The organism is Cobetia sp. 3AK (assembly GCF_029846335.1).
Taxonomy (GTDB): domain Bacteria; phylum Pseudomonadota; class Gammaproteobacteria; order Pseudomonadales; family Halomonadaceae; genus Cobetia; species Cobetia marina.
The window spans coordinates 114,457-161,969 of record NZ_JARWKR010000010.1; the positions used below are offsets into that span (position 1 = coordinate 114,457).

The 47,513-nt window shown below is 63.4% G+C and carries 41 protein-coding genes (1 of these 41 running past the window's edge); 24 read left to right on the forward strand and 17 right to left on the reverse strand.

Translation table 11 applies throughout. The features are described 5' to 3' along the window. The 3 genes in view from rsxC to rsxA are tightly spaced (at most 1 nt apart) and all read right to left on the reverse strand, a layout consistent with a single transcriptional unit that may run on beyond the window. On the reverse strand, nucleotides 1–164 hold the 5' portion of the coding sequence (rsxC, locus tag QD228_RS14220; protein WP_279875925.1) for an electron transport complex subunit RsxC. It extends 2,797 nt beyond the left edge of the window; 164 of the gene's 2,961 nt are visible here — the first part of the coding sequence; it begins with the start codon at nucleotides 162–164; its stop codon lies beyond the left edge, outside the window. After that, entirely contained in the window at nucleotides 164–811 is a 648-nt protein-coding gene (gene rsxB / locus QD228_RS14225) for an electron transport complex subunit RsxB (protein WP_176494413.1), read from the reverse strand. Before rsxB ends, rsxC begins: the two co-directional genes overlap by 1 nt. A 1-nt stretch (nucleotide 812) precedes the next feature. Next, on the reverse strand, nucleotides 813–1,394 hold the full coding sequence (rsxA, locus tag QD228_RS14230) for an electron transport complex subunit RsxA (RefSeq protein ID WP_077374196.1): 582 nt from the start codon (nucleotides 1,392–1,394) through the stop codon (nucleotides 813–815). Nucleotides 1,395–1,735: 341 nt separating this feature from the next. Here rsxA and QD228_RS14235 point away from each other — a divergent pair, with 341 nt between their 5' ends. Next, nucleotides 1,736–2,236 carry a DUF3465 domain-containing protein gene (locus QD228_RS14235; RefSeq protein ID WP_279875926.1) on the forward strand — a complete coding sequence of 167 codons (501 nt, stop codon included), beginning with the start codon at nucleotides 1,736–1,738 and terminating at the stop codon, nucleotides 2,234–2,236. 109 nt (nucleotides 2,237–2,345) lie between these two features. Here the strand turns inward: QD228_RS14235 and metG are convergent, their stop codons facing one another. After that, nucleotides 2,346–4,397: a methionine--tRNA ligase gene (gene metG / locus QD228_RS14240; RefSeq protein WP_279875927.1), complete on the reverse strand. Its 2,052-nt coding sequence runs from the start codon at nucleotides 4,395–4,397 to the stop codon at nucleotides 2,346–2,348. A 247-nt stretch (nucleotides 4,398–4,644) separates the two neighbouring features. Between metG and QD228_RS14245 the strand changes: the two genes are divergently transcribed. Next, entirely contained in the window at nucleotides 4,645–5,118 is a 474-nt protein-coding gene (locus QD228_RS14245; RefSeq protein WP_077374187.1) for a TerB family tellurite resistance protein, read from the forward strand. Nucleotides 5,119–5,240: 122 nt separating this feature from the next. Here the strand turns inward: QD228_RS14245 and QD228_RS14250 are convergent, their stop codons facing one another. Beyond that, nucleotides 5,241–5,945, reverse strand: coding sequence for a cell wall hydrolase (locus tag QD228_RS14250; protein WP_084208219.1), 705 nt, complete (start codon nucleotides 5,943–5,945; stop codon nucleotides 5,241–5,243). A gap of 404 nt (nucleotides 5,946–6,349) precedes the next feature. Between QD228_RS14250 and QD228_RS14255 the strand changes: the two genes are divergently transcribed. The 4 genes from QD228_RS14255 (at nucleotide 6,350) to QD228_RS14270 (ending at nucleotide 10,985) form a co-directional block, all read left to right on the forward strand. Continuing rightward, complete coding sequence (locus tag QD228_RS14255) at nucleotides 6,350–7,063, forward strand: RNA pseudouridine synthase (protein WP_279875928.1); 714 nt, start codon at nucleotides 6,350–6,352, stop codon at nucleotides 7,061–7,063. A 133-nt stretch (nucleotides 7,064–7,196) separates the two neighbouring features. After that, nucleotides 7,197–8,036: an iron-sulfur cluster carrier protein ApbC gene (apbC, locus tag QD228_RS14260; RefSeq protein WP_279875929.1), complete on the forward strand. Its 840-nt coding sequence runs from the start codon at nucleotides 7,197–7,199 to the stop codon at nucleotides 8,034–8,036. A gap of 127 nt (nucleotides 8,037–8,163) precedes the next feature. Next, nucleotides 8,164–8,730, forward strand: coding sequence for a dCTP deaminase (dcd, locus tag QD228_RS14265; RefSeq protein ID WP_043334107.1), 567 nt, complete (start codon nucleotides 8,164–8,166; stop codon nucleotides 8,728–8,730). 263 nt (nucleotides 8,731–8,993) lie between these two features. Next, nucleotides 8,994–10,985: an autotransporter domain-containing protein gene (locus QD228_RS14270; RefSeq protein ID WP_279875930.1), complete on the forward strand. Its 1,992-nt coding sequence runs from the start codon at nucleotides 8,994–8,996 to the stop codon at nucleotides 10,983–10,985. Nucleotides 10,986–11,117: 132 nt separating this feature from the next. Here QD228_RS14270 and purN read toward each other — a convergent pair whose 3' ends face one another. Both purN and purM read right to left on the reverse strand, forming a co-directional pair. Then, a complete protein-coding gene (purN, locus tag QD228_RS14275; protein ID WP_279875931.1) occupies nucleotides 11,118–11,894 on the reverse strand; it encodes a phosphoribosylglycinamide formyltransferase in 777 nt (258 codons plus the stop codon). After that, nucleotides 11,891–12,973: a phosphoribosylformylglycinamidine cyclo-ligase gene (gene purM / locus QD228_RS14280; RefSeq protein ID WP_279875932.1), complete on the reverse strand. Its 1,083-nt coding sequence runs from the start codon at nucleotides 12,971–12,973 to the stop codon at nucleotides 11,891–11,893. The genes purN and purM overlap by 4 nt, the downstream gene beginning before the upstream one ends. Before the next feature lie 308 nt (nucleotides 12,974–13,281). Here purM and QD228_RS14285 point away from each other — a divergent pair, with 308 nt between their 5' ends. The 3 genes from QD228_RS14285 (at nucleotide 13,282) to QD228_RS14295 (ending at nucleotide 15,704) form a co-directional block, all read left to right on the forward strand. After that, a complete protein-coding gene (locus QD228_RS14285) occupies nucleotides 13,282–14,391 on the forward strand; it encodes an AI-2E family transporter (protein ID WP_103751398.1) in 1,110 nt (369 codons plus the stop codon). Nucleotides 14,392–14,428: 37 nt separating this feature from the next. Further along, a complete protein-coding gene (gene hda, locus QD228_RS14290) occupies nucleotides 14,429–15,127 on the forward strand; it encodes a DnaA regulatory inactivator Hda (protein ID WP_084208224.1) in 699 nt (232 codons plus the stop codon). 103 nt (nucleotides 15,128–15,230) lie between these two features. Then, the gene (locus QD228_RS14295; RefSeq protein WP_279875933.1) at nucleotides 15,231–15,704 is read left to right on the forward strand and encodes a phosphate-starvation-inducible PsiE family protein; all 474 of its coding nucleotides are present in this window, start codon (nucleotides 15,231–15,233) and stop codon (nucleotides 15,702–15,704) included. An 89-nt stretch (nucleotides 15,705–15,793) separates the two neighbouring features. Here QD228_RS14295 and QD228_RS14300 read toward each other — a convergent pair whose 3' ends face one another. The 3 genes from QD228_RS14300 to QD228_RS14310 form a co-directional block, all read right to left on the reverse strand. Further along, nucleotides 15,794–17,335, reverse strand: coding sequence for an HNH endonuclease signature motif containing protein (locus QD228_RS14300; protein WP_279875934.1), 1,542 nt, complete (start codon nucleotides 17,333–17,335; stop codon nucleotides 15,794–15,796). Nucleotides 17,336–17,434: 99 nt separating this feature from the next. Continuing rightward, on the reverse strand, nucleotides 17,435–17,878 hold the full coding sequence (locus QD228_RS14305) for a secondary thiamine-phosphate synthase enzyme YjbQ (RefSeq protein ID WP_279875935.1): 444 nt from the start codon (nucleotides 17,876–17,878) through the stop codon (nucleotides 17,435–17,437). A 147-nt stretch (nucleotides 17,879–18,025) separates the two neighbouring features. Next, nucleotides 18,026–18,934, reverse strand: a complete 909-nt coding sequence (locus QD228_RS14310; protein WP_077374153.1) for a LysR family transcriptional regulator — start codon at nucleotides 18,932–18,934, stop codon at nucleotides 18,026–18,028. 849 nt (nucleotides 18,935–19,783) lie between these two features. On the opposite strand from QD228_RS14310, the gene QD228_RS14315 reads away from it, so the two are divergent. From QD228_RS14315 to QD228_RS14325, 3 genes are all read left to right on the forward strand, one after another. Continuing rightward, nucleotides 19,784–21,805, forward strand: a complete 2,022-nt coding sequence (locus QD228_RS14315) for a TonB-dependent receptor (RefSeq protein ID WP_279875936.1) — start codon at nucleotides 19,784–19,786, stop codon at nucleotides 21,803–21,805. Between the two features lie 428 nt (nucleotides 21,806–22,233). Further along, complete coding sequence (locus QD228_RS14320; protein ID WP_077374146.1) at nucleotides 22,234–22,695, forward strand: flavodoxin domain-containing protein; 462 nt, start codon at nucleotides 22,234–22,236, stop codon at nucleotides 22,693–22,695. Nucleotides 22,696–22,782: 87 nt separating this feature from the next. After that, the gene (locus tag QD228_RS14325; protein WP_077374143.1) at nucleotides 22,783–23,196 is read left to right on the forward strand and encodes a hypothetical protein; all 414 of its coding nucleotides are present in this window, start codon (nucleotides 22,783–22,785) and stop codon (nucleotides 23,194–23,196) included. A gap of 94 nt (nucleotides 23,197–23,290) precedes the next feature. On the opposite strand, the gene ppnN is transcribed toward QD228_RS14325, so the two are convergent. Next, a complete protein-coding gene (ppnN, locus tag QD228_RS14330; protein ID WP_077374140.1) occupies nucleotides 23,291–24,703 on the reverse strand; it encodes a nucleotide 5'-monophosphate nucleosidase PpnN in 1,413 nt (470 codons plus the stop codon). Between the two features lie 16 nt (nucleotides 24,704–24,719). Beyond that, nucleotides 24,720–25,019, reverse strand: a complete 300-nt coding sequence (locus tag QD228_RS14335; protein WP_077374137.1) for a hypothetical protein — start codon at nucleotides 25,017–25,019, stop codon at nucleotides 24,720–24,722. A 293-nt stretch (nucleotides 25,020–25,312) separates the two neighbouring features. Here QD228_RS14335 and QD228_RS14340 point away from each other — a divergent pair, with 293 nt between their 5' ends. Next, complete coding sequence (locus tag QD228_RS14340; RefSeq protein WP_077374134.1) at nucleotides 25,313–26,254, forward strand: LysR family transcriptional regulator; 942 nt, start codon at nucleotides 25,313–25,315, stop codon at nucleotides 26,252–26,254. A 284-nt stretch (nucleotides 26,255–26,538) separates the two neighbouring features. Continuing rightward, nucleotides 26,539–28,230 (forward strand): acetyl-CoA hydrolase/transferase family protein, encoded by a 1,692-nt coding sequence (locus QD228_RS14345; protein ID WP_279875937.1) that lies wholly within the window; start codon nucleotides 26,539–26,541, stop codon nucleotides 28,228–28,230. Nucleotides 28,231–28,389: 159 nt separating this feature from the next. On the opposite strand, the gene QD228_RS14350 is transcribed toward QD228_RS14345, so the two are convergent. From QD228_RS14350 to QD228_RS14370, 5 genes are all read right to left on the reverse strand, one after another. After that, the gene (locus tag QD228_RS14350) at nucleotides 28,390–28,719 is read right to left on the reverse strand and encodes a YkgJ family cysteine cluster protein (protein ID WP_077374131.1); all 330 of its coding nucleotides are present in this window, start codon (nucleotides 28,717–28,719) and stop codon (nucleotides 28,390–28,392) included. A 79-nt stretch (nucleotides 28,720–28,798) separates the two neighbouring features. Continuing rightward, complete coding sequence (locus QD228_RS14355) at nucleotides 28,799–31,321, reverse strand: YjbH domain-containing protein (RefSeq protein ID WP_279875938.1); 2,523 nt, start codon at nucleotides 31,319–31,321, stop codon at nucleotides 28,799–28,801. Nucleotides 31,322–31,420: 99 nt separating this feature from the next. Continuing rightward, nucleotides 31,421–32,389, reverse strand: coding sequence for a hypothetical protein (locus tag QD228_RS14360; RefSeq protein WP_279875939.1), 969 nt, complete (start codon nucleotides 32,387–32,389; stop codon nucleotides 31,421–31,423). Further along, the gene (locus tag QD228_RS14365) at nucleotides 32,389–33,162 is read right to left on the reverse strand and encodes a YjbF family lipoprotein (RefSeq protein WP_077374126.1); all 774 of its coding nucleotides are present in this window, start codon (nucleotides 33,160–33,162) and stop codon (nucleotides 32,389–32,391) included. The genes QD228_RS14360 and QD228_RS14365 overlap by 1 nt, the downstream gene beginning before the upstream one ends. Then, on the reverse strand, nucleotides 33,162–33,614 hold the full coding sequence (locus QD228_RS14370) for a hypothetical protein (RefSeq protein WP_169477203.1): 453 nt from the start codon (nucleotides 33,612–33,614) through the stop codon (nucleotides 33,162–33,164). The genes QD228_RS14365 and QD228_RS14370 overlap by 1 nt, the downstream gene beginning before the upstream one ends. Nucleotides 33,615–34,898: 1,284 nt before the next feature. Between QD228_RS14370 and QD228_RS14375 the strand changes: the two genes are divergently transcribed. The 10 genes from QD228_RS14375 to QD228_RS14420 form a co-directional block, all read left to right on the forward strand. Next, the gene (locus QD228_RS14375; protein ID WP_084208231.1) at nucleotides 34,899–36,095 is read left to right on the forward strand and encodes a polysaccharide export protein; all 1,197 of its coding nucleotides are present in this window, start codon (nucleotides 34,899–34,901) and stop codon (nucleotides 36,093–36,095) included. 70 nt (nucleotides 36,096–36,165) lie between these two features. Then, the gene (locus QD228_RS14380) at nucleotides 36,166–38,514 is read left to right on the forward strand and encodes a polysaccharide biosynthesis tyrosine autokinase (RefSeq protein ID WP_279875940.1); all 2,349 of its coding nucleotides are present in this window, start codon (nucleotides 36,166–36,168) and stop codon (nucleotides 38,512–38,514) included. A gap of 274 nt (nucleotides 38,515–38,788) precedes the next feature. Continuing rightward, a complete protein-coding gene (locus QD228_RS14385; protein ID WP_240499683.1) occupies nucleotides 38,789–40,084 on the forward strand; it encodes a sugar transferase in 1,296 nt (431 codons plus the stop codon). A 2-nt stretch (nucleotides 40,085–40,086) separates the two neighbouring features. Continuing rightward, nucleotides 40,087–41,154, forward strand: coding sequence for an EpsG family protein (locus QD228_RS14390; protein WP_077374117.1), 1,068 nt, complete (start codon nucleotides 40,087–40,089; stop codon nucleotides 41,152–41,154). Next, nucleotides 41,151–42,503 carry a hypothetical protein gene (locus QD228_RS14395; protein ID WP_191237398.1) on the forward strand — a complete coding sequence of 451 codons (1,353 nt, stop codon included), beginning with the start codon at nucleotides 41,151–41,153 and terminating at the stop codon, nucleotides 42,501–42,503. Before QD228_RS14390 ends, QD228_RS14395 begins: the two co-directional genes overlap by 4 nt. A gap of 100 nt (nucleotides 42,504–42,603) precedes the next feature. Next, the gene (locus tag QD228_RS14400) at nucleotides 42,604–44,100 is read left to right on the forward strand and encodes a polysaccharide pyruvyl transferase family protein (RefSeq protein ID WP_191237397.1); all 1,497 of its coding nucleotides are present in this window, start codon (nucleotides 42,604–42,606) and stop codon (nucleotides 44,098–44,100) included. A gap of 1 nt (nucleotide 44,101) precedes the next feature. Further along, nucleotides 44,102–45,340, forward strand: a complete 1,239-nt coding sequence (locus QD228_RS14405) for a glycosyltransferase (RefSeq protein ID WP_279875941.1) — start codon at nucleotides 44,102–44,104, stop codon at nucleotides 45,338–45,340. After that, nucleotides 45,333–46,088, forward strand: a complete 756-nt coding sequence (locus tag QD228_RS14410) for a glycosyltransferase family 2 protein (protein ID WP_077374105.1) — start codon at nucleotides 45,333–45,335, stop codon at nucleotides 46,086–46,088. The genes QD228_RS14405 and QD228_RS14410 overlap by 8 nt, the downstream gene beginning before the upstream one ends. 43 nt (nucleotides 46,089–46,131) lie before the next feature. Then, nucleotides 46,132–46,998 carry a glycosyltransferase family A protein gene (locus tag QD228_RS14415; RefSeq protein WP_167592982.1) on the forward strand — a complete coding sequence of 289 codons (867 nt, stop codon included), beginning with the start codon at nucleotides 46,132–46,134 and terminating at the stop codon, nucleotides 46,996–46,998. Nucleotides 46,999–47,264: 266 nt separating this feature from the next. Further along, the coding region (locus tag QD228_RS14420; protein WP_279875942.1) for a 2-dehydropantoate 2-reductase N-terminal domain-containing protein at nucleotides 47,265–47,513 on the forward strand (249 nt) is incomplete at its 3' end.

A 47,513-nucleotide genomic window follows, 5' to 3' on the forward strand; every position in this document is an offset into this window, starting at 1 on the left:
GCCACCAGCGGGGCGCGATTGGAGAGTGCCTTGTGTTCCGGCGGGTGGATGCCGCCGTGGAAGTCGAATACGCGGGGAACGCTGTCACTGCCTGTCGCGCGCGGGGCAGCAGTGCTCGTGGCAGAACGGGACGTCACCATGGACTTGAGCAACGACAGAACCATCAGGCGACATTCCTTGCAGAGGTGGCGGTAGCGCGCTCTTGCGGGGCAGCGTCAGTGACGATCAGGCTGCCGCTGAAGCGGGTATTGTCTCGGGCCGGGCCGGCCGGCTGTGGCCAATGCCAGCTGCGCACGTCGGTGGCGACCGGCACCATGTCGATGCAGTCCACTGGGCAGGGCTCGACGCACAGGTCGCAGCCGGTGCATTCGTCGGCGATCACGGTGTGCATGTGCTTGGCGGCGCCCAGGATGGCGTCCACCGGGCAGGCCTGGATGCACTTGGTGCAGCCGATGCATTCGTCTTCGCGAATCACCGCCACCTTGGGGGTGTTGTCGGCATCGCCATCCAGCGGCGTGGCCTCGCGACCCAACAGGTCGGCCAGCGAGGCGATGGTGCTCTCGCCACCCGGTGGGCACTTGTTGATCTCGTCCCCCTCGGCGATGGCCTGGGCATAGGGCTTGCAGCCCGGATAGCCGCACTGGCCGCACTGGGTCTGCGGCAGCAGCTGGTCGATCTGCTCGACGATGGGGTCGCCCTCGACCTTGAAGGCCACCGAGGCGAAGCCGAGCAGGCCACCGAAGACTATCGCCATGGCCACCAGCGCGATGATGGCGGAGATCAGCGTATGGTCGTTGAGGAAATCGAGCATGTCAGATCTGCACCAGTCCGGAGAAGCCGAGGAAGGCCAGCGACATCAGGCTGGCGGTGATCATCGCGATGGCCGGGCCCTGGAAGGGGCGTGGCACATCGGCGAAGGCCAGGCGCTCACGCATGGCGGCGAACAGCACCAGCACCAGCGAGAAGCCCACGGCCGCACCGAAACCGTAGAGCGTGGCTTCCATGAAGCTTGAATTGCGGTTCAGGGTCAGCAGCGCCACACCGAGCACCGCACAGTTGGTGGTGATCAGCGGCAGGAAGATGCCTAGCACCTGGTAGAGCAGCGGACTGGTCTTCTTGACCACCATCTCGGTGAACTGCACCACCACGGCAATCACCATGATGAACGCGATGGTGCGCAGGTACTCAAGCCCCAGCGGCGCGAGGATGAAGTGGTAGGTCAGGTAGGCGCACATCGAGGACAGAGTGAGCACGAAGGTGGTGGCCAGCGACATGCCCATCGCCGACTCCAGCTTGTTGGAGACCCCCATGAACGGGCACAGGCCGAGGAACTGAACCAGCACGAAATTGTTGACCAGGATGGTGCTGATCAGGATAAGAAGGTATTCACTCATCAGGGGCGTCGCTCGGTCAGGGTGTTTCGAAGGCGCTCTGGTGTACGGTCGACAGGCATGACGCTGCGCTAGCAGAAGATCATGGCGCGTCGCTGTCGTGCGCAGTCAGGATGCGGCACGTCAGGAAGGAGCGTCGAGCGCGGCAGCATTATACGCAAGATACTGCCTGCCGACAGCCTGTAGCGTGGCAATCAAGGCGCAGTGTTGCCAGTGTGAGACGGCCATTGTTTCGTGTTTTGCTTGGCTCTTGAAGTAATAAAGAAGAATTCCTTTATTACTTTTTATGATTCTGGCGTTGCCAGTGTCTTTTCATCCTCAAGGGATTGCACAAGGAGTGGGATATGCGTCGATCGGGTTCGCGCGGCAGGCGGCCGTTGTGGGTCATTGTCATCGTGGTCATCCTGGCGGGAATTTCCCAGCTGACGGGCAATGGCAACCTTTCGCTCACACAGTGGTGGAGCGACTTCCGTTCACCGCAGACCACGCAGGAACAGGGCACCGGCTCCGCGGATGAGCAGCGCCTGCGCGATGCCATCCGCGCGCAGCAGAGTGATGTGCAGGTGCGCGGCACGGGGGAGGTGATACGCCTGCTTCGGGATGATCTCAAGGGCAGTCGTCATCAGAAATTCCTGATTCGAGTGGCAGGCGGGACCACCATTCTGGTGGCGCATAACATCGATCTCGCGCCGCGTATCGACAGTCTTCAGGTCGGGGATCGCATCGGCTTCTACGGGGAATACGAGTGGACCGACAAGGGCGGCGTGATCCACTGGACGCATCATGATCCCGGTGGGCGCCATGTGGATGGCTGGCTGGAGCATGCCGGTCGCCGTTACGAGTGATCGTGATGCTGCCGAGTCCTGAGCCAGATGCCTGAACGACGACGCCCCGCCAGAGACTCTCTGGCGGGGCGTCGTGCTGAAGAGGCTTCAGCGAGGCTGAATCAGCGGATCAAGTGACGCGCTGACCCGGCTTGGCACCGGTGTGCGGCTCCAGCAGGTAGATGCCTTCGTCGTCACCGGCGGCCAGCACCATGCCTTCGGAGACACCGAAGCGCATCTTGCGCGGTGCGAGGTTGGCGACCATTACGGTCAGGCGGCCTTCCAGGGCTTCCGGCGCGTAGGCGGACTTGATGCCGGAGAATACGGTGCGCGTCTCGCCGCCGATATCCAATGTCAGCTTGAGCAGCTTGGCCGCCTTCTCGACGTGCTCCGCCTTGACGATCTTCGCCACGCGCAGGTCGGTCTTCATGAAGGTGTCGAAGTCGATCTCCTCGGCGATCGGATCGGCGTCGAGCGGGCTCGGCGCGACGGCAGCTTCCGCCTTGGCGGTGCCGTCCTTGATCTTCTGCTCCTCGACCAGCACTTCGCGCGAGGCTTCGAGCATCTTGTCGATGCGCTCCGGCTCGACACGGGTCAGCAGCGGCTTGAACTTGTTGATGGCATGATCGCTCAGCACGCTTTCGCGGCTGGCCCAGTCCAGGCTCTCGAGGTTCAGGAAGTCGCGCGCCTTGTCGGCCAGCTCCGGAATCACCGGCGCCAGATAGACCATCAGCTGGCGGAACAGGTTGATGCCCACGGAGCAGACGTCGAGCACTTCCTGCTCGCGGCCGTCTTCCTTGGCCATCGCCCACGGCGCCTTGTCGGCGATGTAGGTGTTGGCTTCATCGGCCAGCTCCATCACCTTGCGCATGGCGCGGGCGAATTCACGGGCCTCGAAGTCCGCCGCGATGCCTTCGCCAGCGGCGATGAAGCGCTCGACCAGCTCCGGCTCGGCGCAGGTGGCGGACAGCTTGCCGTCGCCCAGCTTCTTGACGAAGCCGGCACAGCGGCTGGCGATGTTGACCACCTTGCCGACCAGGTCGGAATTCACGCGGGCGGTGAAGTCCTCGAGGTTGAGGTCGAGATCATCGACGCCGGAGGTCAGCTTGGCGGCGAAGTAGTAGCGCAGGTATTCCGGGTTGAGGAACTGCGCGTAGGTGTCGGCCTTGATGAAGGTGCCGCGCGACTTGGACATCTTGGCGCCGTTCACGGTCACGAAACCGTGGCAGTTGACGCCGGTCGGGGTGCGCATGCCGGCACCTTCCAGCATCGCCGGCCAGAACAGGGCGTGGAAGTAGACGATGTCCTTGCCGATGAAGTGATAGACCTCGGCGTCGGAATCGGCCTTCCAGTAGCTGTCGAAGTCGATGCCCTGCTTCTCGCACAGGTTCTGGAAGCTGGCCAGATAGCCGATCGGCGCGTCCAGCCACACGTAGAAGTACTTGCCCGGCGCGTCCGGAATCTCGAAGCCGAAGTACGGTGCATCGCGGGAGATGTCCCACTCGGCCAGACCCGCCTCGAACCATTCCTGCAGCTTGTTGGAGATCTGGCTCTGCACGCGGCCGCTCTTGGTCCACTGCTGCAGGAACTCGGCGAAGTTCGGCAGCTTGAAGAAGTAGTGCGTGGAGGTGCGCATTTCCGGGGTAGCACCGGAGATGGCCGAGACCGGATTGATCAGCTCGGCCGGGGTGTAGGCCGCGCCGCAGGCTTCACAGTTGTCGCCGTACTGGTCTTCGGTCTTGCACTTCGGGCAGGTGCCCTTGATGAAGCGGTCGGCGAGGAACAGGCCCTTGACCGGGTCGAACATCTGCTCGATATCGCGGGTGGCGATATGGCCGGCATCACGCAGCGCCAGATAGATGCGCTCGCTGTGGGCGCGGTTCTCCGGCGAGTGGGTGGAGTGGTAGTTGTCAAAGTCGACACCGAACTTGGCGAAGTCGGCCTGGTGCTCGTCACTCACGCGCTGGATCAGCTGCTCGGCGGTGACGCCTTCCTGCTCGGCACGCAGCATGATGGCGGTACCGTGGGCGTCATCGGCGCACACGTAATGGCATTCGTGGCCACGACTTTTCTGGAAGCGTACCCAGATGTCGGTCTGGATGTACTCAAGCAGGTGACCCAGGTGGATCGACCCATTGGCATAGGGCAGGGCACTGGTGACCAGAATCTTGCGCGCTGACATGAGGCCTCGTCTTGACGGTAAAGGGCGCCTGCTGCGTGAAGGGCAGCGGCTCGCCGGAATGACACGTGATAGGGGCGAACGCATCGCCCCGTCGGGATGAGCGCTACTATATCGCGAAGGTGCGGGCGGCGCGAAGGGCGCGTCGCGTCACCAGCAACGCCGCCATGCGCAACTGTGCGGTTGCATCCCTTCCCGGCGCCCTCATGAAGGATGCTATACGCCACTTTTCCCGTTTCTGGAGGTCAGCATGGCAGCTCAACTATCCGTCGCCGGTCAGATCAATCGTCTCATCCGTCAGGTGATGATGCCCGGCAGCAACGCGCGCCCCAACGATGAACCTGGCCCCGAACTTGCGATGGCCGTGCTGATGTTCGAGGTGGTGCGCGCCGATGACCACCTCGACGTGCGCGAGCGAGAAGCGCTTGCACGCCAGCTGGCCGAGCGTTTCTCGCTGGAGAAGGATGAGCTTGCCAGCCTGTTGTCCCAGGCCGAACAGGATGCCGAACAGGCCACGGATCACTACCGCTTCGTCAAGCAGCTCAACGAGCACATGAGCCTTGAGGAGCGCACCGAGCTGATCGGCATGCTCTGGGAGCTGGCGTACGCCGATGGCGAGCTGGATGCCCATGAGGAGCATCGCATCCGCCGGCTTGCCGGACTGCTGCACGTCAGTCACAGCGAATTCATCCGTACCAAGCTAGCGGCCCAGCCGGACAAGTAAGCGCAGCCGCTCTCATGCAGACGCCCCCGCTGCCAATGGCAACGGGGGCGTCGTGTTTCCGACTTGTGGTCGCAGTGTCGGTTGGCTCTCAACAGCGGTCATCCAGCAGCAGCGGCTCGCGCTCAGTTGCGATAGAACAGGTGCTGACCGATGCGCGCGGTGCGCACGAAGCGCTTGGCCCAGTAGGGCGTGGCGTAGCGGGCGTGGAAGTAGAGCGCGCCGTCGGTGACGTCTTCCAGCTGATGGTTGAGCGCCTGCCGAGCCACGTCGCGTGCCTCGGCGTAGGCTTCCGGCTCGCGAATCCTGTCGGAACGCCCGTCACACCACCAGGAGAACTGGCAGCTGCCGCTCTCGCCGCCCTGCTTGACCACGCCACAGAGGCTGTCGGGGAAGCGCGGGTCGGCGGCGCGATTGATCACCACGTTGACGATGCCCTGCATGCCGCTTCGGCCTTCGCCCTTGGCTTCCCAGTAGGCGGCGCGCGCCAGACAGGTCAGCGGGTCGTCCACCGGTCGCTGGCCATTGGGGTCGATGGCGCGGGCGCCGGCCTTGGTCAGCAACAGCTCATCGGGGATGTCGTCCTGGCCTCGCACCAGCAGGCTCTCGAGGCGCTCGGCCTTGGCGGCGGCGCTGACGGCATTGGCAGCGGCAGGGGTGTCCGAGGCCTGTGGCGCCGAGCAGCCAGCCGCCAGCGTCAGCCCCGCGACAAGCAGCAGATGACGCAGTCCACGCAGCGTGGCGTGGCGGTCGATGCCGGCAATGCCGCGGCGCGGTGCCGGGGGTGTAGCGTGGGCACGCACGGGGTGCGCGGATGTCGATGGACGCATGCAGTTTACCTGTAGACATGTCCTGTAGGCTTGGGGTGGTGTGCCAATCTAGGCAGTGACACAGGCATCCCCCGGCGTGATGACCCTTCGGGCGCGATCGAGCAGTGATGGTCGCATGAGGGCGAGTCGCGCAGACGCGCCATCTTGCCCGATGTCATTCGTTCGATGCCCCTTGTCGGCTTCAACGCAACTCTGACGCAGCTCAGACGACGACAGTCGGGAAGAGTTCCCTGCCGCCATTGAATCACGCCGGGCGGCGGCGGGCATTCTCCCGTGTCATCGCGCCGGCATGTCGTTATCATGGCCGGTCTTCGTGATTGTCCATCGTGCATCACACTTCGTCATCCTGCGCTGGTGCGTGCCATTACCTCCGGTCGCTAGCGTCGCTGTCCTTGAGAGTTTCCATGACTGAACCCGTCCGTCTATCCAAGTTCCTGGCCCATCAGCAGGGCATTTCACGTCGTGAAGCCGAGCATCTCATCGCCCAGGGGGTGGTGCGAGTCGCGGGCGAAGTCGTCGAGGCGCCGTTCTTCAAGGTCACGGATGAGGAGGTCACGGTCGATGAGGGCGCCAGCATGGAGCCCATCGCGCCGATGACTCTGGTGTGGTATCGCCCGCCGGGCGCTCCGCTGCCGGACCCGCTCACCCTGCGTGACGGCGCGCCGCGCAGTGCGCTGGACAACAGTGGTGCCGACTGGCTCAAGGTGCATTTCCTGTCCCAGCAGCCGCTGGCGGAGCTGGCCGAGGACGAGTCCGGTCTCGCGGTGTGGTCACAGAATCGTGGTGTGATCCGCAAGCTCGGTGATGACCTGGACCAGCTGGAGCAGGAATACGTCGTCGAAGTGGAAGGCACGCTGGATGATGAAGGCCTCAAGCGTATCGGCTTCGCGCTGTGCGCCGACATCCGTGGCCGCAAGCCCAAGATCAGCATCAGCTGGCAGAGTGATACCCGTCTGCGCATCGCCATGAAGCGCGTGCCGGTGGGCGGTATCCGTGGCGCGGTTGAGGAGCAGGGCCTCAAGGTCATCGAGGTGCGCCGCCTGCGCCTGGGCGCGATCCTGCTGGGCCGCATGGCACCGGGCGAGTGGCGTTTCCTGCCGGTCGACGTGCGTTTCTGATCATGGTTCATCGGGTCATGACTCCTCGAGGCATGTCCCATCGGCTTGGCCCGTATCGCGGTGGCAGGCATACTGTGCCCATCGTGTTCCACGGCTTTTTTCGCTGACAGTTCAGACGTCTGCGCCTGCTGCGTTGACCGCACGGCGCAGGCCGTCACAGGAGTTTCAAGATATGGAAGGTATCAAGCACATCGTGGCCGTCGCCTCCGGCAAGGGTGGCGTCGGCAAGTCCACCGTGACGGCCAATCTGGCACTGGCGCTGGCTCAGGAAGGTCTCAAGGTCGGCCTGCTGGACGCCGACATCTACGGGCCGAGTCAGGCGCAGATGTTCGGCGTGCCGACCGGTCAGCGTCCGGAGATGGCCGGTGAGCAGGTCTTCAGCCCCATCGAGGCCCACGGCATCAAGACCATGTCGATGGCCTATCTGGTCGACGTGAAGGACCCGATGGTCTGGCGTGGCCCGATGGTCGCGGGTGCCTTCCAGCAGCTGCTCAACCAGACTGCCTGGGGAGAGCTGGACGTGCTGTTGATCGACATGCCGCCGGGCACCGGTGACATCCAGCTGACCCTGTCACAGAAGGTGCCGGTCTCCGGGGCTGTCATCGTCACCACGCCGCAGGATATCGCGCTGCTGGATGCCCAGAAGGGCATCGAGATGTTCCGCAAGGTCAAGGTGCCGGTGCTGGGCGTGGTCGAGAACATGAGCACGCATACCTGCAGCCAGTGTGGCCACAGTGAAGCGGTCTTCGGTGCCGGTGGCGGTGAGCGCATCGCCGAGGAATACCAGACTCGTCTGCTGGGCCAGCTGCCGCTGACCCTGAGCATCCGCGAGAATGCCGATGGTGGTCGTCCCAGCGTGATCGCGGAGCCGCAAGGCGAGGTGGCCAAGTGCTTCTTCTCCATCGCGCGTCAGGTCATCGAGACCCTGGACACTGCCGAGGCGGACGAAGGCCCGAGCATCAGCTTCAGCTGAGCCTGAGCCGACACGCCGCCGTCGCCTCGTCGCGAGGTTTCCAGCGGCGCAGCGGGCCGGTATCATGCTGGCCCGCGTTTCATGGCGCTCACGCGTCTCTCCCCCATCAGTCAGTCAGGTACGCTCGATGAGCATCAAATCCGACAAGTGGATCCGTCGCATGGCCGAAAGCCACGACATGATCGAACCCTTTGAGCCCGATCAGGTGCGCTTTCACGATGAGCGCCGTGTGATTTCCTACGGCACCTCCAGCTACGGCTACGACGTGCGCTGCTCGGATGAGTTCAAGGTCTTCACCAACATCCATTCGGCGACGGTGGACCCCAAGCACTTCGACGAGAAGAGCTTCGTGGACGTGAAAGGCGATTCCTGCGTGATTCCGCCCAACTCCTTCGCGCTGGCCCGTACCATCGAGTACTTCCGCATTCCGCGTAACGTGCTGACCATCTGCCTGGGCAAGTCCACCTATGCGCGCTGCGGCATCATCGTCAACGTGACGCCGCTGGAGCCGGAGTGGGAAGGGCACGTCACCCTCGAGTTCTCCAACACCACCAACCTGCCGGCGCGCATCTACGCCAACGAAGGCGTGGCGCAGATGCTGTTCCTCGAGTCCGACGAAGTCTGCGAGACCAGCTACAAGGATCGCGGTGGCAAGTACCAGGGCCAGCGTGGCGTGACACTGCCGCGTACCTGAGGCACCGGTAGCGGTACTGCTTCCGCTGCCAGCCGCGCCTGTGATTGCCGAAAGCGCCTCCCCCGGGAGGCGCTTTTTCTTTGCGCGAACGCAGGCGAGATCCGTCGCGGATGTGCTCGCTGCTTGCTGCTTGCGAGCCGAAGCATTAGTCGGAAGTTGAACAAAACAATCGATTCAATCACTTGTTTTATTGCCTATGCTTGTCTGCAGGCCACCCCAGAGTGGCTGCAGGACGGATACCTCCCACAAGCAAGGGGCACGCCATGCCATCGCGTTCACATCGCGCTGTATTCCCTCCGACCAGCGCCAGCGGTCTGGTCCGACGTTTCACTCTGAGCAGTCTCGCGCTCGCCATCAGCACCACGCTGCTGGCGACTCCCGCGCAGGCCTATTCCGACATCTATCTCTTCGGCGACAGCCTGAGCGATTCCGGGCAGTTCCCCGATACCACCCTGGGCGGCCTCAACAGCCTACGATTCACCAACCGCAGCGGGCCGGATTACGAGAACTCGCCCTATGGCAGCGTCTCGACCCAGTTGCTGGCCACGGAGCTTGGGCTTGCCGCTGAGCCTTCCACCTCGGTGATCTATCCGCTGGCCGGCTTCAGTGACGGCACCAACTACGCCGTGGGCGGCTATACCACGGCGCAGATTCTGGCCTCGGTGACCGACGAGGATGGCTCCGAGGTGGTCATCCCCGCGGGCAGCCCGGGTGGTGGTACGGTGCTCAGGGTCGAGGATGGCTATCTGGTCAGCACCGGCGGCAGTGCCGACCCGGACGCGCTCTATTACGTCAACGGCGGTGGCAATGACTTCCTGCAGGGCGTGATCACCTCACCGGCCACGGCGGTCGCCTCTGCCGGCAATCTGGCCGCGGCGGTGGAGGCACTGGCGGCGGCGGGGGCGACTACCATCATGGTCTCCAACCTGCCGGATGTCGGCAGCACGCCGGCAGGTCAGTCGGCGGGTGCCGCGCAGGCGGCGGGGACCTCCGCGCTGGTGGGCGTCTTCAATGACGCGCTGGGCGAGCGATTGGCGGCGCTGGATGGTCAGGTCAACATCATCCGGCTCGACACCGTCGGCATTCTCGAGGAGGTACTGGCATCGCCGGCCGAGTTCGGCTTTGCCAGCGACGTGCCGCTGACCCAGGTGTGCTTCTCGGACAGCTGCAACGTCACGCCTTATGGGCTGGGCGGAGCTGCAGAAGACCCGGACTCCCTGCTGTTCAATGACGGGGTGCACCCGACCACCGCCGGTCAGGAGATTCTCGCCGACTACGCCTATGCGATGCTCGCCGCGCCCTCGGTACTGGGGTTGGCGCCGCAGCTGGGCACGGGGGCGCTCAATGCCAGTCAGCGTAGTCTCGCCGATGAATTGCGCCCCGGGGCGCAGCATCCGCACGCGGGAGGGGAGACGGGCGTGCGTGTGTTCGCCATCGGCTCGGCCACTGGCGGCACCGGCGATGGGGAGACCTCCACCGGCCAGCAAGGCGTTGACAGCGAACAGCGCGGCGCGGGTGTCGGCGTGATGCTGCCGCTGGACAACGCGCTCGGCCGCGCCTGGGGCGGGGTGGCGGTCAGTCAGCGCCATGCGGACTTCGATGTCGACGACGGCAGTGAGCTTGAATTGGAAGGTCAGGTATTCAGTCTGTTCGCCCGTCAGCAGCTGGGCAGAGTTGGCATGCAGGCAGTGGCCAGCTACGGTGACTTCGAGTACGATCTCGACCGCCATGTCGCGCTGGGCCAGTCATCGCGCACCCTGTCCGGTGAGACGGATGGCGATGGCTTCAGCGCCGAGGCGCGTCTCGATTATCGCCTCACCGCCGCCGATTCGCTGTGGTACAACGCGCCCTTCGTGGCCTATCGCCACACCGAGTCCGACCTCGATGGCTACACCGAATCCGGCTCCGCCGCCAATGCCCTGAGCGTCTCGGATCAGACGCTGCGCGATCGGCGTGTCGAGCTGGGCTTCATGGTCGATCGCGCCGTCGCGGATGGCTTCGGCCTCTACGGGGAGCTGGCCTACGGCAAGCGTCTCGATGATGACGCCGAGAGCGCCGAGGTGCGTCTGGCGAGCCTGCCGACCAATGCCTACAGCGCCGAGGATCTCGATCGCGGCAGTGACAACTACCTGCGTGTCGATGGCGGCTGGCGCATGCAACTGGGCCGCAATGCCATGTTGCATCTGGGCGCCGGCATCGAGACATGGGATGAGGTGACGGCGCGCGGCGAGGTGGGCGTGAGTTATACCTTCTAGAAGCGCAAGCCGCCGAGAGAGAAGGGAAGCGTGAGAGACAAGAAGACCCCGTGACATTGGCATGTCGCGGGGTCTTCTGTTTTCAGTTCGCTGTCAGTTCAGTCGGCCTTGCCAGCAAGGCAGCGTCACTGATCAGTCTTCTTCACCTTCCGGCAGCTCATCGCTGAGCTCTTCTTCCACATCGGCGTGGGAGAGGCGCAGACCGCCCACCGGCAGGTCATGGCCATCCAGCTTGGCCACTTCGCCGTCGAGCTTCAGGCGGCCTTCGAGGAACCAGCGCACCGCGATCGGGTAGATCAGATGCTCACGCGTGTGCACGCGTTCCTTGAGGCTGGCTTCATCATCACCTTCCAGCACGTTGGCGACGGCCTGGATCGCCACCGGACCACCGTCGAGCTCCTCGGTGACGAAGTGCACGCTGGCGCCGTGTTCCTTCTCGCCAGCTTCCAGAACCTTGCGATGGGTATCAAGGCCCGGCCAGGCCGGCAGCAGTGACGGATGGATGTTGATCAGTCGACCGAAGAAGCGCTGCACCAAGATCGGCGACAGGATGCGCATGAAGCCGGCCAGCACGATGAGATCCGGCTCGTGGCGTTCGATCACCTTGATCAGGGCGCCATCGTAGTGCTCGCGATTCTCGTACTCGTCATGCGGCAGCACCACGGCATCCACGCCCGCTTCGCGTGCGCGCACCAAGCCGTAGGCATCGGCCTTGTTGGAAATCACCGCGACCACGTCGCCGCCCAGCTCATCGTGCTCCTGAGCCTCCAGCAGCGCCTGCAGGTTGCTGCCGCTGCCGGAGATCAGTACCACGACGCGTGGGCGTACCGGCGTGTCATCCGCCTCGAAACCGTTGCCGAAGCCGCCGAGAGTGTCACCGTTGGAGGCGTTGGTAGTCGGTTCGATCATGCGGACAGATTCTCCAGCTGGACCTGTTCTTCTTCGCCCTTGCGTGCACGGATAGCACCGAGGGTGAAGACCGTCTCGCCCTGGGCTTCCAGGTGAGCGCGCGCGGCATCGGCATCCGCCGCGGCCACGACGACGACCATGCCGACGCCACAGTTGAGCACGCGGTGCATCTCGTGCTCCTCGACATTGCCCTGCTGCTGCAGCCAGTCGAACACGGCCGGACGCTTCCAGCTGGCGACGTCGATCTCGGCGGTGCAGTCTTCCGGCAGCACGCGCGGAATGTTCTCGAGCAGACCACCACCGGTGATGTGGGACATGGCGTGCACGGCCACACCGCTTTCCTTGAGCAGCGACAGCAGCGGCTTGACGTAGATGCGCGTCGGCGCCATCAGGGCGTCAGCCAGCGGCTGGCCGTCGATCTGCTGCTCCAGCAGCGAGGCATCGGCGACTTCGAGAATCTTGCGGATCAGCGAGTAGCCGTTGGAGTGCGGGCCGGAGGAGGCCAGACCCAGAATCACGTCGCCTTCGCCGACCTTCTTGCCGTCGAGGATCTCGGACTTCTCGACCACACCGACGCAGAAGCCGGCCAGATCGTAGTCACTGCCTTCGTACATGCCCGGCATCTCGGCCGTCTCGCCGCCGACCAGTGCACAGCCGGACTGCAGGCAGCCTTCGCCGATCCCGGTGACGACGTCAGCGGCGATGTCGACGTCCAGCTTGCCGGTGGCATAGTAGTCGAGGAACTGCAGCGGCTCGGCGCCGGCGACCACCAGATCATTGACACACATGGCGACCAGATCGATGCCGATGGTGTCGTGACGGTTGAGGTCCATGGCCAGGCGCAGCTTGGTGCCCACGCCATCGGTACCGGTGACCAGCACGGGCTGGCGATAGCCTTGCGGCAGTTCGCACAGGGCGCCGAAGCCACCCAGACCACCCATCACTTCCGGGCGGTGAGTGCGCTTGGCGACACCCTTGATGCGTTCCACGAGGGCGTTGCCTGCATCGATATCGACACCTGCATCCTTGTAGCTCAAGGAAGTCTTGCTGGGCGAGGAGTCCTGGGGGCGTTGCGTCATGTGAGGTTCCTGTCGGTGCGGCCTGAGCGGTGAGACACGATCGATCGGGGGAAAGAAAGGCGGCTATTGTAGCATTGCGCTTCACGGCTGACACCGTGGCGTTTCACAAAAAATGGCCATGATGTGAAAGACACGCCCCGAGCGCTTTCCTGAGGGCGCGCCAGTCCCTTTGGCCATCTTTCGTCAGGCGGGTCGTCCCGTTCGCCGGGCGCTTGTGGGTGAGTCAGTGACAGGCAACAATGGGGGCATGCGTGGACCGTCGGCGACATGCCGCCTGTGAGCCACACAGCTTGTCTCAAGGAGTGATGATGCAGCGTAAATGGTGGTTGCTGGCCGCAGGCGTGGCCCTGCTCGGGTTGCTGGTTCTGCTGGAGCCGATTCTGATGCCGTTCTTCATCGGCATGATTCTCGCCTATCTGGGCGACCCGCTGGCTGACTGGCTGGAAGAGAAGGGCCTGTCGCGCCGACTGGCCGTCAGCCTGGTGTTCAGCGTGCTCTCGGTGGTGCTGCTGATCGCGCTGCTCATTCTGGTGCCGCTGCTCGGGCGTCAGCTGGCGCAGTTGATCAGCTTCATGCCGATGGTCTTCAACTGGATACGCGAGACGATCCTGCCGGAAGTGCAGGCCTTCACCGGCATGGATTTCAGCGCCGATTTCGATCAGGTGCGCTCGCTGCTGCTGGGCAACTGGAAGGAAACCGGTACCTTCGCCGCCGCTTTCCTGGGCACCGTCTCCAAATCCGGGCTCGCCATGGCCATCTGGCTGGGTAACCTGGCGCTGATTCCCGTCGTCACCTTCTATCTGCTGCTTGACTGGGACCGCATGAAGGAGAAGCTGCAGGGGCTCCTGCCGCGCCACATGGAGCCGACCGCCACGCGGCTGGCCCATGACTGCGACGAGGTACTGGGGGCCTTCCTGCGAGGGCAGCTGCTGGTGATGCTGAGCCTGGGCATCGTCTATGCCATCGGCCTTGCCATCATCGGCCTCAAGTTCGCGCTGCTCATCGGGCTGGTGGCGGGGCTTGCGAGTATCGTGCCGTATCTGGGCGTCATCGTCGGGGTGTTGATCGCGGCGACGGTGGCCTTCTTCCAGTTCGGTGAGTGGTGGGCGCTGCTGGCGGTGGGCGGTGTCTTCGCGCTGGGGCAGCTGCTGGAAGGCGTGGTGTTGCAACCCCTGCTGCTGGGCGACAAGATTGGCCTGCACCCCGTGGCGGTCATCTTTGCCGTCATGGCCGGCGGGCAGCTGTTCGGGTTCACGGGCATTCTGCTGGCGCTGCCGGTGGCCGCCGTGATCATGGTGCTCTTGCGTTATCTGCATGATCGCTATAAAAACAGTACTTTATATGATCAACAGCGTGATTCTCGCCCCGTGGCCGCCAGTGAGCCACCCGCGCCTTCGGCGGCAGAGGATACCCAGTGATCGAGAGAGATCACGGCAACAACAACCAGCATGACGGATGGCAATGACACAGGGACAGATGGCACTCGGCGTCGGGGTACGCGACGCCGCGACCTTCGACAACTACCACTTCACCTCCACCTCGCTGGCAGAGGCCCTCAAGGGGCAGCTTGCTGACGGCGGGGAGCCCTTCGTCTATCTATGGGGCGGTGAGCAGAGTGGGCGTAGCCATCTGTTGCAGGCGGCATGCCATCTGGCGGGAGAGCAGGGCAAGCGTGCCTTCTACCTGCCGCTCAAGGAGATTGGCCACTTCCCGCCGCACATGCTGGAAGGGCTGGACGAGATGGATCTGGTCGCCATCGATGACCTCGAGAGCGTGATCGGCCGCAAGCGCTGGGAAGAGGCGCTGTTCCACCTCTACAACCGCCTGCGTGACAGTGGCCGCCACCTGCTGGTCAGCGCCAGCTGTGCGCCGCGCCTGCTCCCCGTCACCCTGCCGGACCTGGCCTCACGCCTCTCCTGGGGCGTCACCTTCCACCTCTCCGGCCTGGATGATGCCCAGCGTCTCGAGGCGCTCAAGCTGCGCGCCAAGGACCACGGCCTCGCGCTACCCGATGAAGTCGCCCGCTACATCCTGCATCGCGGGCCGCGCAGCCTGCCGGGACTGTTCGCCGCGATGATCGAGCTCGACAACGCCTCGCTCTCCGCCCAGCGCAAGCTCACCATTCCCTTCGTCAAGCAGACCCTCGGCTGGTAGGGCAGCGCCTGCGTGGGCCCGGTGGCCCAATCTTGCCTTCATCACGACCGCGGCACCGATATTGCAGTCTCTTTCCCATCATCTCTGTCTGAGGACACGCGGCATGAACAGGTTAGACAAGCATCGGGAGCGCATGCACAAGCAAGCCAACTCGATCGGCAACTTCCTGGTCGAAGGCTTTCACTACCTCGGCCTGTTCGCCATCGGCGGCGCGATTGCCATCGCCTCGGTATCGGCCTTCTTCGAGATGTTCGCCAAGGGCTCGGCCAGCGTCGATGACATCCTGCTGCTGTTCATCTATCTCGAACTCGGCGCGATGGTCGGTATCTACTTCAAGACCAACCACCTGCCGATCCGCTTTCTGCTCTACATCGCCATCACCGCGCTGACGCGCTACCTCATCGGTGATGTCTCCCACCACAAGGCCCCCGATATCGGCCTGCTCTACCTCTGCGGCGGCATCTTCTTCCTCGCCCTCTCGGTACTCGCCGTACGCTACGCCTCCTTCAAATACCCCTCCAGCAAAGCCATTGACCCGATGGGCGGCACGGTAGGTGATAAAAAAGGAGATTGTTAATTTAGATAAAAAGTTTAAACGTATGTTGTGTAATTAATATGGCCTCATTACACCTCGAGGCCATATTAATCTAGTTTTAGAATTGTAGTTTAGTCGTCTGACCAGTCAGAAGGTAGTTCATCAGTAGCTCTTAGATATCCGACGTTTAGCCCTACGGCTGCAAATACTTTTGCGGCATCTTGGTTTCTAGTTAAAGCTGAGTCAACATCATTTAATTTTTTTGTGCCTTCTAGTTTGGATTGCCATATCGGGTGACCAACGAATTTCTCAATCATTTCTGAAACATTATTTATTATTTCAGGTGCCGGTTCTTGGTGTATAAAAGCATTTTCACGGTCAGTGACAAGCAAATGAGCTACAGCAGTTTTGATCGTCTGTGAAAAATACTGTAATGATGCTTGATACGTAAGTCGCTTGCGCCGCTCTATCTGTTGCGGGCTTAGTTCTCCACCACCATTAGGATCGTATGTCAGCCTAGCAAAGCTATTTATAATGTTGATAATATAGCTTAGTTCTCTTTGCCGTATGATTTTTCCATCTTCACCCTTCTCTTCTCTTGGCTTAAGATTGATTAGCTTTTTTACAACCTTGTTCTGGAATGATGTTTCTTTTATCAAGGGGATGTCTTTATTACTTTCGCCTGTACTTTCGATGTACTCTTTTATTGCCAAGTCCGGATTTTCAATAACGCTCTTTATAAGTGCTGCTTCAAGAGCTGATTTTGCCCTTTTTTTCTCATCCTTTTCTATCCAATCTAAGAACCCTAGCTCTGAAGAATCCTCTTCACCCACATTTGATATATAGCTTTCATATCTACTGGACCACTCTTCCTCAAATTTTGAGGCTAATTCGAAGCTCGATAAAGGTAGTTTTTTTATACGAGACTGTACCGAATTAACTAATCTGATAGCTTGGTTTTTAGAAAAATTTAAGTATATTTTTATCGCAATCCTATCACGCCCAGCTAACCAAGAAGCAACGGTCTTATGTTGCCCATCGAACATCAATATTTTATACCCGTTAGATGTTTCTTTAAGTCTGCAACCCGGTGGTTCATGTAGTGGGTTGGTTAATATGTCGCTATATATGCTAAGGATTTGCTTGGATTTAATGTTTCGAGGCTGACATTCAGAATCATTCCAAATTACCTCTCTAGGTACTTCTATGAAGATAAACTCAATATTTTCTTTGCCTACTTTTTCATTATAGATATTTATCTCTTTGATGGTGCCAGGGAGGTGGAAGCTAATGATGTTGTCTTTTTTTATTTCGTAATCAACTTCAACAGGTTTGATGTTAAAGAATTCTTGTGCCTTTTCATACTGTACGTCAAATCTGCTCGCCTCTAGGAAAGCATGAAAGCGAAGGTAAGGCCTAACTGTGATCGATGGGTTGTTTCTTTTGAATCTATTGCATTTTACATGTACAAGATTTAAGTTATCTCTATCAGTTTTACCGCCATTGCTCTCTGGTACATCATGATCAGCTTCGATTGAATCTGATGATTTATTAAGAGTATCTGCGCATAAGAAGCAAACTCCACCGGATTTTATCCATAGAAAATCTTCAATTCCGTCACGCTGAGCTTCAGGAAGCATTTTTTTCATTTTACTGGATATTTTAATTGGCATAATTAAGGATTCTCTTGGGTTGTAAGTGCTGAAATTATAGTGTTTCTAAGCTTAATGTCATAGTATGTTATTTTCATGATTTGGCCTGAATTAAGAATTCTAACATTGTGTATGAGATCCACTGAGCGTCAGACACAACCTGCGGCTGCCGCCGTGGTCGCGGTGTTCGCCGAGCCAGATGCCCTGCCAGGTGCCGAGCGCGAGGCGATTGACGCCGCGGCGGGCTTCGACAGGTAGCGTGAGTTGGGTGCCGAGCAGGCTGGCGAGCACGTGGGCGGGCATGTCGTCATCGCCTTCGAGGGTGTGGCGGAAGTAGGGCAGGTTGCCGGGCACCAGGCGGCGCAGGAAGGCGTCCATGTCGTGGCGCACGTCGGGGTCGGCGTTCTCGTTGAGCGTCAGCGAGGCGGAGGTGTGCAGCAGCTGCACATGCAGCAGGCCAACACTGACCGGCGGCATTTCGGCCAATGCCTGCTCCACCTCGTCACTGATGAGGTGAAAACCGCGCTTGCGGGCGGAGAGGGTGAGAGTGTCGCGTTGCCACATGAGAAGCCCTGCCTGTCGTTGATTCAGTACATGCTAAACATGACAAGCCAGAACGCAAAAGGCCAGCCCCTGAGGGCTGGCCTTTTGCGGCGTGCTGCGCTGGCTCATCTCAAGCGAGAGGAGGGCGACAGCATGGCGCCGCTGCCATCACCCGGCAGTGGTGGCGGCTTCGCTGACGGTGCGACGGGCGGCCTTGGCGGTGACGCGCTCCGGTTCTGTCTTGCCGATCTCGCGGGCGAGCCAGTCGGCGAGCATGCGCACGCGGGTCGGGATCGGGCCGCGCGGCAACAGCATGCCGATCTCGACCGGCGGGATCTCGTCGCATTCCAGACGCTTGAAGGACTGGCCGTTGCGCTCGCTGAGCGAGTTGACCCAGTCGATGGGCAGCACGGCGCGAATCAGGCCATCGGCGACGTAGTCGGTGAGGACTTCGAGGTCATCGGACTGGATGTGATTCGGGCGCGGGTCTTCCGGGTGACGCGAGAGCGAGGTGCCGGAGACCAGCGGTTCCAGCTCGCCCCACGGCAGCTCTTCGGGATGCTCGACATGCGAGGCCGCGTAGGCGGCTTGCTGCCACTGGGTCAGCGGGCGGAAGACGTGAGTGCTGCCGGCCAGGTGCGGGAAGCCGATGACCAGATGCGGCTGGTTCTCGAGAATCTCGCGACCGTTGTGCCACAGCTTCAGCTTGATATCGACTCCGTCGTGCTCTGACAGGAAGCTGGTGAGAGCATGGCCCAGGAAGTGACGACCCAGCGCTGGGGTGGCGTGGATCCGAATGGTGCCGGTGAGGTCCGACTGACGATCCTCGATGGCGCGGTGCGCTTCATCATCGAGGTTGGCCATCGATCGCGCATAGCGGTAGAGAGTCTCACCCGCTTCCGACAGGCGGATACCGCGATGGCCGCGTTCCACCAGACGAGTGCCAAAGCGGCCCTCGAGGGCGTCGAGGCGACGGCTGACGGTGGATTTGGGCAGGCGCAGGCGTTCGGCAGCGCGGGACAGGCTGCCGAGATCCGCGACCATCAGAAAGGTGTTATAGGCGTCGATATCGCTCATCGAATAGGTCCGGTTGTTCAGGGGGTCGGGGTGTGTCGTCAGGGAAACACCCACCTTGTACGGGCCATGTCGGGCCCGTCGCAGCGCAGGGGCTGCACAACGGATTGCCTGTCGATGACCGTGCCCCTCGTACCGCGGGGGGATGCCCCGGGCAAAGACGCGCTCATCGATCAACAACCGCTCCTGTCAGTCGTGCACCGCAGCGCACGTCGACAGGTCTTGCACTTGATTCTTGCCTTCAACTCTTGCGGCCGGCTCGTGAAGCCCGGTCTTGGGGCTCAGTCTTGAAGCCTGGTCTTGAAGCCCGGTCTTGAAACCGGTCTCGAAACCCGGCTTCGCGCACAGTGCCGCGCCAGAAACGCGAGAACGGATTTCAGGCGCTGGATGCCGGCGACTCTGAGCAGGCTAACAATATCACCATCCCGTCATTGTTGCATCCAAAGTCGCACGCATTGCGCAATTCCGATCTCCGTGAAACGTGACACCTCGGCAGAATGCGCAACGGCGGGGGACTGGCGTCATTGGCGGCATGACGGCTCAGACGTCAGTGACCGGAGATGGTTCCGTATCTGATGACAGACAGGTGAGAAAAAGTGTCTTTTTCGTGAGGCAAGGCGCAGGGCAGGTCCTTGCGCGGCTGGGGGGGCCTTCTGCCACGAGAAATCGGGAATCGGCGAGGGGGTAGATGGGTGCGAGGCGAGTGGGCGTGCCCGTGAGGAGGGCACCCGATTGCAGGTTTCGAGAAGAGGCGTTGCAGAAACGGTAGATGACGGAAATGTGCAAGAAAGTGCATTATCTCGCCTGCAAAGAAGAATCATTATTATTATTAATCTTGGGAACGCTCCGCTCATGACAGTCTGCCTCTCTTCGCGCCACACCGTCAGCGCTTCACGCGCGACGGTCTTCACTCCTCGTCCGCTGGTCGCGGCCATTGCCTTGCTGTGTGCCGGGACGGTCAATGCCGAGCCGCTGCAGATGCAGACACTGCAGGTCGAGGAGGATCGCCTCGAGGCCACGGCGGTGGTGGACAGCGAAGAGCTTGCCCTGCATCAGGCGCGTGATCTCAAGGACATCTTCCGCGATACGCCTTCCGTCACCGTTGGCGGCACCACGGCCTCCTCCGAGAAGCTCTACGTCCGCGGGCTGGAAGATACCAACCTCAACATCAGCATCGATGGCGCCAGCCAGAACGGCTACCTGTTCCACCACAGCTCCAACTTCAACATCGAGCCGGAGCTGCTCAAGCGCGCCGAGGTCCAGGCCGGGCCGGGGGCGGCGGACAACGGGCCGAACGCGCTGGGTGGCAGCATCAAGTTCGTGACCAAGGATGCCCAGGACCTGCTCAAGCCGGGTCAGAGCGTCGGTGGCATGGTGAAGGGCAGCACGGAATCCGCGGCAGATGCCGTCAAGGGCACGCTGTCGGTGTATGGGGAGGTGGCGCCCAACGCGGGGCTGCTGTTCACCACCAGCGCACGCAACAGCGATGATTACCGCACCGGCGGCGGTGATGAGGAAGAGGGCACCGGCGGTCATCAGCGCAGCTATTTCGGCAAGTTCAGCCTGCTGGATCAGGGCGCGCACAGCCTGCGACTCAGCGCGGAGCACAATGAGGACACCGGCATCTACTGCGTGCGTCCCAACATGGAGTGTCAGCCGTTCAACAACGCCAAGGTCGATACCGAGCTGAGCCGTGACACCTATACCGCCAACTACGATTTCGAACCGGGCTCGCGGCTGGTGGATGTGCACGCCAATGTCTTCCACTCCAGTACGGAAGTGGACCGCACGTCCCTCGCTACCGGGGCCAGCTCGAATGCCAAGGTCGAGAGTGTCGGAGGGGATCTCAACAACACCTTCCGCTTCGGCCCCGAGGCGATGAACAACCGTCTGACCCTGGGCAGTGATTACGTCGAGGATGAATCCAGCACCGCTGGCTTTGACGAGACGGCGCGCAACATCGCGCTCTACGCCCAGCACCGCATGACGCTCGGCGCGGTGGATCTGTCCTTCGGTGCCCGGGTCGATGACTACCGGACCGAATACGCCAATGGCGAGACGCTGGATGACACCGATGTCAGCCCCAACGCGAGCCTCAACTGGCGTGTCGGCGGGGGTGTCGAGCTGTTCACCGGCTACGCCACGGCCGTGCGTGGCAACAAGGGCCGCGAAGCCCTGTTGATCGACGGGGGCGTCGGCCCGGGCGAGACGCTGGTGGTCGAGCCGGGTCTCGAGGCCGAGACCTCGCGCAGCACCGAGGTCGGTGCCCGCTGGAAAGGCGAGGGCATCCTCACCCAGCGTGACCGTGCCGGACTGGAAGTCACCTACTTCGATACCCACTTCGACAACTACATCACCGAAGGGTCGGCGGGTGACGTGACCACCATCACCAACATGGAAGGTATCGTCACCAGCAAGGGTGTCGAGGCGCGAGCCACCTACGGACTGGGCGGCTGGGACATGACGCTGGGCTACCTGACCATGGACCTGGAAGACAACCAGGGCGAGACCGTGGTGGATGACATGGGGCTGGGCAACCAGACCGGAGACCGCTGGAGCCTGGACAACCGTTACACCTTCGCCGACCCGCAGCTGACTCTTGGCTGGACCGTGACCGCCTACGAGCGCCTCACCGACCTGCCGGATGACCAGAGCGAGCGTGCCGGTTACGCCACGCATGACCTCTACGCCAGCTGGGTGCCGGGTGACATGCCGGACCTGACTCTGACGGCCGGTCTCTACAACCTGTTCGACAAGGAATACTCCGACCAGAACACCTTCTATCTGGAAACCAACAGCCCACGTGGCATCACGCCGGGCGCCATCACCAGCCCGGGGCGTGACGTGCGTCTGTCGGCGGCGTATCGCTTCTGATCAAAAGGTGCTGTCAGCCAGCGTGTCTCTGACGGAAGGGCATCGCCAGCGGTCGTGATCCAGGCTCGCACCCCGGGAGGCTTCACTGACGCGTAGCCCCGCTCCAGAGAACGAGGTAGCGACACGGCGGCAACGGCAGCACCGATGCAAGGGCATCAGCGCAGGAACGTCAGTGCAGGAACGTAAGCGCAGGAACGTCAGCGCAGGAACGTCAGCGCAAGAAAAAAGCGGCGCCATCGTGTTTTCACGGTGGCGCTGTCTTGTCTTTGGAGTACGCGTGCTGCATGGCGCGGGCCCCGGCCGGCCTGCGTCCCGCGGGCAGGCTGTGCTACCATCGCGACCAAATGTCGGAGAGCCGCTGCACGACTCTTCGCACCGCACTCACGTTCCCGCCCGTGGCGGGTGATCGTACGAATAAGGAAGGATGCATGGCGCTTCTGAAGATTTTTGTCGGCACGATGTATGGCGGCTCACTGGATGTGGCCGAGCAGGTGCAACCGCTGTTCGAGCAGGCAGGCTATACGGTGGAAGTGCTTGACCAGCCGACACTGGAAGACTTGACGGAGACACGCCCGGATCTGGCGCTGTTCGTCACCTCCACCACCGGCAGTGGCGATGTGCCGGGCAACCTGAGCGGCTTCCTCAATGCGCTCTCGGCCCAGTCACCGGCGCTGGACTGGCTGCGTTATGGTCTCATCGCTCTCGGCGACAGCTCCTACGGCGAGACCTACTGCGGTGCCGGGCGTCAGCTGGACGAGCGTCTGGCGGATCTGGGCGCCACGCGCCACGGCGAGCGCCTCGAGATCGATGCCATGGAGACCTTCATGGCGGATGACGCGGCCCTGCCGTGGGTCGAGAGCTGGATTCCGACGCTGCCGGCGACCGCCTGATCCCGTCACGCCGGGCGTGCCCGGCGTCCGACTTCTTCGTCGTGTTCGATTTCCACGTTGCCCGACCTTTCCTCGAGACTGCTGCACATGCCGAAACTCAATCCTGATCATCCGCGCGCCCGCAACCTGACACCGCAACGTGTCTCCGTGCTGGCGGGCCTCGCCATCGTGATGGTCGCCAACATTCCGCGTTTTCTGCTCAGCGGTGACACCACGCGCCTGATGCTGATCAGTGGCTTTGCCGTGGCCGTCGCGGCGCTGGGGGTCTACATCTATCGCCAGCTCTCCGATGTCGCCCAAGGCGAAGTGCCGAGGCTGATGCGTCGCGTGTTCGTGTGGCTGGTGGTGGGCCTGGCGGCGATGGCAGCCTTCAACTTCGCCGCGCCGATGCTTGATCGTCCCAGGGAAGGGGCGCTGGAAGTGCTGGTTGATGGCCTGACACTGGGGCTGGTGGCGCATGTCATCAGTCTGTGGATGCATCGGGGCCGCAAGAGCGACTGAGCCCTGTCTGCCGCAAACGACGACGCCCCCGGCCAGTGATGGTCGGGGGCGTCGTCGTATCAGGCCCGGGGCTGATGTCCCGGGCGTCACGGCCTCACTTGCACAGCGTGTAGCAGGGCTCGTAGTCGCTGCCCGGCAGCTTCATGCGGCCCTGGGCCACGAAGGAGGTGAGCAGGGCGTCGAGACGCTCCATCAGCTCGGCTTCGGCGGTCAGGCGGAAGGGCCCATCGCGCTCGATCTCCTCGATGCCTTCCTTCTTGACGTTGCCGGCGACGATGCCCGAGAAGGCACGACGCAGGTTGGCGGCCAGCTCATGCACCGGCTGGTTGCGATGCAGCGCCAGGCTCGACATGTTGGCGTGGGTCGGCGCGAAGGGCTGCTGGAAGTGCGGGGCGATATGCAGACGCCAGTTGTAGTAGAAGGCGTCGTGATGCTGACGACGGAACTCCGCGACGTCATCGATGCCGCCTCGCATGGTGCGCGCCACCTCGACTGGATTGTCGATGATGATGGTATAGCGCGAGCGCGCTTCCTCACCCAGCGTATAGGTGATGAACTCGTCGATCTGCTGGAAGTAGTCGGCGCTGGAGGCCGGGCCGGTGAAGATGACCGGGAACGGCAGGCCTTCGTTTTCCGGATGCAGCAGGATACCCAGCAGGTAGAGAATCTCTTCCGCGGTACCCACGCCGCCCGGGAAGACGATGATGCCATGCGCGGTCCGCACGAAGGCCTCAAGGCGCTTCTCGATGTCCGGCATGATGATCAGTTCATTGACGATCGGGTTGGGTGACTCGGCGGCGATGATGCCCGGCTCCGAGATGCCCAGATAACGGCCCTGCTTGCGACGCTGCTTGGCATGCGCGACGTTGGCCCCCTTCATCGGGCCCTTCATCGCGCCGGGACCACAGCCGGTGCAGATGTCGAGTTCGCGCAGGCCGAGGTGATAGCCCACGTCCTTGGTGTACTCGTATTCCTCGCGATTGATCGAGTGGCCACCCCAGCAGGTGACGAGGCTCGGTTCACGCGAGGACTTCAGGGCACCGGCGTTGCGCAGGATATGGAACACCGCGTTGGTGGTGCCTTCGGTGGTGGAGAGATCGAAGCGGGGCGTGTTCTGGATCTCGTTGGCTACGTAGACGATGTCGCGCAGCACGCTCGAGAGGTGCTCACGAATGCCGCGGATCATCTTGCCATCCACGAAGGCATCACCCGGCGCATTGTCGAGCTTCAGACGGATGCCACGATCCTGCTGCAGCACCTCGATCTCGAAGTCCTTGTAGGCATTGAGCACCGAGACGCTGTCATCGGTCTGGCTGCCGCAGTTGAGCACCGCCAGCGCGCAGCGGCGCAGGATGTCATGCAGGCCATTGGAGGAGGTGTCGCGCAGGCGATTGACCTCATCCTGGGAGAGAACTTCCAGGCTGCCTTCCGGTGAGATGATGGTGGAGACCAGCGTCGAGCTGGCATCGCGGGAGTAGGTGGTAGCTTCACTGGTGACAGAGTTCATGACCGTCTTCCTTGTGTCAGGCGCCCACGGCTGACTGGGCGCGGTTCCGGGCTTCTGCCCAGAGTTCGGCGATGCGCTCGCGGTCGTCCACGCTCATGCCGTCCTGGGCAAAGGCGTGCTGCATCCACTCTTCGAAGGTGGCGTCAAAATCTTCCGCGACCACATCGGCGGCATCGTAATCGGCGTTCTCGAGAACCAGTTCCACCTGGGGAATCATGTATCCCAGCGGGAAGAGGTCGACTTCGGCGCATTCGCTTTCCATGGCGAGCAGTGCCTTGTGGATGGCTTCGCCGCGCGCGGCCAGTGGATCAAGCATCTGGAGCATCTCGTGATTCGGGCCAGTCGCGAAGACTGGTCGGGGCAGAGGAAAGGCGCCGAGCCCTGCCGCGTCATTCGGGCATCGCCCACGAAAGACGCAGCCAGAGCGGCACCTGGCAATGAGGATGATGCTAACACGCGAGGGCGCCACGGCGCAGCGCTGCGCATGGCGGCTGGCTCTGGTAGAATCATGGGCTTTGCGGGTCGGTGGCCCTGTGCAGACATTCAGGCAGCTATCGGCAACACGACGCGCCGAGTCGCGTCCCCCGTTCGTGAGTGGTCAGTGCCTCCATGTTCAACGCCCAGTATTTTCGTACCTTCATCACCCTGGTGGAGACCGGCAGCTTTACCCATACCGCGCGCAAGCTGGAAATGACCCAGCCCGGCGTCAGCCAGCATATCCGCAAGCTGGAGCAGTACCTGGGGCGCTCGCTGCTCAACCGTCAGGGACGCAAGTTCTCGCTCACCGCAGCGGGGCGTCGCTGTTACGACTACTCCGTCAAGCTGTTTGCCGAGCACACCCAGTTCATGCACTCGCTGGATGATGACTCGCCTGACAGCGGGGAATGCCGTGTGGCCAGCCCCTCAAGCGTCGGGCTGATGTTCTATCCGTTCACGCTCGGCTATCAGCAGCAGCATCCGGGGCTGACGGTCAGCTACAGCTTCGCCTTCAATTCCGAGATCGTGCAGGACGTGCTGGCGGGGCGCTTCGATCTTGGCATCGTCACCGAGCCGGTCAAGCATCCGGATCTCAACTTCGAGCTGTGGCATCAGGAGCCGCTGTGCCTGGTGGTGCCCGCCGACTTCGCCGGCAACAGTCTCAATGAGCTGATGGCGCTGGGCTTCATGAATTACGCCGACGGCGTCAACAACGCCAGCGCCTTGCTGCGCGAGAACTTCGCCGGTGAATTCCGCTCGATGAGCCACTTCCCGCAGCAGGGTTTCACCAACGACATCGGCATGGTGCTGGATGCCGTGGCACGTGGCCTGGGCTTCACCGTCGTCTCGCGCACGGTGCTGGAGACGTCCCCGTGGCAGCGCCAGGTGCGCGAGATGCCGCTCACCGAGGCCGTCTACGAGAACCTGTACATCGTCACGCGTGACAATGCCGAGGTGCCGCGCCGCTATGAGCAGTTGCTGGGCGAATTCCGCCTGCAGCGCCGCAACACGCTCTACGGCTACGCCGATGCCCCGGAAAGCTTCGACAACATGGACCTCGACGGCATGGTGTAACGCCTGCCATGGCGTGACAGGGCTCCCCTCAATCCTGCCCCGGAAACACGAAGACCCGCTCCTCGAAGCGGGTCTTCGTGTTTCCGGGGCAGGGACAGGCCCGCGTCAGGGCGTCGCTTGGAGCGCACCGTCCTGTTTCAGTGCACGACCCCGGCTTGCGACCAAGGCCTGATGCGACGCCGCCACGGCGCGTGGGATGCTGGATGACAGCCTGACCAGTGTCGTGAGGTGTTTGCGCGACTTGCTGCCTACCCCTTGTTCGTTGTCATCGAGGAACCCGTACCGTGTCTTCTTCCAAGTCCCGATTCGTTGATGCACCGCCTGCCGCGAGCGACGTGGCCGATGCCCAGTCCTTTCGCCAGTCGTTCTCGCTGCTGTCGCGCATGGAGGTGACGGAGCTTGACGAGGCGCTGCGTGGCGAGCTCGCCCGGCGCTGTCGCTGGCAGGGATGGGAGTCACGCCACATGAGCTCGAGCCAGGCCGCCGAGCTGATTCGCGATGGCATGACGGTGGGCATGAGCGGCTTCACGCGGGCGGGGGAGGCCAAGGCCCTGCCGTTGGCGCTGGTGGAGAAGGCGCGCCGCGAGCCGTTCTCCATCACCTTGATGACCGGGGCCTCGCTGGGCAATGACCTGGACGGTCAGATGGCGGACGCCCACATGCTGGCGCGGCGCATGCCGTTCCAGGTCGATCCGGTGCTGCGCCGTGCCATCAACGCCGGCGAAGTGATGTTCATGGATCAGCATCTCTCGGAGACGGTGGAGCTGCTGCGCAACCATCAGCTGAGTGACATGGACGTCGCGGTGGTCGAGGCCAGTGCCATCACCGCCGACGGCGGCATCGTGCCGACCACCTCGGTGGGCAATTCGGCCAGCTATGCGATTCTGGCCGACAAGGTGATCATCGAGCTCAATCTCGAGTCCCCGGCGGCACTCGAGGGACTGCACGATATCTACATTCCGCAGATGCGCCCCAGCCGTCAGCCGATCCCGGTGGTGGCGCCGGATTCGCGTATCGGCACGCCGTACATCCCCATCGACCCTGCCAGGATCGCCGCCATCGTGCTGACGCGTGGCAAGGACAGCCCCTCGACCTGTACCCCGCCGGATGAGGATACCCGGCGGATGGCGGACCATCTGGTCGAACTGCTCAAGCAGGAGGTCACGCTGGGGCGTCTGACGCCTGCGTTGCTGCCGCTGCAGGCCGGGATCGGCAGCATGGCCAACGCGGTGATGAGCGGACTGAAGGAGGGGCCCTTCGAGCACCTCACCATGTACTCGGAGGTATTGCAGGACTCCACCTTCGATCTGCTGGATGCCGGCAAGCTCGACTTCGCCTCCGGCTCCTCCATCACCGTCACCGAGGAGCGCGGGCGCACCCTGTGGAAGGACCTCGAGCGTTACCGTGACCGTCTGATCCTGCGTCCGCAGGAGCTGTCCAATCATCCGGGCATCGTGCGGCGTCTCGGCGTGATCGCCGTGAATACCGCGCTGGAATTCGACATCTACGGCAACGTCAACTCCACCCACGTGTGCGGCACGCGGATGATGAACGGTATCGGCGGCTCCGGGGACTTCGCGCGCAATGCCCAGCTCTCGGTGTTCATCACCAAGTCACTGGCCAAGGGCGGGGATATCTCGAGCGTGGTGCCCTTCGTCAGTCACGTGGACCACACCGAGCATGACGTGGACATTCTGGTGACCGAACACGGCCTGGCGGATCTGCGGGGTCTGGCCCCGCGAGAACGCGCGGTACTGGTGATCGAGAACTGCGCCGACCCGCGCTATCGTCCCGCGCTGCGGGCCTACTTCGAGGAGGCCTGCCGGCGGGGCGGCCATACGCCGCATTGCCTGGAGCAGGCGCTCAGCTGGCATCGCGAGGTGGAAGTGCACGGCAACATGCGCGCCCTGTGCACGCCTGAGCAACGCGGCGATGTGCCGGCGAAGCAGGCAGGTGAGAAGGTCAGCGCCGGCTAGCGCGGCGTTCAGGCCGCTCTCGCCATCGGGGCGGCCAGCCACCAGACGCCAGAAACCAGGGCGGCTCAGGCGACTGACTCAAGTGATTGACTCAAGCGACTGACTCAAGCGGCAAGCGACAGGCGACGAAAGCCAAGCGACAAGCGACAGGAGGGCGGATCACTGATCCAGACCGTTTTCCTTGCGCTCGTCTTCGCATTCCGGGCTGCCCATCTCATAGTCACGGCATAGCTGGGGGCGGCGATCATAGATGGTGCACATCAGCGTCTCGCGATCGACGGCGGCACACCAGCCATCATCGAGGCGGCGCATGACTTCGCCCCCCCACTCATCCTCGTCGATCAGATAGTCCGGCACGCCGGTATCGGTGAGCAGGATGACCTCAAGCCTGCAGCAGCAGGCCTGGCAGTTGCTGCAGGTGATCTCGGGATTCACAGGTGTCGTATCGCCGGTAGCGAACGGCGATACGTCGGTAATCGGAATATTCATCGGGTCAGGGTCAGCCACAGTGAGTCAGGTGCCATCATCGGCACGCTTCAGCCGGCAGTGAAACATACTCACGCACGGATTACTTGTAGACCTTGTCGATCCCTTCCCAGTAGCCCTCGGGGTCCCGGTCATCGGTCATGTAATAGAGCTGGTAGCGACGATTGAGGCGCGCACCACCATCACGGGTCAGCGGTGCCCAGGCAAAGCCGGTACTGCCCTTGCTGGAGGTGGTGAAGAAGGCGTCCAGCGGAATGCTGACGTAGAGCCCCTTGTCGAAGCTGCCCTCGCCATAGTCATCGCCGGCATCGGTCATGGTCGCCCAGGCCCCGACGCTGACCCCGTTGGAGAAGCGGCGGGATAGATCCAGCGTCGCGCCGATATCGCCGGCCAGATAGCGCCCCACCGAGCCCTTGACCAGCACATCGTGCCAGCCGGACTGCCAGTAGGCGGTGGCATGGCCGGTGGTGACGGAATAGTCGCGCAGGCCGAATTGCTGATCGAATTCCCGCTGGCGGACGCGGTTGATATCCAGCCCCAGTGCCAGCGAGCTGTTCATCGGGCGATAGAGCACCTCGGCACCGACACCGGCATACATCATCTCGAGAATGCCGCCGTAGGCCTGGGCATACCAGTCACGTCCGAACTGATGAGTGCGGGTGTACTGCAGATTGGTGATGCCCAGATCGGTCTCCTTGACGTAATCCCCGACGTAGGTGCGCACGCGTGGCAGGTCGGAGTCGGCGATGTACTCGTAGTTCTCGTAGTTGTCGGCCAGCTGATAGGTGGCCACGCCGGAGAACCAGCCATTGCGATCGGTGCGCCACAGGGCATCCAGCTGCAGGTTGAGCTGGTAGAGATAGCCGTCCGGTCCGCCGAAGTTCTGTTTCAGGTTGGGCGAGAATCCCCAGTTGAAGCCGGCGGGTTCCCTGTCCAGCACCGTGGCGGCCTCCGCGCTGGCGTCGTCGTCAGGCGCGGGAGAGGCGGCGCGAGCGGTGATGGAATGCTCGTACTCGGCACCGAAACGTCTGTCGTTGGCGGCCGCGACGAAGGCCTCTCGCGGATGCTCATCCTCGCGCAGCGCCAGGCCGTTGCTGCTCAGGCGGTAGCGGAAGTGGGTGATCTCGGCGGGCAGGCGGTTGTGCAGTACGCGATTGGCGCGGCCTTCGGCCTGCAGGTCCTTGCGAAAGCGCGTGGCCTCCGCCTCTATGACCAAGGTCTCGCCCTCTACCCGCAGGCGGGAGACTTCAAGCCCCGTCTGGGCACGCAGGGTCGCGGCCAGTGCCTGCCAGTCGACGTCCTCCAGCCGTATCGGCGCTGGCGGGCTTGCGGCGGGCTCGCCCGTGGTGGCACTCGGGGAGGTCGGCAGCGTCAGCAGGCGGCCTTGAGGCGCAGCCTCGTCGCCGTCCAGCGAGGTCGTTGAGAGCGGCGCAGCCTCGTCGCCGGTCGGCGAGGGCGTTGAGAGCGGCGCAGCCTCGTCGCCGGTCGGCGAGGGCGTTGATAGCGGCGCAGCCTCGCCACCGTCCAGCGAGGGCGCTGAGGCCGGCGTGGCACCGGCGGGACGTGGAGGGCGATCCGACGGGACTGTCTCGCTGTCCCCACGATTGACGGCATCCAGCGAGCGCACCCGGAAGGCTTCCGGGGTCTGGTCATGGCGGTAGCGCGAATGGTGACTGGGGGCGACATCTTCCGGGGTGCCGTCATCCTTGGCCTGAGCCAGCCCCGCCAGATTGGTGGACAGCGACAGGCCCAGCATGGCGGTGTTGCCGCGCTCCCAGCCGCCATGCAGCGACAGGTTGTCATTGACCTTGAACGTCGCGCCCAGATTGAACGGTGAATCCTGGTCTATCTCCACCGTCAGGGGCTCGTCGGAGTAGTCGTTGCCCTCGTATTCCAGCATCAGGGTCAGCGGGTCCCAGGGCGTCTGATATTCGAGGCCACCGAAGACGGCCGGGCTGCCACTGAACATGCTGCCCAGCTGGAAGTCGCCCCCGTTGTCGCTGGTGGTATCGCTGCGCGTCTCGAGGCTGCTTCTCACCAGCGCCAGAGGGTTGCTGAAGTCGCCCCGCGTGCCCAGATAGCCCCAGCCGAGCCCCAGACTGACATCAAGATCACCATAGCGCTTGCTGGCCACCAGATATTCAGAGCTGAACAGCCCCGTACCACCGAGATCTCGCAGACCCACCGCAAGTGCCGGGCGATAACGGTCCTCTTCCCAGAGCCGGAACTTGGTGTCGAAGGATTTATCCAGGTAGTCGCGGTCCGGGGCGGCCTCACCGTAGCTGACCGTTTCCACCGAGACATAGCGAAAGCCCAGCTCCATCCACTCGAAGGGGGCGGCGTTGACGCTGAAGCGCTTGTAGGGCTGGGTACGGCTGTAGGTGAAGCTCAGCTCGCCCTGTGGGGCGAAGCGTGCCGTGGGAGTCTGCATCAGCCCCACGCCGCCGAAATCACTCTGGGATTCCCCGGTAGCGGCGTGGGCGATCTGGGCGCCGAGCAGGCCTCCCGCCATGCCAAGCGCCAGCCAGCCGGTGCGTGCCGGAGCAGGGCGCTGCTCGTCTCGGGGGCGCGTGGAGGGATGGGCTGGGCGAAAGGGACTCGACATGGGCGTCTCGCATGCTCCCGCGCGACAGGCGCGTGAGCGTGAATGAGGGTATGGAGGATAGAAACATCGAGGCGATGCCGGCAGTGCCGGGAACGACCGCTAGCGGGCCGGCGCTTGCGGGTCACTGCCTGACGTCCCGGGAGCTGTCGGCTCGTCGTCCGCTGACGGCAGCGAGGCGGCGTCCAGCTGCCAGCTGTGACAGTTCTCACCGGGCAGGCGGCTGGCCAGCCATTGCGGCAGCGCCTCGTTGACCCATTGCTGCGCGGTATCGATACCGGGGGTATGGATCACCAGGCTGGCTCCCGGCGCGACCGGCAGGTCGGCTGCGCCACGCGTGAGGCGATTCCAGCTGGCGATGGGCCGCGTGAGCACCTGCCCCTGGGGGGTGACGAGGCTGGCCCGTGCCGCCTGGCCCAGCGAGTCGGCGGCGCGGCGCTCATCGATCAAGGCGTCCAGTGTCAGGCCGGGGCTCCACTGGCGCTGGTGCACGCCACTGGCGTCCAGAATCACCACGTCGCGGGGGGCCTGACAGGCGCCGATCACCATGCCGGGGGCGATGCGTATCGCCCGCGGGCCATCGCGCATGTCAGTGAGCGGATTCAGCTGGCCGGGCAGGCGTGCCAGCACGCTGCGTGGCTCACCCTGTTGACGGCCCTGATCGAGGTAGCGCTGCCAGGCGTGCAACCCCTCGACATAGGCGGCCCGAGAGCTGCCCTCGGGCGCGCCCACCGCGTAGCGAGCCGCGATCAGTTCAATCTCGGCGCTCAGGCGGTTGGCGGTCGCGGCCATCTGCCGGCGAATCAACGGCGTGCTGACGAAGCTGTAGCGCCAGTCCAGCGCCATGCGGGTCTGATGGGAGGACCATTGCTGTTCCAGTACCTGACTGGCCAGTGGCGTGCTGGCGGCGCTGAAGGGCAGCGGCGTCTCGTTCGCTCGGGCGAGGGTCGGGATCAGCAGGGCGGCCAGGCACACCCCCGTGGGCAATGTGCGGGCGAGGGCGCGCAGCGGTCCCTCGACGCGGGCCGAGTCGTGTGCGGGGCGAGCAGAATCACGTCGTGAAAAGCGCATTACCATGCCTTGGCGATCTCCCAGCCGAAGCGTGGCCCGTCCGGCCAGGCCGTCATGTCGGCGGCCCACACCCGAGTGGCATCGCGCCATATCTCGTTGGTGGTGGTGTGGCCATCGTCCCATGCCAGGGTCTCGGTGCAGTGTTGCAGCGACAGCTCGGCCAGTGGCAGCGCGTGTGGCGCGGCGGCCTCACAGCGCAGATGTGCATCGGCTTCATGCACCTGCATCACCGGCACGTCATCTTGATGCTGACTGCCGGAGGAAGCGGCATCTGCCCGCTCCAGCCGGCGAGGATAGGGGCTCAGGGCGCTGACACTGACGCGATAGCGGCTGTCGTCAGCCATCAGCCAGGCCGGACGCGCCAAGGCGCGCCCGGTAGTGCTTTGCTCATGCCTGTCCGCGATGTCTCGCGTGAAGCCGGATGTCGCGGACAGTACGCCGTCGCGCAGTTCGATGATGCCGCGGTCCTGGCTCTCGAAACGCGCGATGCGTCCCTCATCCTCGAGCGTGGCCAGCACGACAAGTGCCGTGTTGTTGCCATGCAGGAACTTGAGGGAGGCGTAGGGCAGTTCACTGGCGCGCGCCGCCTCGAAGTCATCCTTGCCGAAGGCATCGCCCACCGAGCTGGCCACTATCTGGGCACAGCCGCTCACTGACACGGCACAGGCAGTGATGCCCAGCAGCGTCAGCGAGCGCCGGATGCCTGGAAGGTGCCTGGCTGGCGATTGGCGATGATTCGCGCCTGAACGACGCGATGCGGAGCGCGACGTCATCAACGTGTCCCGGTAGAGCCGGTGGTACCCGTCGTGCCGGTGGTACCGGTGGTGCCGGTCGTCCCGCCACCGACGGTGCCCGTGGCCGCGCCGGCCGCGATGCTGCCGCCGTTGGTGCTCGGGGTCACGCTGCCGGACGCGCTCTGGCTGGCCGTGCCGCTGCCAGCGGCGCTGCCGGTGGGAACGCTACCGGTCGTGCCGGTGGTGCCAGTCGTGCCGGTCGTACCGGTCGTGCCGGTAGTACCAGTCGTGCCGGTCGTGCCAGTGGTACCGGTCGTGCCAGTGGTACCGGTGGTGCCAGTGGTACCGGTCGTGCCAGTGGTACCGGTCGTACCGGTCGTCCCCGTCGCAGCCTGCCCAGCGGCAGGTGCCTCCTCTTCCGCCATGGCGTTGCCTGCCAACAGCAGGGCACCGGACAGGCCGAGAATGGCGCCGATATGTGACTTGCGCATATGAAGTCTCCTTGATGAGCATTGCCGGTCATCTGCCAGTCAGGGCGCTGCGATGACTGGGCTCGGTGATGGGTGGCCAAGGCCAGCGTCGTGCATGCCGGATGCCGTGCTGTCTCTGACCATCGGCAACACTGCTGCTGAGAGTTGCGTCGTGGTGTGCGTGAGCAAGCTCACGCCTGTTCCATGATCTGCAGGGCGCCGTCCCTGATACCGTCCGTAGCATCTTCCCTGGCGCAGCCTCGTCCTGAGGTGTTCCTGCCATGGCCGCATTCCCTGGCCACCGTATTGCTCGCTTTCGAGGTGATGACATCGCCGTCGTCATGAGAAATGTGCATGCACATTTCAGACGGACGCCTCTCTCTATCCCCCCGTGAAAGCGAGGCCCATGTTAACCAGAAAATGTCGGCTGTCTAGCGAGAGAGGTCGCGTCGATGTGGCGTTGATGGAAAGCGAAATATTTATGTAAAAAAGAGTAATTGTGGTGTGGATAAAAGCAGACATGCCTGTCGATCTTTCAGACACCGCGGGCGCTGGACTTGATCCGCATGGCTGCTGAAATTCTTGTGAAGGATGTGTCGATTTGCAGACGAACCCAGCGTTGCACTGTCTGTAATCGGCTACGTCGCCATGTGGCGGTTAGCGACACACGTCGTGCTGATGATGATACAAAGCAATGTTTTTATTGGATTTTTGTAACAGCGCTCGATTGGCGAGCGGCGTGGATCAGGTAAAATGCGCAACAGATGGAGTCTGGTCACTCCACTCTTGATGCCCATGAAGACGACGCAGCGGACAGTGCGATAAACGTTGCCATCACGTTGTGGAACCTGCGCCGTCAGGTGGGTGTGGTGGGCACTGTCGATGGCGTGAATATGTGCCTGTAAAAGGTGTCATCGATGTGCAGCAGAGACGTGATTTTATGAGGAAGACTTCGTGTAAATCGAAGGGGACTCAATCACATTCATCGTCTTCATGGGCCAGCATTCGCGTGATTGCCCAAGGGAGTGTTCGCGCCATTGCCAGACAGGCGCAAGCCGTCATGCAAGGGGCGGGACGCCAGCAGACGCAAGTACTCAAGCAAACCAAGACATGACACCAGCACGAGGGATCACCCTCGGCCCGAGGTCACCGTCGTTGCAACTGTCGTTGCACATGGGGCCATCGCGTTACGCAAGGCGAACCGAAGACGTTATCGAATTGGTCCCGGCGTCAGCGTGCGGCGGGAATGATCGGGGCAGCCTCGCATCAATCGCTGCTCGGGTCTGTCGACTCAACGGACTTCAGATGAAAAATGCACTGATCGCACGACTTCTGGGCGCCAGCTTGAGCCTCGGCGCCCTCACCGGACTGGCGGGCTGCGTCTTCGCGCCCGGTGGCGACATCGACTATGACACCTCGGCCGCGCCGGTGGATGACATCGTCGATGTGGAGCCCATCACCTTCGGCTTGATCAAGGCCCAGGCGCGGGCGGATGCCCAGGCACGCCAGGCGGCTCGGGGTGACGGCACCCAGCGCGAGCTGGAGCAGGCGCTGACCCAGGAGCTCAACAGCAGCACCCGTGCGCAACTGGCGCCGGATTATCAGTACCACGTGGGGCCGGGCGACATTCTCAATATCGTCGTCTATGACCACCCGGAGCTGTCGTTGCCCACGGGCTCCGAGCGCAGCGCCCAGGAAGCCGGCAACGTGGTGCATGCCGACGGCACGCTCTTCTATCCCTACATCGGCCGTGTCCAGGTCAGCGGCAAGACCCTGGACGAGATCCGTCGGGTGCTGGGCGAGCGCCTCCAGCCCTATCTCAACGAGCCGCAGATCGACGTCAAGGTGGCGGCCTTCCGCAGTCAGAAGGTGCGGATCAGCGGTGAGGTGGAGCAGCCTGGCGTGCAGCCCATCAATGATGTGCCGTTGAGTCTGCTCGATGCCATCGCCGCCGCCGGCGGCATGACCGGAGACGCGGACTGGCACAACGTGGTGCTCAAGCGCAATGGCGAGGAGACCGTCATCTCCCTCTACGAGCTGCTGGCACAGCGCAATGCGGCGACCGGCGAGGCACGTGATCGGCTGCTCAAGGACGGTGATGTCCTGTATGTGCCGGATGTCGGGACCCGCAAGGTGTTCGTGATGGGTGAGGTCGACAAGTCGGTCAGCCTGCCGCTGGGCAGAAGCCCCATCTCGCTGACCGATGCCATCGCCCAGGCGGGCGGCATCAAGGAAGACTCCGCGGATGCCTCCGGCATCTTCGTGGTACGGCGGGACCGTGAAGACCCCGAGAAGCTGGCCACCGTCTATCAGCTGGATGCTCGCAACACCACGGCCCTGATTCTGGGCGCCGACTTCGCGCTCAAGCCGCAGGATGTCGTCTATGTCACGGCCGCGCCGGTGTCGCGCTGGAACCGCGTGATTAGCCAGTTGCTGCCCACCGTGAGCTCCATCTACTACAGCACCGAAATCCAGGACAACCTCGATACCCTCGGCCAGTAAGGCGAGGGGTCGTCAAGGCGTCCCTGCCCGTCGCGATGTACGGGCAGGACACCAGGAGAGTGACTCAACGATGTCGATTCGCAATGCCCATTCCTCCCGTCAGACGGGGGCCACCGAACCCGCAGCGGTACCGGCGCGCACCAGTCTCGATCTGGGCCGCATGCTGGGTCAGCTGTATGACAGCCGCCTGACGCTGGCGCTGATCACCGGCACCTTCACCGTGCTGGCGGTGCTTTATGCGCTGCTGGCGACGCCGATCTACAAGGCCGATGCGCTGGTGCAGGTCGAGGATGGTGGCAGCAACATGAATCCGCTGAGGGATGTCTCCAGCATGCTGCGGGGGGAGGCGCCGCCGTCGGAATCCGAGATCCAGATCATCACCTCGCGCCTGGTGCTGGGCGAGACCGTCAAGAAGGAGCAGCTGGATCTGGTGGTCAAGCCTTACCAGTACCCGGTGATCGGGACCTTCCTGCGCAGCCACGAGGTGGAGCGCCCGAGCTGGCTGTCCGGTTCCAGCATGGTGTGGGCCGGCGAGTCACTGGAAGTGGCCAGCCTGGCCGTGCCCAAGGCCTGGGACAACGTCCCGCTGACGCTGGTGACGCTCGGCTCGGGTGAGCAGGGCCGCTATGAACTGCGCTACGACGGCAAGGTGCTCGGCACAGGCTCGGTGGGCAAGCGTGAGCGTTTCGAGGGGCCGCTGGGCGAGGTGAGTCTCGAGGTGACCTCGCTCACCGCGGGCGAGGGGGCCGAGTTCACCCTGATGCACCAGTCCACTCTGGAAGCCACCAATGCGCTGCGCGCGCGCTTCGCGGTGGCCGAGATGGGCAAGGAGACCGGCGTGCTGGGGCTGGCACTGGTGGGGGAAGACCCGCTGCGCACCCAGCAGGTGCTTGAGCGCATCACCGAGACCTATCAGCAGCAGAACATCGACCGTCAATCGGCGGAAGCGGAGAAGTCGCTCGAATTCCTCAAGGAACAGGTGCCGACCGTCCGCAAGAAGCTGACCGAGGCCGAAGAGCGTCTCAATGCCTATCGCGGCAAGAGCGACAGCGTGAATCTGGATCTCGAGACCAAGTCGGTGCTCGAGCAGCTGGTGAACATCGACAACCAGCTCAACCAGACCCAGCTCGAGGAAGCGGAGCTCTCCGGCAAGTTCAACCCGAGTCACCCAAGCTACGTGGCACTGCGCAAGAAGCGCGCGGATCTTGAACGCACGCGCAGTGAGCTCGAGAAGCAGGTGGGGGATCTTCCGGACACCCAGCAGGAGATCCTGCGTCTGGAGCGTGAAGTCGAGGTCAATCAGCAGATCTATGTGCAGCTGCTCAACAAGACCCAGGAAATGAACATCGCCCAGGCCAGCACCATCGGCAACATCCGCATCCTGGATGAGGCCGTGGCGCAGCCGCACCCGGTCAGCCCGCGCAAGGCGATGATCGTGGTGATCGCGACCCTGCTGGGCGCCATGCTGGGTGTGGTCTTCGTGCTGCTGCGCTCGCTGCTGCATCGTGGCATCGAGACACCGTCGGAGCTTTCCGATCTCGGCCTCAACGTGCATGCGACCCTGCCGCTCTCCGAGGAGCAGGCGCGCCTCAATCGTCGCCTGGCGCGAGGCATCAAGCGCTTCTCCTCCTTCAAACTCGGCAAGGGCGCCACGGCGGCGGCCAGCAATGCCGCGCCTGGCCTGCTGGCCGTGCGCAATCCGGCGGATCTCTCCATCGAGGGTCTGCGGGGTCTGCGTACCAGCCTGCACTTCGCGATGATGGAAGCTCCCGACAACCGCCTGATGATCTGTGGCCCCAGCCCGGGCATCGGCAAGAGCTTCGTGTCCGCCAACCTGGCCGCCGTCTGTGCCCAGGCAGGCAACCGCGTGCTGGTGATCGATGCCGACATGCGCCGTGGTCACGTGCATCAGAGCATGGCGGGCCAACAGGTGGGCGCCGTGGCACCGGGGCTGAGCGACTACCTGCTCGGCAAGGTGGAGCGCAGCGCCATCATCCGCAGCATCGCCGACGAGAGCCTGGCGGTGGTCGGTGAAGGCGGGGAGACGCCGGACACCCTCTGCTACGTGGCACGCGGCACCTCACCGAGCAATCCCTCCGAGTTGCTGCTGCAGGCGCGCTTCTCCGAGCTGCTCGAGTGGGCCAGCGAGAACTTCGACATGGTCATCGTGGATACGCCGCCGATCCTGGCGGTCACCGATGCAGCCATCGTCGGCAAGCTGTGCGGCGTCAGCGTGATGGTGACGCGCTTCATGCACAACTCGCCCAAGGAAATCGAAGCCGCATTGGAGCGCTTCGCTTCCAGTGGCGTGAGCGTGGATGGCGCCATCCTCAACGCCGTCGAGCGCAAGGCGACCACGGCCTACAGCTACGGCTACAGCTATCACGACTACCAGTATCAGGGCGGCGCAAATACGTGAGTGCTGACTTGCCATCCACGGCGACGCCCCTATGTCTGATGACAGCTCGTCAACAGACACCCAGGCGGAAGACGACGTATCGCAAGGCCCGGTGTCACTCGACACCACGTCACCGACACGGCGCGGCATGCCGGCCCGAAGGGCGCATGCGGCGTGATGAGAAGACAGCACGATTTGCGATAGACCGGTGCAGGCCGCAAGGGCGGCGAGAGACGGCACCGGGTGTGATGAACGGAAACACCACTCGAACGCAAACCAAGGGGGAGACAGGCACATGAACACGACGACAAATCCAGCGACGACCGGACTCGAGGGGCGTCAGCGACATTCGCGCATGTACGAACGTCTGATGTTCAACTCGCTGTGTCAGGCGCTGGTGGGTCTGATTCTGGCGGTGGGTGTCCCGCTGTTGCTGATCAATGGCCTGCGCCCCTGGGTCAGCGAGATGCGCATGCACAGCGTCATCGCAGCCAGCGGTGGCTTCCTGCTCGCGCTGCAGGCGATTCGTCACATGTCGCGCTACCCCGGTGCCAAGGCGTTCGCCTACGTGCTGCCGGCCATCACCATCAGCTATCTGCTGGCGATGAGCGTGCTGATCGCGCTGGATCTGCGCTTCAGCCGTATCGTGCTGGGCAGCTCCTGGCTCGCGGCGATGCTGATCTGCTCCATCGGCTTCTGGGCCGAGCAGCGCACCCGCATCCGCAAGCTGGCCGTGGTGCCGTTCGGTGACTATCGCAACCTGTTCACCACTCGTGGGGCGCGCTGGAACCTGATGCGCGCACCGGACCTGGGCCAGGAGCGCTACAACGGCGTGGTCGCGGATCTGGAAGCCGAGATGCCGGCCGAGTGGCAGCGTTTCCTGGCCAACTGCGTGCTCAACCGCATTCCGGTCTACGACGCCAGTGAAGTGCGCGAGTCGCTCACCGGTCGCGTGGAGCTCAACCAGGTGCGCGAGAACAGCTTCGGTCAGCTGGCACCCAACAGTGAATATGAGCTGTTCAAGCGTCTGTTCGACGTGCTGGCCGTGCTGGCGGTGGCCCCGTTCGTGCTGCCGATCTGCCTGGTGACTGCCGTGCTGATCCGTCTGGATTCGCCGGGTGGCGTGTTCTTCGTGCAGGAGCGTGTCGGTCAGGGCGGTCGTCCGTATCGCATGTTCAAGTTCCGCAGCATGTGCCATGACAGCGAGAAGTCCGGTGCCCAGTTCGCCCAGGCCAACGACATGCGCGTGACCCGTATCGGCCGCGTGATCCGCAAGACCCGCATCGATGAGCTGCCGCAGTTCATCAACGTGCTCAAGGGCGAGATGAGCCTCATCGGTCCGCGTCCGGAGCAGGTCAAGTTCGTGAATGAATTCGCCGAACAGATCCCGTTCTACAACTACCGTCACGTGGTACGTCCGGGCATCACCGGCTGGGCGCAGGTGACCCAGGGTTACGCCTCCGACGCTGACGAGACGCGCGAGAAGCTCGAGCACGACTTCTATTACATCAAGCGCTTCTCCGTGTGGCTGGATCTGTTGATCGTCGGTCGTACCATCAAGACCATGCTGACCGGTTTCGGGGCACGCTGAGCATGCTGACCGTCAGTGGCTATTACGTCGGCTTCATGGCCCTGCTGGTGGCAGTTCTGCCACTGGCGGCCAGCGAGCGCACCCGCATGGTGGGTGCCTGGCTGGGTGGCGGGCTGTGTCTGGCGTTCATGGCATTGCGTTACGACGCAGGATACGACTACTTCTCGTATCGCCAGATGGCCACCTGGCAGGTCGACCTGAGCTTCCTCGAACCCGCGCCGGCGGCACTGGCGCGCATGGCACGGGCCTGGGGGGAACCGCAGCTGTTCTTCTTCATCACCGCCTTCCTCTACGTGTCGTGCTTCGTCACCGCACTGGTGATGAGCCGCCGCAACCTGGCCTGGTGCCTGCTGTTCTTCGTCTGCCTGCCGCTGATCTATCTCTCGGCCTTCGGCTTCGTCAAGCAGCACGTGGCGATCGCCCTGTTCATGGTGGCGATGGCCTGTCTGGAGCGTGGCATGCGGCTGCCGGCGCTGGTGCTGATGCTCGTCGGCACCAGCTTCCACTACACCCTGGCGCTGTATCTGCCGTTGCTGGTGCTCTACCCGCTGCTGCGACGTGCCTATCCCTTCTGGGTCTATCTGGGGCTGCTGCCGCTGTGTTTCGTGGCAGGACCGCTGGCCAAGAGCGCGCTCAGTGCGCTGGGGCTCTATGCCCACTACTTCGAGGATTTTTCCGGGGGCGGGCAGAAGCTCTATGTCATCTATCTGCTGATCTGCCTGGGGACGCTGGGACTCTGGAAGCATTTCCGCCTGTCACTGGACCCCTGGGCCTTCAATCTGATGTTCATCGGCGTGGCGCTCTACACCCTGTTCATCACCTATGGTGAGCACGTGGCCCGCGCCAGCTACTACTTCCTGCCGTTTGCCATCTTCGTCATCTGTGACGTCATCGAGCACTTCCGCGACAAGCTGCTGCCCAGTCTGATCAGCGGTGCGCTGATGATGGCGTTGTTCTTCATGTCGCTGAAGGTGGCGGCCGGCAATCAGGATCATGATTTCTTGAACAACTACCAATTCTATTTCTTGAGCGATGAAGCACTGGTGGTCGGCAATGGAGGTCAGTCATGAGCGAAGCGCTGATCTTCTCGCTGTTCAACCTGATGGCGCGTGGCCTGTCGTCCGCGGCGGGCCTGCTGCTGGCGCGAGCCGTGGCGCCCGAGGCCTTCGGGGAATATGCCCTGGCCCTCAACTATGCGGTGTTGCTGGGCGTGCTGGCGCGCATGGGCGGCAACGAGGTGCTGCTGGTCACCGAAGATGGTGCCAGTGGCGCGGCGCTGCGCCGCTGGATGGGCGTCGGCATCGGCCTCTACGCCTTGCTGGCCATCGCCTTCGCCGTGGGCATCGCGCCGCTGCTGGGGCTGTCTGCCTTCATCTTCGCCTTCTGTGCCCTGCGTGCCGGGGCGGAGCAGGTCGGCCTGCAGATGGTCAATTCGCGCCTGCAGCGTCAGGAGCGCCTGGGGCGCGTCAATCTGATGACGGTGCTGATCTCGCTGGCGGTGGCGATCGCGGTCGCCTGCGCGGCAGGTCCGGCGCTCTATCATCAGGGCGTTGCGCTGCTGACCGGCGCCGAATTCAGCGCCGAGCTGACCACGCCGTCCGGCATGTTCGGCCTGGCACCGGTGGCCACCTTCGTGATGGTCGGTGCCCTCGCGCTGGTCATCGTGATGCTGCTGGGCATGTGGCTGTCACATGACGCGGCGGCGGATGCCCGGGCGGCGGCTGCCAGCCGCGATGGCGCAAGCTCAAGTCGCCTGCCGAGCAAGGCGGACTTCGCGCGTGGACGCGGCTTTCTCTACAACAACCTGATGTCATTCGCCTACCTGCAGGCCTGGGTGATCCTGGCCGGGCTCGCCTTCGCGCCCGCCCAGGTGGCCAGTGTCTCGGTGGTGACTTCCATCGTGTTCGCGCTCTATGTCTTCCCCACCAGCCTGTATCGCTACTACCTGCCCAAGCTGACCCAGGGTGATGGCCGCCTCAAGGAATACCTGATCATCGCCAGCGGCTTCGCGCTGCCGGTGGCGGGCGGTCTGGCACTGGTGGCGCCGTGGCTGGCCGAGCACTTCCTGAGCGGCGCCTACCCGCGCCTGACCATGACACTGCGCGCCTTCGCGCTGGTCTACCTGGTGCACGCCTTCGTGACCTGCGCCTTCACGCGCCTGGCGGCACTGCGCCTGAATGGCAAGCGCCTGCTGTGCCAGAGCACCGGGGCCATTCTGGTGGTCGGTGGGGGCCTTTCGATCGCGGCGCTCAATCACTCGCTCGGCAACGCGTCCGGCGAGAGCGGCAGCCTTCTGGGCATCGACCTCTACCACCTCTTCCTGTGCGTGCCGGTCACCGCGGAGCTGGTGATGCTGGCGATGGCGATCCTCTTCCAGCCGGCTCGCCAGCAAGAGGCGGCCGCGACGGCCAGCCCTTGACGTTCGGCCTAGGGGCCGACGAGTACACGACATTTCACGTGGCGATGCCCGGGCATCGTGCACACCGAACAGCGACATTACGGACAGAAGGACGAACAGCATGGCCAAGATATGCATGACGCACGGATGGCATGACGACAACAAGGGCGACTCCGCCATCCTGATGGGCACCATCGACTTCCTCGACCAGCTGATCGATGCCGAACACGGCCGCAGCGACGTCTCCGGTGAAGGCGTGGCGAAGGCCGAAGGCCATCGCATCGATATCCTGCCCATCGATGACCAGGTGTTCGCCACCGAGCGCGGGCCGTTCCGCCACATTCGTCGCCGCTACCGCGAGCGCGTCACCGTCGGTCAGCCCTTGATGCCGCCGATGCGTGACAAGCTGCGCTTCGTCACCTCGCTGCTGGGGCTGGGGGCCAAGATGGCGTTCGGCAAGCAGGGCAAGAGCGGCAACGATGTCATCGACGGTGCCGACCTGGTGGTGGTGAAGGGCGGTCATATCTTCCACAACGGCAGCTTCAAGAAGACCCTGTCTTCCTGGCTGGCGCTGATCGGCTATCTGGCGCCGGTGATGCTGGCGCGCAAGGCCGGCAAGCGCGTGCTGTTGCTGGGCCACTCCTTCGGCCCGTTCAAGACCCCGGCCCAGGAGCGCTTCTTCCTGCGCACCCTGAGCGACTGCCTGGTGGTCTCGCGTGAGGAGATCACCCACGCCATGACCCAGAAGGCCGACCCGAAGCTGCCGCATGCGTTGCTGGGCACCGACATGGCCTTCGCCATGGCCCCGCGGGCGAGCGATGAACATGCCGAGGTCAAGGCACCGGGCGGCGTGGCCTCTCCCTATGCCGTGATCACCCTGCGTGACTGGTGGGGGCTGGATCAGCAGGCCTTCGCCGAACGTGTCGAGGTGCTGTCGCGTTCACTGCTGGAATCCCGTGAGCGCCTTGGCATCGAGCGCCTGATGATCGTGCCGCACGTGCTGGGCCCGACCGATATCGAGAATGACCAGCGCATCTCCCAGCTGGTGTTCGATCACCTGCAGAAGGCACTGGCCGCCGCTGACGGGGGCGAGGAGCTCGCCACGCGCATCGAGCTGGTGCAGGGCGACCCGAGCCCGGATGCGCTGGTGGATCTCTACCGCGACGCCGAATTCCTGGTGGGCACGCGTTTCCACTCGGTCATCTTCGCGCTGATGTCCGGCACGCCGGTCTACGCGCTGTCCTACTGTGGCCCCAAGGCGCCGGGCATCATGCGTGACTTCGGGCTCGGCGACAGCGTTCAGGACATCGAGAACTTCGACCCGGCACGCATCGTGGCCGACATCGAGGCGCTGGTCGCCGACAAGGCCTTCCCGGCACTTGCCGAGCGCGTCATCGCCGACAAGCTGGCGATCACCGCCGACATCACGCGGGACTTCCTGCGCCGCGCACCGGGACGCGCCGGTGTCTGGGGCCAGCGTGAGCTCAAGCTCAATGACGACGCCTATCCGGCGCCGACGGCTGCCAAGGCACCTGCCGCGACGGACCCCGTGGCCACGGACGCCCCGGCCGCTGAGCACGCCACCCACGACAGCGAGCCTGTCGTGCGAGGAGTCTGACATGGCCCATGTCGCTCTGTTGATCCAGGACATCAGCGCCTGCGGTGGCGTCGAGAAGGTGATGCACGGCCTGGCGCGTGATCTGCGCGACAGCCATCAGGTCACGCTGGTATCGGTGCGTGAAGGCGAGCCCTACTGGGGCCGTCTCGAGGGTGTCGAATACCGCACCCTGGGCCTGCCCGCCACCGGTACGCGCAAGAACTTCCGCCACTGGGTGACGCATCTGCGTCGTCTGATGCTGGAGGCGCGCATCGAGGTGATGGTCAGCGGCTACTTCGCCTTCCATCTGGCCGCCCAGCTGGCGGCACGTGGCACCGGAGGCCGTGACGAGGCGGGCAATTCGCGCCCGCTGACCCGCGTCATCGCCCAGGAGCACAGCGCCTACCATCACGATCGTCGCGCCAAGCGCGTCATCAAGCACCTGCTCTATCGTCATCTCGATGTCCTGCAGGTGCTCAACGAGGTGGATGCGGAATGCTGGCGGCGGCGTGGTCTGCAACCGACGGTGATTCCCAACTATCTGGATGATCTCGCGGAGCGCGAGACGCGCGCCGAGTGCGAGCGTCAGGCCGACGTGGTGATGGTGGGGCGTCTGGCGCCGATCAAGCGTGTCGATCTGGCGATCCGTGCCTTTGCCCATTCGGGCTACCGCCGCGGGCGTCTGGTGCTGGTCGGGGATGGTCCGGAACGTGAGTCCTTGCTGGCGCTGTGCCACGAGCTGGGGCTGAAGGTCTTCCAGGGCGCCAACGATGACAGCGTGCCGGATGACACCCGGGTGCTGTTCACCGGCGCGCTGCAGGACGTCTCGCGTGAGTTGCGCCGAGCCCGTCTGCTGTTGCTGACGTCCGAGCGTGAATGCCTGCCGATGAACGTGCTGGAAGCCAAGCGTGAGGGCCTGCCGTGCCTGTCACGCCCGGTGCGCTCAGGCCCGCTAGCATTGATTCGCCACGATGTCGATGGCGTGCTGAGTGCCGAAGCGGACAGTGCCGGTGAGGTGGAGATCGTGCAGGAGCTGGCGCATGAACTGGCGCGTCTCGAATTTGACGACCATCGCCTGCTGCATCTCTCGAAGGCCGCACGCGAGAGCTTTGCCCACTACAGCCGTGATGCGGTGCTGCCGGACTATCAACGCCTGATCACGCACCTGGTGCCGGCCGATTCGCGCCAGCGCGCATTCGTGAACGACGTCAGCGTCAGTGGATCCCACTCGCCTCATTCCAAGGAGAAGGCCCATGGCTGATGTGTCCGTCATCATGCCCAACTACGGCTATGACCGCCGCCTGCATGCCGCCGTCGATTCCGTGCTGGCCCAGAGCGAGCCGGTGCGCGAGATCCTGATCAGCGACGATGCCTCACCCGATGGTGCCGCCGCGCGACTGCGCGAGGATTTCGCGGCGCTGGAGACCGGCGACGTCGAGATCCGCATCCTCGAGACCGACACCAACGGCGGGCCGGGGCGTGCCCGCAACCGTGCCATCGCCGAGGCCCAGGGCCGCTACATCGCCTTCCTGGACGCCGATGATGCCTGGCTGCCGGAGAAGATCGAACGCCAGATCGCCTTCATGCAGGAGACCGGCGCCGGACTGTCCTACACCGGCTACGAGATGGTGGATGAGCAGGGCAACCATGTCTCCCACTTCGCACCGCCGGCGCGTCTGACGCGTGACGACATGCTGCGCTCCAACTCCATCGGCTGCCTGACCGCCATCTATGACGCGGGGCGCTTCGGGCGTTTCTACATGCCGACCATCCGCAAGCGTCAGGACCTGGCGCTGTGGCTGATCATCATCGGTCAGCTGGGCCCGGCGCAGGGCATGCCCGAGCCGCTGGCGCGTTACACGCGTCGCGAGAGCAGCGTGTCCTCCAACAAGTTCAAGGCCGCCGCCTACCAGTGGCGTCTGTATCGTGAGGTGCTGGGGATGGATGTGATCAGCGCCAGTCGCAACTTTGTCCATTACGCGGTGAACGGTTATGCAAAACATCGTTGATGAAGCTATCTCCGTCGATCCCGCTCGTCATGCAGGCCGCCCCATGCAGGAATCCCGTGCTCGTGTGCTGAAGCATCAGCGTCAGGTGGAAGACAGCGCCCGTCGTCAGGTGCCGGAACTGACCTTCCTGATCTCGACCCTGGATGCCGGGATCTACAGCGTGCCGCGTTATGACGAGCTGCCCGGTGCCCGCTTCCTGATCGTGCATCAGCTGTCGGAAGCCCATCAGGACGAGGCGCAGCGCGATATCTTCCGCGAGTACGTGCTGGCCCATTTCGACAGCCGTTTCGAGTATCTGGCGGTCGCGGGGCGTGGTCTCTCCAAGAGCCGCAACATCGCGCTGGCGGCCTGCCCGACACGCTACGCCTACATCCTGGACGACGATGTCCAGCTGCATCCCCAGGCCGTGTCGCTGGTGATGGAAGCCTTCACCTGTACCGAGGCGGCGGCGATCAGCTTCCCGCACGTCAAGGCCTTCCCCTTGCACGAACGGGACCCGGATCGTCCGGCACCGCCGGTCGCCTTCAAGGCCCACACCCTGATGTCACTGGCTCGCGTGCGCTCGGTGGACATGGCGCTGGATCTCTGCCAGTTCCATGCCCGCTTCGATGAGCAGTTCGGGCTGGGCACCGACCAGCCCTCCGGCGAGGAATTCATCGTGATGAGCGATGCCCGCCGTCAGGGCGCGCGCCTGATGCGCGCCAATCTGGGCATCGTCGCCCATGCGGGGGTCACCTCCGGCAGCGACTTCTACAGCTCGCCCGCCAAGGCGCGCACCAAGGGGCGGATGTTCGCTCGGGTCACTGGCAGTCGCTTCTCGCCGCTGGCACTGGCCTTCCTGGTTCGCAAGGCCCCGATCGCCTTCAAGCGCGGCTATCTGGCGACCTTCGTCGGCAATTTCTTCCGCTAGTCGCCCGCGCGACACATACGTACGCCCGAATCGGCATGGGCAGACGCCGATGGATGGCAGTCTCTGCGCTTTTCTCTCTCCCCACTGACGTTGCCCGTCAGTGGGTTGGGTAACGTCACGCCGGATTCGGGCCGAGGGGCGATCTGTCAGTGGTTCACGGTCTCCCTGCAGTGGGAGATCCGCCCCGACCGGTATCGCTCATGCATCGCTTTGGCGCATTGCGTTCACACTCGAGATGGCCGTCAGGCCAACAAGGATGACATTCAATGAAGATCACGATTTTCGGAAGCGGTTATGTAGGCCTGGTCACCGGTACCTGCCTGGCCGATGTGGGACATGATGTGGTGTGCATGGACGTGGACGCCGCCAAGATCGAGCGCCTCAAGCAGGGCGAGATTCCCATCTATGAGCCGGGACTCGAGAGCATGTTGCTGCGCAACGTGGAAGCCGGCCGTCTGAGCTTCACCACCGACGCCCGCGAGGCCGTCGCGCACGGCGTGCTGCAGTTCATCGCC

Excerpts from the sequence above, each read along its gene's own strand:
- rsxB (WP_176494413.1), bottom strand. The coding sequence starts at position 811 with ATGCTCGATTTCCTCAACGACCATACGCTGATCTCCGCCATCATCGCG.
- rsxA (WP_077374196.1), bottom strand. The coding sequence starts at position 1,394 with ATGAGTGAATACCTTCTTATCCTGATCAGCACCATCCTGGTCAACAAT.
- QD228_RS14235 (WP_279875926.1), top strand. The coding sequence starts at position 1,736 with ATGCGTCGATCGGGTTCGCGCGGCAGGCGGCCGTTGTGGGTCATTGTC.
- metG (WP_279875927.1), bottom strand. The coding sequence starts at position 4,397 with ATGTCAGCGCGCAAGATTCTGGTCACCAGTGCCCTGCCCTATGCCAAT.
- QD228_RS14245 (WP_077374187.1), top strand. The coding sequence starts at position 4,645 with ATGGCAGCTCAACTATCCGTCGCCGGTCAGATCAATCGTCTCATCCGT.
- QD228_RS14250 (WP_084208219.1), bottom strand. The coding sequence starts at position 5,945 with ATGCGTCCATCGACATCCGCGCACCCCGTGCGTGCCCACGCTACACCC.
- QD228_RS14255 (WP_279875928.1), top strand. The coding sequence starts at position 6,350 with ATGACTGAACCCGTCCGTCTATCCAAGTTCCTGGCCCATCAGCAGGGC.
- dcd (WP_043334107.1), top strand. The coding sequence starts at position 8,164 with ATGAGCATCAAATCCGACAAGTGGATCCGTCGCATGGCCGAAAGCCAC.
- QD228_RS14270 (WP_279875930.1), top strand. The coding sequence starts at position 8,994 with ATGCCATCGCGTTCACATCGCGCTGTATTCCCTCCGACCAGCGCCAGC.
- purN (WP_279875931.1), bottom strand. The coding sequence starts at position 11,894 with ATGATCGAACCGACTACCAACGCCTCCAACGGTGACACTCTCGGCGGC.
- purM (WP_279875932.1), bottom strand. The coding sequence starts at position 12,973 with ATGACGCAACGCCCCCAGGACTCCTCGCCCAGCAAGACTTCCTTGAGC.
- QD228_RS14285 (WP_103751398.1), top strand. The coding sequence starts at position 13,282 with ATGCAGCGTAAATGGTGGTTGCTGGCCGCAGGCGTGGCCCTGCTCGGG.
- hda (WP_084208224.1), top strand. The coding sequence starts at position 14,429 with ATGGCAATGACACAGGGACAGATGGCACTCGGCGTCGGGGTACGCGAC.
- QD228_RS14295 (WP_279875933.1), top strand. The coding sequence starts at position 15,231 with ATGAACAGGTTAGACAAGCATCGGGAGCGCATGCACAAGCAAGCCAAC.
- QD228_RS14300 (WP_279875934.1), bottom strand. The coding sequence starts at position 17,335 with ATGCCAATTAAAATATCCAGTAAAATGAAAAAAATGCTTCCTGAAGCT.
- QD228_RS14305 (WP_279875935.1), bottom strand. The coding sequence starts at position 17,878 with ATGTGGCAACGCGACACTCTCACCCTCTCCGCCCGCAAGCGCGGTTTT.
- QD228_RS14310 (WP_077374153.1), bottom strand. The coding sequence starts at position 18,934 with ATGAGCGATATCGACGCCTATAACACCTTTCTGATGGTCGCGGATCTC.
- QD228_RS14315 (WP_279875936.1), top strand. The coding sequence starts at position 19,784 with ATGACAGTCTGCCTCTCTTCGCGCCACACCGTCAGCGCTTCACGCGCG.
- QD228_RS14320 (WP_077374146.1), top strand. The coding sequence starts at position 22,234 with ATGGCGCTTCTGAAGATTTTTGTCGGCACGATGTATGGCGGCTCACTG.
- QD228_RS14325 (WP_077374143.1), top strand. The coding sequence starts at position 22,783 with ATGCCGAAACTCAATCCTGATCATCCGCGCGCCCGCAACCTGACACCG.
- ppnN (WP_077374140.1), bottom strand. The coding sequence starts at position 24,703 with ATGAACTCTGTCACCAGTGAAGCTACCACCTACTCCCGCGATGCCAGC.
- QD228_RS14335 (WP_077374137.1), bottom strand. The coding sequence starts at position 25,019 with ATGCTTGATCCACTGGCCGCGCGCGGCGAAGCCATCCACAAGGCACTG.
- QD228_RS14340 (WP_077374134.1), top strand. The coding sequence starts at position 25,313 with ATGTTCAACGCCCAGTATTTTCGTACCTTCATCACCCTGGTGGAGACC.
- QD228_RS14350 (WP_077374131.1), bottom strand. The coding sequence starts at position 28,719 with ATGAATATTCCGATTACCGACGTATCGCCGTTCGCTACCGGCGATACG.
- QD228_RS14355 (WP_279875938.1), bottom strand. The coding sequence starts at position 31,321 with ATGTCGAGTCCCTTTCGCCCAGCCCATCCCTCCACGCGCCCCCGAGAC.
- QD228_RS14360 (WP_279875939.1), bottom strand. The coding sequence starts at position 32,389 with ATGCGCTTTTCACGACGTGATTCTGCTCGCCCCGCACACGACTCGGCC.
- QD228_RS14365 (WP_077374126.1), bottom strand. The coding sequence starts at position 33,162 with ATGACGTCGCGCTCCGCATCGCGTCGTTCAGGCGCGAATCATCGCCAA.
- QD228_RS14370 (WP_169477203.1), bottom strand. The coding sequence starts at position 33,614 with ATGCGCAAGTCACATATCGGCGCCATTCTCGGCCTGTCCGGTGCCCTG.
- QD228_RS14375 (WP_084208231.1), top strand. The coding sequence starts at position 34,899 with ATGAAAAATGCACTGATCGCACGACTTCTGGGCGCCAGCTTGAGCCTC.
- QD228_RS14380 (WP_279875940.1), top strand. The coding sequence starts at position 36,166 with ATGTCGATTCGCAATGCCCATTCCTCCCGTCAGACGGGGGCCACCGAA.
- QD228_RS14385 (WP_240499683.1), top strand. The coding sequence starts at position 38,789 with ATGAACACGACGACAAATCCAGCGACGACCGGACTCGAGGGGCGTCAG.
- QD228_RS14390 (WP_077374117.1), top strand. The coding sequence starts at position 40,087 with ATGCTGACCGTCAGTGGCTATTACGTCGGCTTCATGGCCCTGCTGGTG.
- QD228_RS14395 (WP_191237398.1), top strand. The coding sequence starts at position 41,151 with ATGAGCGAAGCGCTGATCTTCTCGCTGTTCAACCTGATGGCGCGTGGC.
- QD228_RS14400 (WP_191237397.1), top strand. The coding sequence starts at position 42,604 with ATGGCCAAGATATGCATGACGCACGGATGGCATGACGACAACAAGGGC.
- QD228_RS14405 (WP_279875941.1), top strand. The coding sequence starts at position 44,102 with ATGGCCCATGTCGCTCTGTTGATCCAGGACATCAGCGCCTGCGGTGGC.
- QD228_RS14410 (WP_077374105.1), top strand. The coding sequence starts at position 45,333 with ATGGCTGATGTGTCCGTCATCATGCCCAACTACGGCTATGACCGCCGC.
- QD228_RS14415 (WP_167592982.1), top strand. The coding sequence starts at position 46,132 with ATGCAGGAATCCCGTGCTCGTGTGCTGAAGCATCAGCGTCAGGTGGAA.